The sequence below is a fragment of the Bradyrhizobium sp. 21 genome (assembly GCF_023073335.1).
GTDB lineage: Bacteria > Pseudomonadota > Alphaproteobacteria > Rhizobiales > Xanthobacteraceae > Bradyrhizobium.
Genome location: NZ_JADPJG010000012.1, coordinates 288,571 through 344,562, shown reverse-complemented (window position 1 = coordinate 344,562; position 55,992 = coordinate 288,571). Strand labels below are relative to the sequence as shown.

The 55,992-nt window shown below is 65.0% G+C and carries 54 protein-coding genes and 1 tRNA gene (1 of these 55 only partly in view); 31 read left to right on the top strand and 24 right to left on the bottom strand.

Annotated features, from left to right (window positions below):
* From IVB31_RS15490 to IVB31_RS15475, 4 genes are all read right to left on the bottom strand, one after another.
* Positions 1–365: the beginning of a long-chain fatty acid--CoA ligase gene (locus IVB31_RS15490; RefSeq protein ID WP_247323556.1), read on the bottom strand. 1,321 nt of this gene lie to the left of the window's left edge; only the first 365 of its 1,686 coding nucleotides appear in the window; its start codon is at positions 363–365; its stop codon lies off the left edge, out of view.
* A 192-nt stretch (positions 366–557) separates the two neighbouring features.
* A complete protein-coding gene (locus IVB31_RS15485) occupies positions 558–2,033 on the bottom strand; it encodes a serine hydrolase (RefSeq protein ID WP_247323555.1) in 1,476 nt (491 codons plus the stop codon).
* Positions 2,034–2,248: 215 nt separating this feature from the next.
* Positions 2,249–4,045: a glucan ABC transporter ATP-binding protein/ permease gene (locus IVB31_RS15480; protein WP_247323550.1), complete on the bottom strand. Its 1,797-nt coding sequence runs from the start codon at positions 4,043–4,045 to the stop codon at positions 2,249–2,251.
* 92 nt (positions 4,046–4,137) lie between these two features.
* Positions 4,138–5,187, bottom strand: coding sequence for an ABC transporter substrate-binding protein (locus IVB31_RS15475; RefSeq protein WP_247323549.1), 1,050 nt, complete (start codon positions 5,185–5,187; stop codon positions 4,138–4,140).
* 226 nt (positions 5,188–5,413) lie between these two features.
* Here IVB31_RS15475 and IVB31_RS15470 point away from each other — a divergent pair, with 226 nt between their 5' ends.
* The 13 genes from IVB31_RS15470 (at position 5,414) to IVB31_RS15410 (ending at position 17,469) form a co-directional block, all read left to right on the top strand.
* Entirely contained in the window at positions 5,414–5,788 is a 375-nt protein-coding gene (locus IVB31_RS15470) for a hypothetical protein (RefSeq protein ID WP_247323548.1), read from the top strand.
* A gap of 116 nt (positions 5,789–5,904) precedes the next feature.
* Positions 5,905–6,309, top strand: a complete 405-nt coding sequence (gene hisE / locus IVB31_RS15465) for a phosphoribosyl-ATP diphosphatase (protein WP_247323547.1) — start codon at positions 5,905–5,907, stop codon at positions 6,307–6,309.
* A 46-nt stretch (positions 6,310–6,355) separates the two neighbouring features.
* A complete protein-coding gene (locus IVB31_RS15460; RefSeq protein WP_247323546.1) occupies positions 6,356–6,958 on the top strand; it encodes a YqaA family protein in 603 nt (200 codons plus the stop codon).
* A 115-nt stretch (positions 6,959–7,073) separates the two neighbouring features.
* Positions 7,074–7,604 carry a hypothetical protein gene (locus tag IVB31_RS15455; RefSeq protein WP_247323545.1) on the top strand — a complete coding sequence of 177 codons (531 nt, stop codon included), beginning with the start codon at positions 7,074–7,076 and terminating at the stop codon, positions 7,602–7,604.
* Between the two features lie 30 nt (positions 7,605–7,634).
* Positions 7,635–9,035, top strand: a complete 1,401-nt coding sequence (locus IVB31_RS15450; protein ID WP_247323544.1) for an aspartate ammonia-lyase — start codon at positions 7,635–7,637, stop codon at positions 9,033–9,035.
* A gap of 163 nt (positions 9,036–9,198) precedes the next feature.
* Positions 9,199–10,167, top strand: coding sequence for a nitronate monooxygenase family protein (locus IVB31_RS15445; RefSeq protein WP_247323543.1), 969 nt, complete (start codon positions 9,199–9,201; stop codon positions 10,165–10,167).
* A 198-nt stretch (positions 10,168–10,365) separates the two neighbouring features.
* Complete coding sequence (locus tag IVB31_RS15440; RefSeq protein ID WP_247323542.1) at positions 10,366–11,139, top strand: thioesterase family protein; 774 nt, start codon at positions 10,366–10,368, stop codon at positions 11,137–11,139.
* A 171-nt stretch (positions 11,140–11,310) separates the two neighbouring features.
* Positions 11,311–11,559 carry a hypothetical protein gene (locus IVB31_RS15435; protein WP_247323541.1) on the top strand — a complete coding sequence of 83 codons (249 nt, stop codon included), beginning with the start codon at positions 11,311–11,313 and terminating at the stop codon, positions 11,557–11,559.
* 132 nt (positions 11,560–11,691) lie between these two features.
* The gene (locus IVB31_RS15430; RefSeq protein ID WP_247323540.1) at positions 11,692–12,414 is read left to right on the top strand and encodes a hypothetical protein; all 723 of its coding nucleotides are present in this window, start codon (positions 11,692–11,694) and stop codon (positions 12,412–12,414) included.
* Positions 12,415–12,501: 87 nt separating this feature from the next.
* Positions 12,502–13,224, top strand: coding sequence for a hypothetical protein (locus IVB31_RS15425; RefSeq protein ID WP_247323727.1), 723 nt, complete (start codon positions 12,502–12,504; stop codon positions 13,222–13,224).
* 139 nt (positions 13,225–13,363) lie between these two features.
* Complete coding sequence (locus IVB31_RS15420; protein ID WP_247323539.1) at positions 13,364–15,106, top strand: hypothetical protein; 1,743 nt, start codon at positions 13,364–13,366, stop codon at positions 15,104–15,106.
* A 9-nt stretch (positions 15,107–15,115) separates the two neighbouring features.
* Positions 15,116–15,583 carry a hypothetical protein gene (locus tag IVB31_RS15415; protein WP_247323538.1) on the top strand — a complete coding sequence of 156 codons (468 nt, stop codon included), beginning with the start codon at positions 15,116–15,118 and terminating at the stop codon, positions 15,581–15,583.
* 2 nt (positions 15,584–15,585) lie between these two features.
* Entirely contained in the window at positions 15,586–17,469 is a 1,884-nt protein-coding gene (locus IVB31_RS15410) for a hypothetical protein (protein WP_247323537.1), read from the top strand.
* A 34-nt stretch (positions 17,470–17,503) separates the two neighbouring features.
* On the opposite strand, the gene IVB31_RS15405 is transcribed toward IVB31_RS15410, so the two are convergent.
* Complete coding sequence (locus IVB31_RS15405) at positions 17,504–17,728, bottom strand: hypothetical protein (RefSeq protein ID WP_247323535.1); 225 nt, start codon at positions 17,726–17,728, stop codon at positions 17,504–17,506.
* Positions 17,729–17,963: 235 nt separating this feature from the next.
* On the opposite strand from IVB31_RS15405, the gene IVB31_RS15400 reads away from it, so the two are divergent.
* Positions 17,964–18,245, top strand: a complete 282-nt coding sequence (locus tag IVB31_RS15400) for a hypothetical protein (RefSeq protein ID WP_247323533.1) — start codon at positions 17,964–17,966, stop codon at positions 18,243–18,245.
* 118 nt (positions 18,246–18,363) lie between these two features.
* Here IVB31_RS15400 and IVB31_RS15395 read toward each other — a convergent pair whose 3' ends face one another.
* The 5 genes from IVB31_RS15395 to IVB31_RS15375 all read right to left on the bottom strand — a co-directional run bounded on the left by IVB31_RS15395 (position 18,364) and on the right by IVB31_RS15375 (position 25,488).
* On the bottom strand, positions 18,364–20,301 hold the full coding sequence (locus tag IVB31_RS15395; protein ID WP_247323531.1) for an ATP-binding protein: 1,938 nt from the start codon (positions 20,299–20,301) through the stop codon (positions 18,364–18,366).
* Complete coding sequence (locus IVB31_RS15390) at positions 20,298–20,981, bottom strand: response regulator transcription factor (RefSeq protein WP_247323530.1); 684 nt, start codon at positions 20,979–20,981, stop codon at positions 20,298–20,300. The genes IVB31_RS15395 and IVB31_RS15390 overlap by 4 nt, the downstream gene beginning before the upstream one ends.
* A 124-nt stretch (positions 20,982–21,105) precedes the next feature.
* On the bottom strand, positions 21,106–24,744 hold the full coding sequence (locus IVB31_RS15385; protein ID WP_247323528.1) for a DUF2235 domain-containing protein: 3,639 nt from the start codon (positions 24,742–24,744) through the stop codon (positions 21,106–21,108).
* Positions 24,745–24,967: 223 nt separating this feature from the next.
* Complete coding sequence (locus tag IVB31_RS15380) at positions 24,968–25,216, bottom strand: hypothetical protein (protein ID WP_247323726.1); 249 nt, start codon at positions 25,214–25,216, stop codon at positions 24,968–24,970.
* A gap of 29 nt (positions 25,217–25,245) precedes the next feature.
* Positions 25,246–25,488 carry a hypothetical protein gene (locus IVB31_RS15375; protein ID WP_247323526.1) on the bottom strand — a complete coding sequence of 81 codons (243 nt, stop codon included), beginning with the start codon at positions 25,486–25,488 and terminating at the stop codon, positions 25,246–25,248.
* A 296-nt stretch (positions 25,489–25,784) separates the two neighbouring features.
* On the opposite strand from IVB31_RS15375, the gene IVB31_RS15370 reads away from it, so the two are divergent.
* A complete protein-coding gene (locus IVB31_RS15370) occupies positions 25,785–26,744 on the top strand; it encodes an AraC family transcriptional regulator (RefSeq protein ID WP_247323524.1) in 960 nt (319 codons plus the stop codon).
* A gap of 91 nt (positions 26,745–26,835) precedes the next feature.
* Positions 26,836–28,710: a caspase family protein gene (locus IVB31_RS33620; protein ID WP_276576609.1), complete on the top strand. Its 1,875-nt coding sequence runs from the start codon at positions 26,836–26,838 to the stop codon at positions 28,708–28,710.
* 29 nt (positions 28,711–28,739) lie between these two features.
* On the opposite strand, the gene IVB31_RS15360 is transcribed toward IVB31_RS33620, so the two are convergent.
* The gene (locus tag IVB31_RS15360) at positions 28,740–29,243 is read right to left on the bottom strand and encodes a hypothetical protein (protein WP_247323523.1); all 504 of its coding nucleotides are present in this window, start codon (positions 29,241–29,243) and stop codon (positions 28,740–28,742) included.
* 288 nt (positions 29,244–29,531) lie between these two features.
* Between IVB31_RS15360 and IVB31_RS15355 the strand changes: the two genes are divergently transcribed.
* Complete coding sequence (locus tag IVB31_RS15355) at positions 29,532–31,370, top strand: caspase family protein (protein ID WP_247323520.1); 1,839 nt, start codon at positions 29,532–29,534, stop codon at positions 31,368–31,370.
* Positions 31,371–31,437: 67 nt separating this feature from the next.
* Here IVB31_RS15355 and IVB31_RS15350 read toward each other — a convergent pair whose 3' ends face one another.
* Both IVB31_RS15350 and IVB31_RS15345 read right to left on the bottom strand, forming a co-directional pair.
* Positions 31,438–31,671 (bottom strand): hypothetical protein, encoded by a 234-nt coding sequence (locus tag IVB31_RS15350; RefSeq protein WP_247323517.1) that lies wholly within the window; start codon positions 31,669–31,671, stop codon positions 31,438–31,440.
* A gap of 378 nt (positions 31,672–32,049) precedes the next feature.
* A complete protein-coding gene (locus tag IVB31_RS15345) occupies positions 32,050–32,838 on the bottom strand; it encodes an enoyl-CoA hydratase/isomerase family protein (protein ID WP_247323515.1) in 789 nt (262 codons plus the stop codon).
* 135 nt (positions 32,839–32,973) lie between these two features.
* Between IVB31_RS15345 and IVB31_RS15340 the strand changes: the two genes are divergently transcribed.
* Together IVB31_RS15340 and IVB31_RS15335 are read left to right on the top strand one after the other, a co-directional pair.
* Positions 32,974–34,206, top strand: a complete 1,233-nt coding sequence (locus IVB31_RS15340; protein WP_247323513.1) for a TetR/AcrR family transcriptional regulator — start codon at positions 32,974–32,976, stop codon at positions 34,204–34,206.
* Between the two features lie 60 nt (positions 34,207–34,266).
* A complete protein-coding gene (locus IVB31_RS15335) occupies positions 34,267–35,208 on the top strand; it encodes an alpha/beta hydrolase (RefSeq protein ID WP_247323511.1) in 942 nt (313 codons plus the stop codon).
* Positions 35,209–35,833: 625 nt separating this feature from the next.
* Here IVB31_RS15335 and IVB31_RS15330 read toward each other — a convergent pair.
* A complete protein-coding gene (locus IVB31_RS15330) occupies positions 35,834–36,136 on the bottom strand; it encodes a hypothetical protein (RefSeq protein WP_247323509.1) in 303 nt (100 codons plus the stop codon).
* 194 nt (positions 36,137–36,330) lie between these two features.
* Positions 36,331–36,415 (bottom strand) — tRNA-Leu (locus tag IVB31_RS15325).
* Between the two features lie 156 nt (positions 36,416–36,571).
* Here IVB31_RS15325 and IVB31_RS15320 point away from each other — a divergent pair.
* Positions 36,572–37,111: a disulfide bond formation protein B gene (locus IVB31_RS15320; RefSeq protein ID WP_247323507.1), complete on the top strand. Its 540-nt coding sequence runs from the start codon at positions 36,572–36,574 to the stop codon at positions 37,109–37,111.
* Positions 37,112–37,114: 3 nt separating this feature from the next.
* Here IVB31_RS15320 and IVB31_RS15315 read toward each other — a convergent pair whose 3' ends face one another.
* From IVB31_RS15315 to IVB31_RS15305, 3 genes are all read right to left on the bottom strand, one after another.
* Entirely contained in the window at positions 37,115–38,200 is a 1,086-nt protein-coding gene (locus IVB31_RS15315) for an AbrB family transcriptional regulator (RefSeq protein ID WP_247323505.1), read from the bottom strand.
* Between the two features lie 66 nt (positions 38,201–38,266).
* Positions 38,267–39,280 carry a caspase family protein gene (locus IVB31_RS15310; RefSeq protein ID WP_247323502.1) on the bottom strand — a complete coding sequence of 338 codons (1,014 nt, stop codon included), beginning with the start codon at positions 39,278–39,280 and terminating at the stop codon, positions 38,267–38,269.
* A gap of 84 nt (positions 39,281–39,364) precedes the next feature.
* On the bottom strand, positions 39,365–39,658 hold the full coding sequence (locus tag IVB31_RS15305; RefSeq protein ID WP_247323500.1) for a PsiF family protein: 294 nt from the start codon (positions 39,656–39,658) through the stop codon (positions 39,365–39,367).
* Between the two features lie 202 nt (positions 39,659–39,860).
* On the opposite strand from IVB31_RS15305, the gene IVB31_RS15300 reads away from it, so the two are divergent.
* Positions 39,861–40,361, top strand: coding sequence for a hypothetical protein (locus IVB31_RS15300; protein WP_247323499.1), 501 nt, complete (start codon positions 39,861–39,863; stop codon positions 40,359–40,361).
* A 48-nt stretch (positions 40,362–40,409) separates the two neighbouring features.
* On the opposite strand, the gene IVB31_RS15295 is transcribed toward IVB31_RS15300, so the two are convergent.
* A complete protein-coding gene (locus IVB31_RS15295) occupies positions 40,410–40,958 on the bottom strand; it encodes a TetR/AcrR family transcriptional regulator (RefSeq protein WP_247323498.1) in 549 nt (182 codons plus the stop codon).
* A gap of 158 nt (positions 40,959–41,116) precedes the next feature.
* Between IVB31_RS15295 and IVB31_RS15290 the strand changes: the two genes are divergently transcribed.
* The 4 genes from IVB31_RS15290 (at position 41,117) to IVB31_RS15275 (ending at position 43,492) form a co-directional block, all read left to right on the top strand.
* Positions 41,117–41,593, top strand: a complete 477-nt coding sequence (locus tag IVB31_RS15290; protein WP_247323497.1) for a PaaI family thioesterase — start codon at positions 41,117–41,119, stop codon at positions 41,591–41,593.
* A 46-nt stretch (positions 41,594–41,639) separates the two neighbouring features.
* The gene (locus tag IVB31_RS15285; RefSeq protein ID WP_247323496.1) at positions 41,640–42,023 is read left to right on the top strand and encodes a CidA/LrgA family protein; all 384 of its coding nucleotides are present in this window, start codon (positions 41,640–41,642) and stop codon (positions 42,021–42,023) included.
* Positions 42,020–42,742 (top strand): LrgB family protein, encoded by a 723-nt coding sequence (locus IVB31_RS15280; RefSeq protein ID WP_247323495.1) that lies wholly within the window; start codon positions 42,020–42,022, stop codon positions 42,740–42,742. Before IVB31_RS15285 ends, IVB31_RS15280 begins: the two co-directional genes overlap by 4 nt.
* 87 nt (positions 42,743–42,829) lie before the next feature.
* Positions 42,830–43,492: a DsbA family protein gene (locus tag IVB31_RS15275; RefSeq protein ID WP_247323494.1), complete on the top strand. Its 663-nt coding sequence runs from the start codon at positions 42,830–42,832 to the stop codon at positions 43,490–43,492.
* Positions 43,493–43,564: 72 nt separating this feature from the next.
* On the opposite strand, the gene IVB31_RS15270 is transcribed toward IVB31_RS15275, so the two are convergent.
* From IVB31_RS15270 to IVB31_RS15260, 3 genes are all read right to left on the bottom strand, one after another.
* The gene (locus IVB31_RS15270; RefSeq protein ID WP_028159206.1) at positions 43,565–43,771 is read right to left on the bottom strand and encodes a hypothetical protein; all 207 of its coding nucleotides are present in this window, start codon (positions 43,769–43,771) and stop codon (positions 43,565–43,567) included.
* Positions 43,772–43,853: 82 nt separating this feature from the next.
* Positions 43,854–44,924 (bottom strand): phospholipase, encoded by a 1,071-nt coding sequence (locus IVB31_RS15265; RefSeq protein ID WP_247323493.1) that lies wholly within the window; start codon positions 44,922–44,924, stop codon positions 43,854–43,856.
* 28 nt (positions 44,925–44,952) lie between these two features.
* Positions 44,953–45,924 (bottom strand): S1C family serine protease, encoded by a 972-nt coding sequence (locus tag IVB31_RS15260; protein ID WP_247323492.1) that lies wholly within the window; start codon positions 45,922–45,924, stop codon positions 44,953–44,955.
* Positions 45,925–46,207: 283 nt separating this feature from the next.
* Here IVB31_RS15260 and IVB31_RS15255 point away from each other — a divergent pair, with 283 nt between their 5' ends.
* The 6 genes from IVB31_RS15255 (at position 46,208) to IVB31_RS15230 (ending at position 53,513) form a co-directional block, all read left to right on the top strand.
* Positions 46,208–47,626, top strand: coding sequence for a M20 family metallopeptidase (locus IVB31_RS15255; RefSeq protein WP_247323487.1), 1,419 nt, complete (start codon positions 46,208–46,210; stop codon positions 47,624–47,626).
* 264 nt (positions 47,627–47,890) lie between these two features.
* Complete coding sequence (locus IVB31_RS15250; protein ID WP_247323486.1) at positions 47,891–49,681, top strand: peptide ABC transporter substrate-binding protein; 1,791 nt, start codon at positions 47,891–47,893, stop codon at positions 49,679–49,681.
* Between the two features lie 29 nt (positions 49,682–49,710).
* Positions 49,711–50,670 carry an ABC transporter permease gene (locus IVB31_RS15245; protein ID WP_247323481.1) on the top strand — a complete coding sequence of 320 codons (960 nt, stop codon included), beginning with the start codon at positions 49,711–49,713 and terminating at the stop codon, positions 50,668–50,670.
* A complete protein-coding gene (locus IVB31_RS15240) occupies positions 50,636–51,553 on the top strand; it encodes an ABC transporter permease (RefSeq protein WP_247323479.1) in 918 nt (305 codons plus the stop codon). Before IVB31_RS15245 ends, IVB31_RS15240 begins: the two co-directional genes overlap by 35 nt.
* Positions 51,553–52,548: an ABC transporter ATP-binding protein gene (locus tag IVB31_RS15235; protein WP_247323477.1), complete on the top strand. Its 996-nt coding sequence runs from the start codon at positions 51,553–51,555 to the stop codon at positions 52,546–52,548. Before IVB31_RS15240 ends, IVB31_RS15235 begins: the two co-directional genes overlap by 1 nt.
* A complete protein-coding gene (locus tag IVB31_RS15230; RefSeq protein WP_247323476.1) occupies positions 52,545–53,513 on the top strand; it encodes a dipeptide ABC transporter ATP-binding protein in 969 nt (322 codons plus the stop codon). Before IVB31_RS15235 ends, IVB31_RS15230 begins: the two co-directional genes overlap by 4 nt.
* Positions 53,514–53,584: 71 nt before the next feature.
* Here IVB31_RS15230 and IVB31_RS15225 read toward each other — a convergent pair whose 3' ends face one another.
* Together IVB31_RS15225 and IVB31_RS15220 are read right to left on the bottom strand one after the other, a co-directional pair.
* Complete coding sequence (locus IVB31_RS15225; RefSeq protein WP_247323473.1) at positions 53,585–55,489, bottom strand: diguanylate cyclase; 1,905 nt, start codon at positions 55,487–55,489, stop codon at positions 53,585–53,587.
* Positions 55,490–55,669: 180 nt separating this feature from the next.
* Positions 55,670–55,891 (bottom strand): dodecin, encoded by a 222-nt coding sequence (locus IVB31_RS15220; RefSeq protein WP_247323454.1) that lies wholly within the window; start codon positions 55,889–55,891, stop codon positions 55,670–55,672.
* Positions 55,892–55,992 lie beyond the last annotated feature (101 nt).

Genomic DNA, 55,992 nt, shown 5'->3' with positions numbered 1-55,992 from the left:
TCGGCACCGGAATCCTTGAGCTGATGCTCGAGCTCGCGCGGGGTGTAGAGCGGGTTGACGTTGACCACGGCAAAACCGGCGCGCAGCACGGCCGCGGTCGCGACCGGATATTGCAGCACATTCGGCATCATGATCGCGACGCGGGCGCCGCGCTGCAGGCCGCGTCCCTGCAGGTAGGAAGCGAGCGCCAGCGACATCTGGTCGAGGTCGCGATAGCTGATCGACTTGTCCATGCAGATGAACGCCTTGCGGTCGGCGAACTTTGAAAAGCTCTCCTCCAGGAGGTCGACCAGCGATGCGTATTGGGTCGGCTCGATATCAGCGGGCACGCCGGGCGGATATTGCTTGAGCCAGATGCGCTCCATGGAAAACTCCCCTCATTTACCAGAGCCCGTTGTGTCTCGGGCTTGCCTCATTGCCTGCCAGTATCGAGCTTGCCGGAACGGGTGGCAAGCCGTCGAGGCTTAAGACAAAGGTCAGGGAGTGGCTACTGGAATCGTCGCAAACCGCGCTGCTGCAAGTGCGAAGCGCGGGCTGCGATTTAATTCCGAAGGCCCTTAGCTGTTGTTGGCTGGCTTCGCGGCAACAGGCTTGGTCGCAGCCTTCGGCTTGGCGGGTTTGGCAGGCTGATCGGCGCTTGCAGCAGGTTTCGCCGCAGCGACAGGCTTGGCCCCGTCAGGCTTGGCCGCATCAGGCTTGGCCGTGGCGTGCTTGGTCCCGGCCGGCTTGGCCGCGGTCTTGGTATCGCTCTTGCCCTCCGGCTTCGCCGCCGCCGTCTTGGCGTCCTTGCCTGCATCTTTCGGCTTGTCGGCGGCGTCCGGCTTCCTGGCGACGCGCGACTTCTTGCCACGCGGCTTTGGCGTGGCCTGCTGATCGGCGTCGGCCGCGACTGCCGCGATCAGGGCGGTGCCGGTGCGGGTCGGGCCGGTATAGACCAGCACGGGCTCGGCCGCCGCAGGCGCCAAGGCCATCAGCTCGGAGGCCTTCATCAGCGGCGGCTGCAGGCCGGCCGTGAAGAAGGTGACCTGGGCTTCGCCGCCGGTCGCCGAGGCCGATCCGCTCGTGCCGCCATTGGCGGCGATCAGCGCATCGTCATCGTCGCTGGCCGGCCGTTTGCGATGGCCGCCGCACATGTCCTCGCGCAGGTTCGGCGGCGAGGCGTCGACCGGCACCAGCTTGTCGACGGTGCCGAGCGAGGGGCGCAGCCAGGTGAGATTATCCTGGCTGAAGCCGCGCTCGAGCAGCTGCGCCGCCTTCACCGCGCGCGCGGTGCCGGAGGTGGAGCCGAGCACCACCGCGATCAGCCGGCGGCCGTTGCGCGTGGCGGACGCAACGAGGTTGTAGCCAGAGGCGCAGATGAAGCCGGTCTTGAAACCGTCGGCGCCGGGATAGCGGCCGATCAGCTTGTTGAAATTGCCGGTGACGCGCTTGCCGAAGCGGATCGCCGGGATGTGCACGAAGTATTCGTATTCCGGCAGGTCGCGCAGGAACGAGCGCGCGAGAATGCCGAGATCGCGTGCCGACGTGATCTGGCCGTCGGCAGGCAGGCCGTTCGGATTGACGTAGCTCGTCTGCGTCATGCCGAGCCTCGAGGCGGTGTCGTTCATCATCGCCGAGAAGCCGTCGATCGAACCGCCGACGCCTTCGGCGAGCACCACGGCCATGTCGTTCGCCGACTTCACCATCATCATCTTCAGCGCGTTGTCGACGGTGAGCTGCGTTCCCGGACGGAACCCCATCTTCGAGGGCGATTGCGAAGCCGCCGTCGGCGACACCGTGAGCAGCGTGTCGAGCGTGAGCTTGCCGTCCTTGACCGCCTTCAGGGTCACATACGCGGTCATGATCTTGGTGACGGACGCCGGATACCAGGGAATGGTCGCGTTTTCCGCCTGCAGCACCTTACCGCTGTCGGCCTCGATCAGCAGCAGCGCCTCAGCGCTCGCCGCGCGCGGCGCGAGCAATGCGGCGCATGCGAGTGTCGCAGCGAACAGGTTGAACAGGGATTTGCGAAGCAGCGGGCGAGGGGCGTGCACTATCCGATTCCGGTCCTTGGAGACCCGCCGGTTCCGGTCGGCTCTCGTGATCTGATGTTCGGTTCTGAAATCCAGCGTCGCCGCTTGCGGCGTCGCAAACCTATACCGGCTGGTGCGCCGGGAATAGGGGCATCAGCGGGGTATTCCGCAATGAAATAGGCCGAATTTCGACGGTCCCAAGGCGACTTGCCAAGGCGACTTGCCAAGGCGACTTGCTAAGGCGACTTGGCCGCGGTCGCGGCAGCCTCAGAAGCTGTCACGCTGGCCCGTGCGTTCTCCTGAACCATGAACTGGGCCCTGGCGAGGTCGGCGAAATGGCCGCCTTTGACCACGAGTTCATCGAAAGTTCCGCTTTCGATCACCCGCCCGTTCTCGAACACCAGGATCCGCGTGGCATTGCGGATGGTGGAGAGACGGTGGGCGATCACGAAGGTGGTGCGGCCCCTCATCACTTCGTCGAGAGCGGCATTCACCTTGGCCTCGGTGACGGCATCGAGCGCGCTGGTGGCCTCGTCGAGGATCAGCAGCGGCGGATCCTTCAGCAATGCGCGGGCGATAGACAGCCGCTGGCGCTCGCCGCCGGACAGCATGCGGCCGCGCTCGCCGGCATTGGTCTCGAAGCCGCCGCTGCGCTCGATGAACTCGAGCGCCTGCGCGCGCTCCGCCGCCTTGCGCATCTCGGCCTCGGTGGCATCAGGCTTGCCGACGCGCAGATTCTCCGCGATCGATCGGTTGAACAGCAGCGCCTCCTGAAACACCACGCCGATGTTCCGCCGCAGCGATGTCAGCGTCACCCCGCGCACGTCCATGCCGTCGATCCTGATGAAGCCGGACTGCGGATCGAAGGCGCGATGCAGCAGGGCGATCGCCGTCGACTTGCCGGCGCCGGTGGCGCCGACCAGCGCGATGGTCTGGCCGGGCAGCGCGGTGAAGGAGAGATCCTCGATCGCCGGTCGCTTGCCGTCATAGGAGAAGGTGACGTCGTTGAATTCGACGAGGCCGGAGAGCCTGCCCGCATCGATCGCGTCGGGCCGGTCGTGCACCGCGGGCACCGCGTCGAGTACGTTGAAGAACTCGCGCAGGCGCGGGGCTTCCATGAACACGTTGTTGATGAAGCTCACGACCTGCTCGAGCTTCTGGATCAGAAGGGTCGCGAAGCTCACGAACATCACGATTTCGCCGACGGAGGTCAGCCCCTGGTCGTGCAGCGCGATGCCCAGCGTGAAGATCGCGAGCACCGTGATCGTGGTGGAGGCGCGTGTGATGACGGTGACGAGCGCCCACCAGGACAGCACCGGCATTTGCGCCGCGAGCAACTGGTCGGCGACGGAGCGCAACCCCTTCACCTCGGATTCGACGCGCACGAAGCTCTGCACCAGCGCGACGTTGCCGAGGGCGTCGGAGGCGCGCGCGGAGAGCTCGCTGTAGTGCTCCTCCACCTCCATCTGCATGCCGAAGGTTCTGCGCACCACGAAGGTCGTCAGCGCCGTGAAGACGATGCAGAGCACGAACAGCATGATCGCGAGCCGCCAGTTCAGGTACAGTGATAGCGGCAGCAGCACTACGACCGACAGGATCGCGGCAAAGTGCTCACGGAAGAAGCCGACCCACAGCCGCCACAGCGCGTCCGTGCCGTTGAGCATCACCTTCATCAGTCGTCCGGAATGCGTGCCGGAATGGAAGGTTAGCGGCAATTGCAAAATATGCTCGAAATAGCTTGTGAGCACGGCCTGCCGTTGACGGTGAGCCAGTCGGTCGGCCTGTAGCGCGACGAATGCGCTGCAGATGATTGTGAACAGCCCGAACGCGACCCAGGCCATCAGGAAGGGCCAGGCCGAGTTGGAGCCCGCCACCGTCTTGCCCGAGAGCACGTCGACGATTCGGCCGAACAGCACAGGCTCGGCGAATTGCGAGGCGGCGAGCAGGAGATTGGCGACCGCCAGCAGCCAGCCGAGTCGTGCCTCCTTGCCGAGCAGTTCGAGAACGCGGGTGTAGAGGCTGAAAATGGACATGCGGGCGACGGACTCGGGCTCGTAGTACACAGGTGGACCCGTATTCTAAGCAGGGATCGCCCGCGAGATACAGCGGAAGCTTTCGGTTTTGCTCAGTTGATCAGACGTCTCGCGACCGGCGGCAAGAACTCGCCGTCGAAGATTTCGCCGGCCGTGGGCCGTTTGCGGAATTTGAAGTCTTGCGCGATCTGGTCGATCGAGCGGTCCATGCGCGCCGGGTCGATGCCGCCGAGGCCGTTGCGCTTGACCTCGTCGGTGAGGACGTTGTCGACCAGCACGGTGCGCAGGCGCTCCAGCTCCAGGTCGCGGTCGCCGTCGTCGATGCGGCTTGCGGCCTCGCCCGCCGCGCGCGCCGGCTCTTTGACTGTCGCGTTGATGCCGGCGATCAAGGCGCGAACGAAGCCTTTCACCGCGTCCGGCTTCGCCGTGGCGAAAGCCGGATTTGCCACCACGGCAAAGCCATAGGCCTCGCAGCCATAATCGGCATAGCGCAGCACGACGAGATCGGCTCCCGGCACGCCGCGGTCGCGCAAATTCACCCCCGAGAGATAGCTGAAGCCGGCGACGGCATCGACTTGCCCTGCGGAGAGGATCGGCTCGCGCACCGCGGCGCTCATCTTGTGGAATTTCACATGCGTCGTGTCGATGCCGTTCTGCTGCGCCAGCGCCGGCCACAGCCGCATCGAGAGATCGCTATCGGCAACGCCGACGGTCTTGCCGTCGAGATCGGGCAGCAGATGGATGCCGCGACTCCTGCGGGCGACGATCGCGTAGGGCGCGCGGTTGAACAGCACGAACACCCCCTTGACCGGCGCGGCATCGTCCTTGTCGCGAAAACGAATGAGCTCGTTGATGTCGACGAGCGCGAGCTCGCTGTCGCCCTTGGCGACGCGCGCGAGCGCCTCCGCCGATCCGGCCACGCTGTTGAAGGAGACGTTGAGACGCTCGGTGCTGAAGCCGCCGTCCTTCGCGGCAAGGAAGAACGGCGCCATGCTCGCATCGATCGGGCGGTCGAAGGTGAAGTGGATCGCAATGGACGGCGCGGCGGTCTCAGCCGCCGTCACATCGCGTGCAGTCATCGCGGCAAGCGCGATTGCAAGGGCCAGCAGGTCGCGAAGGGCGATCGTCTTGAATCCGAACATCAGTGGCGCCGGTCCCGCATTGGGGTGGTTTGGTGACGCTCGCAGCGCCGGCTGGCGGGCAGCCTGCGCGCGGCAATATGAACGGCGGATGAGCGGCGGTTGCGTCATGATTACGCAACCCCGTTCAGCTTCTGTTGGGGTCGCGGAACCCAACATGGGATGCGGGTGTTTGAGAGACATGAGCCTGTCGTCAGGCACCATCGAGGTCCCAAGGAGGGTCCAGGACATGTTTGACAGATTTTCGAAGTTTGCCGGCCGCAAAACCGTTCTCGCCACGGCGGCGGTGCTGGCACTGACCGCGGTCGCCCCGACTGCCTCTTATGCGGGCGGCCGCCACTGGCATGGTGGTGGTGGTGGCGGCGCAGCGGCTGCCGCGGCCTTTGCCGGCATCGTCGGCACCGGCCTTGCGATCGCGGCAACCCGCGACGCCTACGCCTATGACGACGGGCCCTATTATGGGGGCCCCGCCTATTACAGCGGTCCTGCCTATTACGGCCACGGCCCCTATTATGGACCAGGCCCGAATTACCAGTATCAGCGCTACGGCGGCACCGCTCCCTCGGAGCTCTGCGGCCAAGGCTACCACACCAACTGCTACTAGCTTTGGCTACCAGGTCTTGACCAAAACAGGCCGTCGCGCTTGCCGCGGCGGCCTGTGTTCGCTTTTATTGTCGCGCGTTAACGCGCCTGCCATTGGTTTAGAGTAGTTTCAATACCATGAGTGATTCGCTCGAGCGGCTATATCTGGCTGTGCTCGCGGCCAGAGATCTTGATCCGGCAACATCGCGTACGGCCCGGCTGTTTCAGCGTGGGCCCTCCCAAATGGCGAAGAAGCTGGCCGAAGAGGCCATCGAAGTCGTGATCGACGCGGTCAACGGCGATAGCAAAGCCGTGATCCGGGAGAGCGCTGATCTGCTCTACAATCTGACGGTGCTCTGGGCCTCGGCTGGCGTGCGCCCCGAGGACGTCTGGCGTGAGATGTCGCGGCGGGAAGACATGCTCGGCATTGCCGAGAAGCTGCCGAAATCTTCGATGAAGCTGCCCAAAGTCGCGTCACCGCGCGTCGCGGCCAGGCGGCCAATTGTCGCGCTCGAGGGCCGTGTGACGCGCAAGCGCCACTAGAAGCGTCACAAAACGCTCAAAAACTCGCGATGGACAAATCCGTCCCATGGTGCTTCATCGCGGCGCCATGCTGAAACGTATCTACGACTGGTGCATCGACGCCGCTCACAAGCCCTACGCGCTCTGGATCCTGGGTGCCGTGGCTTTCGCAGAAAGCTCCTTCTTTCCGGTCCCGCCGGATGTGATGCTGATCCCGATGTCGCTGGCGCGCCCGCAGCGCGCCTGGTTCTACGCCGCGATCTGCACCGCGACGTCGGTGCTGGGCGGCCTGCTCGGCTACGCCATCGGGGCGGTGCTGTTCGACTCGGTCGGTCACTGGCTGATCCAGGTCTATGGCCTCGGCGACAAGGTCGATGCCTTCCGCGCCTCCTATGCCGAATGGGGAGCGGTGATCATCCTGCTCAAGGGGCTGACCCCGATTCCCTACAAGCTCGTTACCATCACCTCGGGCTTTGCCGGCTACAATATCGGCCTCTTCGTCCTGTGCTCGATTGTTGCGCGCGGTGGACGTTTCTTCATCGTCGCCATCCTGCTCAATCGCTATGGCGACTGGATCCGGGTCAGGATCGAGAAGCATCTCGGTCTGGTGGTGGCGATCGGTGCTGCCGTGCTGGTGCTCGGCTTCGTGGTGGCGATCAAGCTGATCTAGCAAGCTGATCTAGAGAGCATGATCCGGAAACGTGTGAAGCGGTGTTCCGGAAAGATCATGCTCAAACAACAACCCGCGCTTTGCCACTGCGTCCGGTTCGGCTACGGTTGCCGTCATGATGGTTCGGTCCGGCAATCCGGCGGTGCGGCTCGCGACGCTGACTTCAGCAGCATTGTTGCTCCTGCTCGGTGCGGGCGGGGCCGGATGGCCGCAATCTGAGCCGCGGACGCTTGGCTTGCAGGAGCAGGGGCCGAAGGCTGCGCCGCCGCCGCCGTCGACACCTGCGCCGGCGCCTGAGGAAAACCCCGGGCTGATCAACGAAATGGGCAAGCTGTTCGACAAGCTGCCCTCGATCCTGCCGCCGATCAAAAGCCCGAGCGAGACCATGAACGATTTGTCGCGGCTGGCGAAGCCGTCGACCATGGTGTCGGGACGCGTGGCCTGTCCGGCCTCGTCGAACGGCGCGCCCGACTGCAAGCTCGCCGCCGACCAGCTCTGCCGGAGCAAGGGCTACCCGGAAGGCAAGAGCCTGAACGCCGATTCCGCGGAAAAATGCTCGGCCAAGGTTCTGATCCCGGGCAGGCAACGCAAACCGGATGACTGCCGCACCGATACCTTCGTCACCAGCGCGCTGTGCCAGAACTGAGGACGTCGCGCGAGCAAGCAAGGAGCGCCCATGAGCCGTACGGAGCAGGACTTCCTCGGACAGCGTGAGATCGCCGACGACATCTATTACGGCGTTCAGACCATCCGGGGGAAGGAGAACTTCCACATCACCGGCATTCCGATGAACCAGGAGCCTTACTTCGTGAAGGCGCTTGGTTACGTGAAGAAGGCCGCCGCGATGGCCAACCGCGACCTCGGCGCGGTCGACGCAAAAGTAGCTGACGCGATCATTCTCGGTTGCGACCGCGTCATCGCCGGTGACATGATGGACCAGTTCGTCACCGACTTCATCCAGGGCGGGGCGGGCACCTCCACCAACATGAACGCCAACGAGGTGATCGCCAACCTCGCGCTGGAATCGCTCGGCTTCGCGAAGGGCGACTATCAGCACGTCAGCCCCAACGATCACGTCAATTACGGCCAGTCGACCAACGACACCTATCCGACCGCCTTTCGTCTTGCGCTGATCCTGCGGCTCGAGAGCTACATGACGGCGCTGCGCCAGCTCCAGGAGGCGTTCTTCGCCAAGGGCCGTGAGTTCGACCGCGTGCTGAAGATGGGCCGCACGCATTTGCAGGACGCGGTGCCGATGTCGCTCGGCGCCGAATTCCGCGGCTGGGGCACCACCATGGGCGAGGAGGTCGATCGCATCTCGGAAGCCCGCGCGCTGCTGCGCGAGGTCAATCTCGGAGCCACCGCCATCGGCACCTCCGTCACCGCGGCGCATGGCTATCCCAAGCTCGCCGTCCGGCACCTCAGCGCGCTGACCGGTGTCGACTTCATTCTCGCGGGCGACCTCGTCGAGGCGACCTCGGACACCGGTGCCTATGTGCAGCTCTCCGGCGTGCTCAAGCGCACCGCGAGCAAGCTCACGAAAATCTGCAACGACATTCGTCTGCTCGCCTCCGGTCCGCGCGCCGGCTTCAACGAGATCAACCTGCCGCAGCTCCAGCCGGGCTCCTCGATCATGCCTGGCAAGGTCAATCCCGTGATCCCCGAGGTCGTCAACCAGACCAGCTTTCTCGTGATCGGGCTCGACACCACGGTGACGCTGGCGGCGTCCGCCGGCCAGCTCCAGCTCAACGTGATGGAGCCGGTGATCTCGTTCGCGCTGTTCTTCTCGATCCGCACCATGGAGCGCGCGGTCAACAGCCTGCGCGAGAACTGCGTCGTCGGCATCACCGCCAACGCGGAGCACACCCGCAACATGGTGCTTAACTCGCTTGGCATCGTCACGGTGCTGAAGCCGCTGCTCGGCTACAAGCAATGCGCCGAGATCGCCCGCGAAGGCTACAAGAGCGGCAAGTCGCTGCACCAGATCGTCGTGGTCGAACGCAAGCTGCTGACGCAGGAGAAATGGGACGAGATGTTCTCGTTCGAGCGGCTGATCAATCCGGATTTGATTGCGTGACGTCGTCGCCCCCGCGATGAATTCCGCGACGAATTCCGCGGCTTGGAATTGCGGTAGCGGCGTCCGCCTCGGCGCCAAAACGCAATACTTGACAGTGGAAAGATTGCCTTGTTGGTATGACACCCAACCTTCCACCTGACCGCCAACAGAGGGTCGCGCCGCAATGTCCATGCCTGCCTTGTTCAAGGGGCGCCTGTCGATCCCCGTGATCGGTTCGCCGCTCTTCATCATCTCGGTGCCAGATCTCGTGATCGCGCAGTGCAAGGCGGGCGTGGTCGGCTCGTTTCCGTCTCTGAACGCGCGGCCGCCGGAATTGCTCGACGAGTGGCTGGCGCGGATTACCGAAGAGCTCGCAGCCTATGACCGCGCGCATCCCGACAGGCCGTCGGCGCCGTTCGCGGTCAACCAGATCGTGCACAAGTCGAACAACCGGCTCGACCACGACATGCAGCTTTGCGCCAAGTATAAGGTGCCGATGATCATTTCGTCGCTCGGCGCGCGCGAGGAGCTGAACCAGGCGGTGCACGGCTGGGGCGGCATCGTTTTCCACGACGTGATCAACCAGAAATTTGCGCACAAGGCGATCGAGAAGGGCGCCGACGGCCTGATCCTGGTCGCGGCCGGTGCCGGTGGCCATGCCGGCACGATCTCGCCGTTGGCTTTCGTCGCGGAAACGCGAAAATGGTTTGACGGCCCGATCGCGCTGTCCGGCGCCATCGGCAACGGCAAGGCGATCCGCGCTGCGCGCGTTCTCGGCGCCGACTTCGCCTATATCGGCTCCGCCTTCATCGCGACCAAGGAAGCCAACGCGGTCGAGAATTACAAGGAGATGATCGCCGGCGCGAGCGCCGACGACATCGTCTATTCCAACCTCTTCACCGGCGTGCACGGCAACTATCTGAAGCCCTCGATCCTCGCCGCCGGCATGGATCCGGAAAACCTGCCGACCTCCGATCCCTCCAAGATGAACTTCGGCACCGACGCCTCCGGCGAGCGCGCCAAGCCGAAGGCCTGGAAGGAGATCTGGGGTTCGGGGCAGGGCATCGGCAGCGTGGACGGCATCGTGCCCGCCGCCGAGATGATCGCGCGCTTCAAGAAGGAATACGAGGAAGCGATCGATCCGCCGCTGTAACGACCGTCCTCCCGAGGACTCTCAACCGTCGTCCTGGACAAGCGAGCGCTGATCCAGGACCCATTCCCACAGGGCTTAGTTGGGTGAAGACTCGTGATTGCCAGTCTCACGCGACAACTTCTCCCTGGGGTAATGGGTCCTGGCTTTCGCCATGACGACATTGGAGTTCCAGCATTTCCGCCAACTGAGATTTGAACGATGTCCCCCATCTACCGCGTCGACGGCAACAGCGTGGTCACCAGCCCGGACGCCGCGGGGCCGTGGGACCGGCGCATGCAGCACGGCTCGGCGCCGGCGTCGCTGGTGACGTGGGCAGCCGAGCGCATCCCGACATCAGTGCCGATGGACATCGCGCGCGTCACCATCGATCTGATGCGCCCGGTGCCGGTGGCGCCGCTCACGATTGCGTCTGCGGTCTTGCGCGAGGGTCGCAAGATCCAGCTCTGCGAAATCAAGTTGCTCGCCGACGGCGTGCAGGTGGTCGGCGCCACCGTGCTCAAGATCAAGCGCCAGGCGCTGGCGCTGCCCGACGACGTCAAGGCGCTGCCGGTCGAATTGCCCGCGCCCGAGGACTCGCTGGTCGAGGACGGTCATGCCGCCACCAGCCCGTTCGTACGTTCGGTTTCGATGCGTGCCGCGCGCGGTCGCTTCGGCCGGGCCGGTGCGGGCGCGATCTGGTTTCGCGTCGACCATCCCCTGATTGCAGGCGAAGCGCTCTCACAGGCGATGCGCGCCGTGGTCGCGGCCGATTTTTCCAACGGCACCGCCTCGACCCTCGACTTCCGCGCCTGGACCTACATCAACGCCGACCTCACCGTGAGCTTCTCGCGCCAGCCGATCGGCGAGTGGATCCTGCTCGACGGCGATTCCTGGATCGGTCCTGACGGGGCCGGGCTTGCGATGTCGCGGCTGGCCGACCGGCAGGGCTATTTCGGCCGCGCGGTGCAAAGCCTGGTGATCGAGAAGCGGTGAGGGCCTTTTCGCCTGCCCCTCCGTGGGACGGACGGGAGAGAGCGGCGCGTGCTCGCCGCGCCAGCACAGTTAATCCCGCATACCTCCGCCCCGCGCCACTTAACGGCAGATTAACCATCGCCGGCCCAGAATCCCTCTCAAGGCGCCAATCAGGACCGAGAGGGACAGGCGATGGACTTCGACTTTCTCAACGCCAAGACGCAGGCGTCGCTGGACGAAATTCGCGTGCGCGTGGCCCATGCTCTGGCCCGCCATCCGCTGTGCCGCAATGTGCGCTTCGACATCCTCAGCGTCCCCCGTACCCGCCGGGGCGGCAATTGGACGGTGACGCTGCAATCGGTCGAGCCGCGCGGCGTCTGGGAGGCCTCGGAGATCGTGGCCGACATCCAGGACGCTTACGATCTGGCGCTAGCTGCCTGATTTGCTTTGGTTTTCCGGGCGGTGTCGCCGCAGTCCGCGCGAATGCCGCCGCAATGGCACGGTTAAGCCTTAATTCTCGCCCAGTTTCCGGGCAGTGATCACGTGGACTTGAAGTTGCACGCGGAGAGACGTTTGTCGAAAGCCATCACCATCGTCGTGCTGACCTGCTTCCTCGTCCTCGGCGCCGCCACCACCGCCATTCTCGGCCGTGACAGCGTTCCCAGCGTCAGTGCTGAAATGATCACGCAGGCCCCGGGGCCGAAGCCGCTGGCCACCAACCGGGCCGCCAAGGCCGACCGGCTGGTTCCAACGCTGGCGTTGGCCTCGGCCGCGATCGACCCGGTCCAGGTTCCCGCCGACAGGCTTTCGCAAGCGCCGGTGCTGACCGAGCCGCTGCGCCAGGCGTTTGCGGCCGCAACTCCAGCCGATTTCCCGATGGCCAAGGCAGCCTCATCGGCGAGCGTGAACCAGGCTCCCGCCGCTTCAGAGGTTCCTGCCGTCGAAGTTCCGGCCAAGCCGCGGGTCGTGGCCAAGCCTCAGCCGCAGAAATCCTATTCGCTGCTCTCCGACGTGCAGATCTCGGGCATCAGGGACCGTCTGAAATTGTCCTCGTCGCAGGAATATTACTGGCCCTCGGTCGAGACCGCGCTGCGCAATGTCGTCCGCAAGATTTCGGCAAACAAGCTGTCCAATCCGAACGCGCCGGGCGTGCCCATCGATCCCGATTGCGACGAGGTCCAGCAGTTGAAATCGGCCGCGATGCCGCTGCTGTTCCAACTGCGTGACGACCAGAAAGAGGAAGTGCGCAAGCTCGCCCGCATCATCGGGCTCGAGAAGGTCGCGCAGCAGATCTGACGCGCGGGTTCCCTGAGGGAACCGCGCTCCCTTCAGGAACATCTGGCAATCCCAAGGCGTTGCCCGCTCCAAAGAGGGAGTGGATTGATGCGCGCCTCGGTAGCTTATTTCGTCGGTGCCGGTACGATCGTCGCAGCCATCGCCATTGGTCTCGGCGGAGGCATCGTCGCCGGCAATATCATGCATCCGATCGCGCCCAAGCAGGGGCCGGATACCGGCAAGATGGCGCAGCGCGCGGAACCAGCGGCCGCCGCGACGGCCACGGCAAGCGCGCCGTCCGAACGGGTCCAATATGTCACCGGCTCGAAAGCCTTCGGCGCGATGGTCGCCGCGCCTGCGCAGGGGCAGGATGAAGCAAAGCCTGAGACCAAGTCTGAGACCAAGTCTGAGACGCAGCCTACCCAGGCGAACGCTGAATCGCCCGCGCCGCAGCCTTCGCAAGCAGCCGCAGTCGAGCCGCCCAAGGAGCAGTTCAAGCCGGCGGCCGCTTCCCCTCCGCAAGTCGTAAAACCCGCCGAGCAGCAGGCTTCGACGATGCCGTCCTCTTCATCCGATAATGCCAATGCCAATGCAAAGGCCAGGGATTCTGACGTGAAGCGCGCCGCGCCCGAACGGCGCCGGATGGATCGCCGCGAACGTTGGGCCGAGCGCCGTCGCTACGACCCCCGCGAACAACGCGGCATGCGCGATCAGACCGATTGGGACGACGTCGCGCGCAACGTGCGTGAAGATTCCAGCACCCGGGACGTGGTGAGCCGTCCGCGCAGTGGCTTCCCGCAGATCAGGATGTTCGGTGCCGACGACGACTAGCGCGTGACGCCACCTTGTTCGCCGTCGCGCACGTGATCGTGAGCGGCGGTTCGTGCTGGGGAGGCGCGTGCCTCAAATTTCAACTTCCGGATGATCTTCGTTCGATGCATGATTGACGCAGCCAGCCAGAGGCCGCGTCATGGGCGTAGCGCTGTTAGCTTGGGGTCGCTTCTTCGGGCCGCACGGCGAACGCGTGACCGTGCCGGCGCCCGTCGATGGAGCCGGTGCGCCCTGGCTGCTCGATTTTCTGGCGCGGCACGCGCGGGCGCTTCGCGACGCTGGTTTCACCGCGCTACAGTTACCGCCGACATCGAAGGCTGAAGGCGGCGCGGGCCGCGGCTGCGACGGCTACGGCGTGTTCGATCCCCGCGACCTCGGCAGCAAGAACCAGCAAGGCTCCGTCAACACGCGCTACGGGTCGAAGGTGTCGCTGACGCGGCTCGTCGCCGTTGCCCATGCCTGCGATCTCGACGTCTATCTCGATCTCGTCCTGCATCAGCGCAGCGGAGAGAATGGCGGGCCCGGCATATTCCGCTATCTCGGCGCGGACGGCCGGACGCCCAATGGCAGGAGCACCACGGCACCCGGATGGTTTCGCGGCGTGCCGCCCGACAATCTGCCTGACGACGACGTGCCGAGCCCCCGCGACGATTTTCCGTTTGGCCGCGAGCTCTCCTATCAGCACTGCCGTCCGCCGCGCGTCACGATCGAGGATGCGCTCGATTTCGGGCAATGGGTGTTCCGCACCACGGGCGCGGACGGTGCGCGCTTCGACGACGTCAAGGGCACTTGGGCGCCCTTCGTCCGGGAGTTCATGACTCACGGCGTCATGGCCTCGAAATTCTTCTACGCCGAGTTCTTCGACGGCAATCGCGCGATTCTCAACGGCTGGACCACGCAGCCGCCGCTCAGCGGGCGTTCGCTCGTGGCCGACTTTCCGATGCATTGGGCGTTGCAGGCTGCCTGCGACGGCGGCAACGCGCGCGTGCTGGATGGCGCCGGCTATACGAGCTGGCGTCCCGATCTCACCTGCACCTTCGTCGACAATCCCGACACCGATACCTCGCCGGGCCAGCAGGTCATCAGCAACAAGCTGCTCGCCTACGCCTTCCTGCTCTCGTCCGAAGGCTATCCCTTCGTCTACGGCAAGGACTACTTCCCGCCCAGCGTCTGGCCGGGCGCCTACGGGCTGAAGCCGTGGATCGACAATCTGGTCTGGATCCACGAGCACCTCGCCGCTGGGCCGACCAGCACCCGCTTCCTGGATGACAAGGTCGTGGTGCTCGAGCGGACCGGCGCGCCCGGCCTGCTGACCGCGCTCAACTTCGACACCTTCAACGCCCGCAGCGTCAGGTGCCAAACCGCTTTCGGGGCCAACGTCCATCTCCACGACTACACCGGCCATCACGATGATATCTGGACCGATGGACATGGCGTCGCCAGCTTTACGATTCCCAGCAACGCCTTCAGCAAGGGCCAGAGCTATCTGTGCTTCTCCCGCGCGGGCCTGAACGTCGCGTCGATCCGGCACGCGCGCCATACCGTGCAGACCATCTTCGGCGCCGCCGATCTCGACACGCCGCCGGCTACCAATGCCGAGACCGAGGCAGCACGGATCTGGGTGGAGCGGGGCAGCCGGATCGCCTTGCGGGTCCGCCTCGATCGCCACGGCGCGCCGGCGGACGCCGCGCTCAAGGTCATCGTCAGCGATGCACGAGGGCATACCGTGGTCGAAGCGCTGTGCGCAGGCGACCATGCCGACGCAGAAGGAACGGCCGGCGAGATCGGCGAACATCACATCCGTATTGCGGGCCGGCAGTTGCCGGAGCATGGCTCGGCCTTTTCGATCGACATCGCCTACCTTGCCCCACAAGCCATTTGAGAGGATTCAATGTCGTTTCATCTGTTGTCGACATCCACTGACAGTCTCATCGCGGCCTTCGCGCTCGCCTTCATCGTTCCGCGGCGGCATGTGCTGCCGCTCATTCTCATGTTTGGACTCTGCGATGCGCTGGGCGCCGCGCTCGGTGTCAGTGTGCCGATCGCCGATGGCCTCGCTGCGGTCACGTTGATGGCGTGCGGCGCGTTGCTGCTCCTGCGTCTCCCGCTCGCGCATCGCCTGACGCAGGCGGTGGGCTGGGTCTACGCCCTGCCGCCGCTGCTCGCGATCGACAATGTCATGTCGCACGCGGCTGACCACATCGGCCTTGTGGCCCTGTCGAGCGCCTTGGCGGCGGGCCTCGGTTTCGCGGGCGGAGCCGTGACGCTCGGTGCGTGGAGCGTAAGTCCCGAACGCAGACGGTGGTTCGCCGGCGCCTGCCTGCTCGCCGCTGGAAGCACACTGGCATTCGGGAGCTGACCATGGCAACTTCCGTCACCACGCGCAGCTATGACAACGCCAGAACCGGCGCGAACGATTCAGAGACGGTGCTGACGGCGACGGCCGTTCGCACCCATGGCATCGCCAAGCTGTTCAGCATTCCGATTCCCGACGACCCGAGGCTCGAGGCGCAGCCGCTCGCGGTCGGCGCCGTGCATACGGCCGACGGCAGGACCCGCGATTTGATCTTGCAGGCCAGCATGGGCAATTGGGTCTACGCATTTGACGCGGCGACCGGCGAGAAGGTCTGGGCCACGCATCTCGGGCGGCCCATCGTCGGAACGCGGGCCATCGATGGACACATGACCAACGTCAATTGGGGGATTCTTTCGACCCCCGTCATCGACCAGGCCGCCGGCATGCTCTACGCCTGCACCTGGATCAGCGACGACGGCAGTGTCGCGAAGGGCCAGCACTTCCTCGCCGCGCTGCGGATCAGGGACGGCTCGCTGGCGCATCCGTTGATGAACCTGGAGGGCGCGGTCTACGCTCCGCCGGGCCTGCCCGCGCAGAAATTCGTCTCGGCCCAGCGCAAGCAGCGCAGCGCGCTGACTCTGATCCATGACCATGTGCTGATTCCCTTCGGCACGATCGCGGAGACGTCGAAGACCGCGCGAGGCTGGCTGCTCGCGGTCGACGTTCACGCCTGGCATCTTGCAGCCGCCTGGTGCTCCACCGTCACCGGTGTCGGTGGCGGGCTGTGGCATAGCGGCGCCGGTCCCGCCGTCGGCCCCGACGGTTCGATCTATGTCATCACCGGCAACGGAGCGTTCTCGCCGCAACATGGCGATTTCGGCGAGAGCATCGTGCGGCTGGCCCTGCATACCGGGGCCCATGCGCATTTCGAGGTCATGTCCTGGTGGGCGCCGTGGACCGACGTTAACCGGGTCGGCGCCGCCGCGGTCGCGGCGGCCGAAGACGACGATGATGAGCCGGCGTTACCGTCAAACGTATCCCTGCCTTCCGTGATTGCGCATGCCAGGCGCATGGGAATGCCGCTAAAGCCGCTTCATGCGCGCGAGATGCCGCATGTCGCGGTCACCTCGGGTCCCAGTGCAACCGATGCGCAGATCGCGCCGATCGTGGCGCACCACATGGAGGCGATGAACGAGTCGATGTGGAGCGACCAGGATTTCGGTTCCGGCGGTCCGGTCTATGTCGCTTCCGCCCATGCCGTGCTGGCCGCGGGCAAGGATGGAATTCTCTACACGGGAAACGCCAATGCGCTCGGCAACACACAACCGAGCGATCTTGCGGCCGGCCATTTTGCCGCGAACTACGACAGGCTTCGTATGCCGCCCATCCTGTACACGTATTTCGATCCTGGCGTGACGCCGGCGCCGGCGTCACCGATGGAACTGAACCTGTTTCCAGGTGGCGCGACGCGACACCTGCATGGCACGCCACTGCTATTCCAGTCCACCGTCCACGGCACCATGCATTTCGTCGGCGGTGAGAACAGCGCCTTGCGGGCGTGGTCGATTGCAGCCGACGGGACCTCGACCTATCTCGCCGGATCCAACGAGACGGCCTCGCCGCAGTCGCCGCGGCCGCCGGGCGGCATGCCGGGCTGGAGCATCACGCTTGCCGCCAACAACGGCGCCGACGGCATCATCGTGGCCATGGTGCCCTATCAGGACAGCAACATGCTGCTGAGCTTCGGCCGCTTCCTGGTCTATGACGCACAGAACTTCGCCACCAATCCGGACGGCTCCAGGCGGCTCCAGGTGATCTGGGACAGCGAAGACTGGGGGCCGGAGCACGCCTTCATGCATCCCAAGTTCAACCGGCCGATGATCTGGAACGGGCGGATCTATCGCCCGACCTATGATGGCCGCATCGACGTCTACGGCCTGACGCACTAGCGCCCGCGAGATTTGTGCCGTGGACGGCGATTGCTCACCCGCCGTGCGACTCCACGACCTTGCGGCAGCCATCGGAAAGCTTCGACTTGTTCTCGCGCAGGCAGGCATTCATCTGCGGCGGCTTGCCGATGTGTTCGGCGCAGAATTTGCTCGCGTCGCTTCGGCAGATCATCTGCTCCTGCGGCGTCGGACCGGATTGTGCAGCGGCGGTCTGGGCGGTCGCGGCAAGCAGCAGCGCGGCAAGAACCGAAATCTTCATAGAGCATCTCCTTGGGAATGTCTTTGGCCCCGGCTGGGATCAAGCGAGCCGGACCATCTCGCGAGAGCCGGACCCAGGTCCATGCCATGTTCATGGCATCGGCCAGCCCGCCCCGCCGCCGTCCCCCCATTTTCATGGCATGTATCAGCGCGCCGTCTTTTGTCATTCAGGCTGCACGTTGGCTGCGAGACCCGGTGATTGCATCGGGACGCCGAACGGGAAGCAGGAGAGCAAGATGTCGAAAAGAGCGGGAGCGCTGAGCGCCGGGCTGACGATTTTGGCGCTGGCAGGTGCGGCGATCGTGTCGCTGGGCACGAGCCCGGCGCAAGCGGTGGTCTATTGCAAGACGGTCGGCTTACCCAAGGGCTGCGTGGTGCGGCCGACAGCAACGGTGGTGGTTGCGCCGGCCGCCGCGGTCGCGGTCGCGACACCCGGTGTCGGTGCGCCCGGTGTCGGCGTGCGCGCGGGCACGCCGATGAATCGCGGTGGTCCGGTCAATCGCGTCGGCGTGCGCTGAAAACGACGAAAGAGTTCGGGCGAAGGAGCCTTGCGGACGAACCCCCCCCGTCCTCCGCAGGCAATCATCCGGCCCGTCCCTCTCTCCGTGCGTCCCACACGTGCGGAGAGGGGGCTTTTCAGCCGACGGCGGCATCGCTGTCGGGGAAAATCTGCGGCAATTGCAGCCGCACGTGCGTGCCTGAGGAATCCGAACTCAGATTGAGCGTGGCCCCGCAGCACGCGGCACGGCTCCTCATGTTGCGCAGGCCCCGCGCGGTCTGGCTCGCGTCGGCGGCCCCGCCGCTGGCGGCCAGCGCGGAAGCGTTCGCAAAACCCTTACCGTTATCCGCGACCCTGATCACACCGTACGGTCCCTGACCTTCGTCGATCGTCTCGATGGTGACCGAGATGCGGCGGGCCTCCGCGTGCTTGACCGCATTGGTCACGGCCTCGTCGAGGATGCGCACGATCTGGATAACATGCCAAGGCCTGAGCTCGGGATGCAGCGGCAGCCCCTGTGGCGTCGCCACGTGCCAGTCGAGCACGATGTCGTGCGGCCGCAATTGCGCGGTCGCGCGCTCGCGCCAGGAGCCGAGTGCGAGCATGAGGTCGCCGCCGATGTCGTCCATGGAATCGATGACGAGGCGAAGGTCCTTCAGCGCGGCGCGGGCGGCATCGGTGATGGTTGCGCCCTCATGGCCGCGCTCGGACAGTGCGACGATGCTGACGAGCTGGCCGCCGAGGCCGTCATGCAGGTCGCGCATCAGCCGCGTGCGCTCATTGGCGAGCGCGGCGGCCCGTGCACGCTCCTCCTCGCGGGCAAAGCTCGCCTTCAGCCGTTCCTCGGCCTCGCGTACGCGCGTCACGAGCTGGCCGGCAAAGCTGTCGACCTGGTTCAGCGCGCGGGCGAACCGCCAGGTCAAGCCGGCGCCGATCGCGACCAGCATCGCCGAATAGGACAGGCGCGAGAGGAAGATGCGCTCGTCGGTCACGATCTCGAACACCGACAGCATGTCGTGGACCCAGCATATCAGCACGATGGTCACCGCGCAGCCGAGCGTGAAGCTCGCCGCGTCCTGCCGCCGCACCACTGCGGCCGCGGTGACGCAGGCCATCAGGACCAGGCAGAGCCCGACGGTGGGAATGCCGAGCACGAGAAACAGAATGCGCGGCAGCGGTGGGCCCGCGATCAGCCCGACACCGAACACGACGAGCCCCGGGGCGAACAGCAGCATGCCATAACGCGGCCAGCGCCAGCCGAAGAACAGCACGCCGAAGACGACGACCAGAGCGCTCTCGATCGGTGCGGACGCGAGCAACACCGCGGCGAGCCGGGACGTGGTGACGGGGGGCACCGGTGGCGGCGCGAAGGCCTGTACCACGCCGAGTACCATCGCCACGGCCAGCACGCCGTAAACCGGCTCGCGGCGGCGCATCAGCCACATGATCGCCAGGATGACGGCGAGGATCGACTGCCAGGCGGAGAACACCACAGGCAACGTGACGAACATCAGCGTGCGTGTCTCGTAGGCGGGCCGCAAGGCCGCATCCGGCCCGACATAGACGGTGTCGAGAAAGCCCTTGAGCGGTCCCCAAATCAAAAGCCGCACCGTGATGCCGTTCGCACCCTCGCGTAGCAGCGAGGACGGGATCGACCCGATCTGCGGGGTGTTGCGGTCGGGCCGGTTGGCGTTGGCATCGCGCCGCGAATCCAGGATGACGACGCCGTTGATTGCGACCTCCACGGCGTTGCTGAAGCGCGGCAGGAATACCGACCATCCCGACGCCGCATCGGCGCGGCGAAACGTGAAGGCGCCGCTGTAGAGCGGCGGGTCGGTCAGGGAATAGCGTGCCGACGTGAAATGCGGCAGCGTCACGGGACGCGCCACGCCGTCCTCACGCAGCGAGAATTCGCTCAGTGCAAAGTCGTCGGGGTCGCTGGGCTGGAGCAACCGCAGCCCGAGGATGGTCGCGACCAATATCAGCGCCTGGAGCAGCAGATAGGGCACGAGGCGCGAGACCAGCAGCCGGCGCCGCGCGGGTTTGACCGGTGCCTTCGCCGCGATCTCGCTCACAGCTTGATCAGGCCCTGCTGCACCGCTTCGAACACCGCTTCGCTGCGGGTGTGGACTTCGAGCTTGCGATAGATGTTCTTGATGTGGCCGGGCACCGTTTGCCTGGAGAGGCCGAGATGGCTCGCGATTTCGGCGTAGCTGAAACCTTTGGCGATGCCCCAGAGGATGTCGATCTCCCGTGGGGTGAGCCTAGCGGTGTTGAGCGCGGGACCCGGCGGAGGCTCGGTCGCATTCTGCGCGGACCCTTGCGTTCTGCGCACGATGAAGCGGGCGATCGAGGCCGAGATCGGCGAATGGCCGGCGACCAGATCGCGCACGGTGGTGGCGATGTCGGTGGGGAACGCATCCTTCAGGAGATAGCCGGTGGCGCCGACCGTGATCGCGGAGATCACACTCTCCTCGTCGCCGAGCGCCGAGATCACCATGATCTCGGTGTCGGGAAAGCGCCGCCTTGTCTCGCGGATCAGCTCGACGCCGTGGCCGTCGGGCAGCCGCAGATCGGTGAGCAGCACGCGCGGCGCCCGTTCGCCGAGCCCCGAGCGGGCCTCTGCGAGCGTGCCGGCGCTGCGTACCTCGTAGCCGGCCTTGATCAGGGCGTCCTGGAGCCGCCAGCAAGTCGGCGCGTCGTCCTCGACGAGGAGGATGGTGATGGCTTCACCCGTCTCGCCCTGTTCGGTCATGATCATCGTCCTGCATCGCGTGTCCCCCGCGGCGCAAGGCCAAGTTTAGCCGCGGCGCGGACGCCGCGACACCCATAATCATGGGGGCGGAAAGGGCATCGGTCTGGCGTTCCCGACGCGGTGCCTATTGCTTTGCCGCGGCCGGCTTGTCCGGCGGCATGGGCGGGCTCGGCAGTCGCTGGATGACGATGCGCGCGGTGCCGGCATTGTTCTTGTAGAACTGCTCGTAGGGCCCCTGGACCACGTCGAGCTTCGCCGGGCGCAACGATGCCGGCAGCAGGGTCGGATAGATCTGCACGGCGTCGTTGACGTAGAAGAACAGATCGCCGGCGTCAGGCGCGACGAATTCCGCGACCAGCCGTCCCGACAGCTTCTGGCCCTCCCAGATCGCGCGCGCCGTGGGGTCCTTCGGCACCGGCTCGAAGGGCCCGAGCCTGCTGACCGCGAGCTTGAGCGAATTGTCGTCGGGAAGGGCCTCGAACTCCTTCGTCTTGTCGAGCTGGGTCGGATACCTGCCTTTGCGCTTGTCCGCATCGTCCTCGGCCGGAATGGCCGGATTCATCCGGCGCGGCAATTCGTCGGCCGGCATGACGTTGACGGCCTCGAGCGGAACGTCGCTCATTCCCCTCGCGCCGACGCGCACGACGGGCTGGAACCAGGCGGCGCCGAACTGACGGAGCGTCGGCAGCGCGAGGTAGTGAGGCGTGAAATAGGTCCTGAAGCCATTTGTGCCGCTCATGATGGTGCGGTCGAACCAGGGATCCTCGATCTCGACCCAGACGCGGTATTTGCGGCCCTTCTCCAGGGCAAGGCCGCTCCACCAGCAAAACTCTCTTGTCGCGAACAGACTGCGTGCTTCGATCGGGATGTCGAGCACCGGCGTTCCGGCCTCGGGTCCGGGCGGGGTGCAGATATTTCCCGTCGCGGTGCGAGCGGTGAAGACGCTGGTCGCTCCGATGAGGAGTGCCGCGTAGAAGATGATGAACAGGAAGATGCTCGGCAGCACCAGCTTGGCGAAAAGCCATTTGACTGGCCCCGCGTGCAAGCGCATCCACCGGGCAAGCATGAGCAGCGGGCCAGGTCGATCGACGCGGAGGACGGGTCCTTCGCTCCTTGCCAAGCCGACGAACCTGCGCAACAGCACATGCCAATCATTGTGGCTGGGTCGGGCCTTCCGATGGGGGCCATTCCAAGCAAGCCGGGCGCGTTGCTGGATGGTATCGCGTAGCTGGGCGTTTTTACGCCACAACCACCAAGTGATAACAAGGACACATGCCGTTATGACCGGGTAATAGAGCGTGATGTCGAGCCAAGGAGCCGCATAGGATGGAAGGACATTCCTGAGGAGATTAGCTAGCGGTCCTAGGACGGCGCCCGTAAGCCAATCGATGGTTGTGATGATCTGTAATGCGACAGTGCCCTGCAGGCCGTTGTCCTTTGACGTTCCAACCATGCTGCGGGCGATCCACGGCCACAGAGCGATGACGCCGACCATGAAGAGCAACGCAAAGTAGACGACGCGCCGCCACCATACAGTGTCGCGCACGAGACGCGACATCTCGGAGTCCGGCGCGCTCATCAGGACAAAGGCCTCGGCTTCCTCCTCCCGCAAACGATAAGGAGCCGGGGCGAGATAAGCGGCTTTCAACGCCTCCCTCGCATTCGCTTCCCAGAGTGCCTTTGTGTCACCGTTCGGCAGAAACACCCAAGCGTTCGCGGGCAGCATCACCGGTGCATAGTCGTCGAAACCGCGCAGCATACGCTCGACGACGGCGAAATGAACCACTGGTGGGCCGCCGTTGATCTGGCCGGCGAAGATTGGACGCGGCCCGTAGCGGTAGAGCACGGCGGCGCCGCTGCGCGAATCGTGCATCGGCCCGATCGCCGACTGATACGCCCGGAAATGCTCGACCGCGCCCTTCTGGAAGCGGAGCTTATCCCTAAGCTGCTCGATCATCCAGACCAACGGCACGAAGGACAAAGTGCAGTCGGGGTAGCCGCCACCAATATCGGAATGCACACCTGCGAACCACACCTCTTGGACGATCTGATCGCTCGGCAACTGGCTCTGGTCGATTCTCAGGGGGTGGAAGGTCGTGCGCTCGTCATCCAGCGCCAGCGCATGGCAGGCGTGCTTCACCTTTGAAGGGAGCCGGTGATTGCGGAATGAAATCGGCCAGATCGCCCAGTCGATCGCGATGCGCAGTTCCTCAATCGGGACGCCGAAGGCTTCGACGGTGTCGAACAGTCCGAGGAATTCGATGTCAACGTCCTTGCGATCGTTCATCGCCACGCGGACATCGGCGTAGGAGTGGTGCCCGCAGATCGCATGATAGAGATAGAGCAGGACATCGCGAACGAAACGCGCGATCCAGATCGTTGGCAGGGTTTTGTTCCAAGGGACGGTGCTGCGGCGATATTCCCGCCACGCGGCCATGGAATTGCGCTCCATCTCTTCATGAGACATTGGCGTGTCGTCGATTGCCGCGGGAACAAGGCCCTGACTTGAGATCAGCGCGGCCAACGTGCGCGCGGTGAAGGCGCCGCGGCTGAATCCGAAAATGTAGATTTCGTCGCCCGATCGCCAGTTCCAGCATAAGAAACGATAGAGTTTGCGGACGTTGGAAGGCACGCCGATGCCGGTGGCGCCGTCCAGAGCTGCGAGCGGCGCCCAGTCGGCGGTGCCGACGCCCTTGATGTAGTGAGCGATCTGGTCCGGTTCGGTGTGATCGAGCGCCTCATAGAGACGCCACACCGACGATTCTTGCTTTGCAAATGCGTTGCCCGTGCCATCGGCAAACAACACCAATTTACGCTTGACCGTCGTTGTGCTGTCGCGCGTCGGGTCGCGCAAGCTGGAACTCGAAGCTTCGCCGGCAGAGTGGCCATCTTCGCTTGTCGGAAGCGAGTCACCTGTGGCCAAGGTGTCGCCGTTGTCGGGAACGACGGCGCGCCGGTCAATCGTGACATCGTTAGAACTATTGGTATGATCTTCGTCCTGAATCCGCTCATCACTAACACGCTCTGTTTGTTCGTCGTTCAGCGGGTCGGATGCAGCCGGAGATCCTTCCTTATTCGAGGCTTCGAGTTGGCCGGGAAATAGGACTGGGCTGGCTGGTGGGGCTGCGGGCTTCAACAGGTGAGATGGCTGCTGGCGTGCTTGTTCGTCATTCGCGTTGGAAAGGCGAGGAGACTCAGTGGTCTGAGTGTTGGCCGCGGCAATTGCCCGGTTCTCGTCCTGGGGCGGCATGCCGCCAGTTGGTCTCGATGGCCCCGCCAGCGGCTCACGATGAACGAGTGCGGCTGGAGGGCCCCCTCGGGTCGGGAGCCCGGGCTCGCCCGGAAAAATCACTTGGGTGACAGGCGGGGCCGCTGGCTTCAGAAAGTCAGCTAGCTCTTGCTGCGCCTGCTGCTCGTCCAGTCCATACAATTTCAAATGTTTGATGGGGGCCAGGAGCGACGGAGGCTTACAATCTTGAACGAAGACCGGCAAAGCAAAGTTAGGTCGATCATCGTTGGCGGCCCATAGGGCGGCCCTTCGCTCCCAACTGGAATAGGGGGCTTTTAAATAGGCTTCGCTGATAACGCAAAGAATGTGGTTGGCGTGTTGGTGTCGTTCCTCCATCCAGCTTACAATGTCGCCACCAGCGGAAACCTCCCACTCATGAAGGCGCGCGACGTGGTCGAGGTTCTTGAGCTGCTGGCCGATCCAAAAGGCCCAATTACGATCTTTCGACGTATAGCTGACGAAAATATCGGCCACGGCTGCCTCAAATCGGGATCCGGCTCGACCGGTCCTTAGAAAATGCCCGTGTCCGAAAGACTATATCGAGGACGAACTTGCACGCAAACGGATTTACTTGATAGATTAATCAACCTCCCGGTATGCGGCAGTACTCACTGAAACGATGGGCTTCTTCCAGCGAACTTGGAGACATGTCTCTCGGAGCCGCACAGCGGCATCCCGAGACAGATTGGGTCCTCTCTCAGCGGCCGTTGCCGCGGCACGCACCGCCGGGACCGATATGGTAGCCGCGCGGGCAGGCATGCGCGGCCGGGTTGGCGTAGTTCCTGAGGCAGCCGCCATAGGGGCCGCGGTGCCAGCCGGGGCCGCAGCCGCCGGCGATCGCGACGACGTCGCCATTCGCGCCCGCGCCGAGCGGGGTGAGCGGCATGGCCCGGGCAGAGCCTGTGATCGCGCCGAGCGCGAGGGCTGCGGCAAACATTGTTCGCATCATGTCTTGTGCTCCCGATTGCCGCTGCTTCAATGGCCGGCGGCGAATGCGATGCCGGTGCGCACTTCGGCGATGGCCTGGTCGATCAGCCCGATCGCCTTCTCGCGATGGCCGCCCTTGTTCGGCTCGGCCTTGCCGAGTTCGGCGCGGGCCGATTGCAGGATCGCGATGGCTTCATCCATGTGTGGTTGCGCGCCCAGCGCGTAACCGATGCAGAGGCTGGTCGCGATCGCGCCGCCGAGCACGAAGCTGCGGGATAGAGAGGTTCGCATGTCGTCGTCTCCTCCAGCGGGCGTCAGGCTGGGGCCGCCCGGTTGCCCGGATGCAGTCCCTTATGTGCCGGGAAGTCGCACCCGCTGCCTGAATAGGGCTCGCCTGTGCGGGCCGTCTTGGACTGTCCGGCGCCGACGGCAGCGCGGCTTGGACTGACCGGCGCAGCTTGATTCACGTTGGCGTGCTGATAGCCTGCACTCGCCGGTGTTTGCAGGCGTTCATTTGAGGCCTGACGGGCTTCGGCACGCTTTCGTGCCCGCGCTTTTTCCCAAAAGTCTTTTTGGAAGTTCTTTCGATGTCCGTCATCAGGAAGGCGCTCTCCACCGACATGCTGCCGCAGGACCTGTCCGACCGGCAGCGCTTCATCCGCTTCGCCGAGCTGTTCGAGCATTTCTCCAACACCGGCGAGCTCGATCCGGCGTCCGACGTGCCGTTTCGCGCCACGATGAACTCGATCCATATCGGCACCACCATGCTTGGGCGCTGCGACGGCAGCTTCGTCACGGTCCGGCGCGAAAAGCGCCAGGTGCTCGAGACCGGCGACGACCGCTTTTGCCTCGCGCGCAACACCGGCGATCGTCCGTCGCAGGTGGTCCATCGCGGGCGCGAATTCACCATGCGCCCAGGATCGATGGTGCTGCTCAAGCTGGACGAGCCGTTCTTCGCCGCCGACGGCGCCAGCCACAAGCGCTTCACCAACGTGCATTTGCCGGTCGACACGTTGCGCGCGACGGTGGCCGGCGTGGACGATCTCGTCGGCTGTGAGCTCGAGCCCGGCGGCGCGCTGTCGCTGGCGATGGACTACAGCGATCTCCTGCTGCGGCATCCGACGGCTGCGGACGAAGCCGGCATGGCCATCGCCGCGCATCTGCTCGACCTCGCGGCGATCGGTCTCGGTGCCCGCAGCGATATCGCCGCTGCGGCGCGACGCCGGGGCCTGCGCGCCGTACGGCTCAAGGCCGTGCTGTCGATCCTCGAGACGCGCTTCCACGAGCCGGATTTTTCCGCGCAAAGACTGGCCGCCGCCGCCGGCCTCTCCGAACGCTACGTCAACGAGCTGCTGTTCGAGGCCGGCGCCGGCTTCACCACCCGCCTCAACGAGCTGCGCCTGCGCAAGGCCGCCGATCTTCTCGCCCATCGCGAAGGCCGCATCAGCGACGTCGCCTTCGCCTGCGGCTTCAACGACCTCTCTTATTTCAACCGCTGCTTCCGCCGCAGGTTCGGCCTGACTCCGACGGCGGCCCGGGGGAGGTGAGGTGGGCCACAGACGGGTTGACTTACGGGAGAAGAGGCTCGAAATCTCCGAAGCCAGCTTATCGGCTCCCGTACGGATTGAACCCTGCACCATGGTCGGATTGATCCCACCGGCTCCGACGTCACGCCTGCACCGTCTGGCCGGCCGCGTTGCGCTGGCGGTGGCCCTGATGCTGGCGGCGGCGACGCATGCGCAGGCCGACAAGCGGGTGGCGCTGGTCCTTGCTGTGTCCAACTACCAGAGCGTCGCCCGGCTGGCCAATCCCGACAATGATGCTGCCGCGATCAGCACTGTTTTCAAGCAGATGGGTTTCGACAGCGTCGAGCTGCGTCGGGATCTCGGGGCCTCCGAGATGCGACGAGCGGTGCGCGAGTTTGCGGCGGTCGCAGCAGATTCCGACATGGCCGTGGTCTATTACGCCGGCCACGGCATCGAGGTGAACGGGGCGAATTTCCTGATTCCGGCGGATGCCCGTCTCCAGAGTGATTTCGACGTCGAGGACGAGACCGTCCCGCTGGACCGCATCCTCCAGGCGATCAATCCGGCGAAGCGGCTGCGGCTCGTCATCCTCGACGCCTGCCGCGACAACCCCTTTGCCGAGCGGATGACGCGCAGTGTCGCCACACGATCGATGGGCCGCGGCCTTGCCAAGATCGAGCCCGCGACGGCGGATACGCTGATTGCATTCGCCGCCAAGGCCGGCGCGGTCGCGGGCGACGGTGACGGCGCGCATAGCCCATTTGCGACCGCGCTCCTCAATCATCTGGCGACACCGGGCCTCGACCTCCGCCTGACGCTCGGCCGGGTTCGCGACGAGGTGCTGAAGAGCACGGGACGGCGGCAGGAGCCCTTCGTCTACGGATCGCTCGGCGGAGACACGGTGGCCCTGGTGCCGTTGGCCGCCCCGCCGGTCGATCCGGACGCGGAAGCCCGGCGCGACTACGAATTTGCGGCGCAGATCGGCACAAGGGAGGCGTGGACGTCGTTTCTCGGCGTTCACGGCAGTGGCATCTATGCCAACTCCGCTCATGCGGCGCTCGACAGACTGGGTGCGGCGGAGAAGGCCAGCGAAAAGGCGGACCAGTTGAAGCGGCAGGCCGAGGAGCAGGCCAGGCGGAAGAGCGACGACCTCAAGCGGCAGATCGAGGAGCAGGCCGCGCGCCAGGCCGAGCAGGCCAAGCTCCAGGTTTCGGAACAGGCCCGGCGCGATCTGGAGAAGGAGCGGCAGCGCATCGCCGACCAGGCCAAGCGCGATCTCGACGACGCCCGGCGGCAGGTTGCGGAGGCGCGTCGGCAGGCCGAGGACGCGGCAGTCCAGGTCGAGCAGGCCAAGAAGCAGGCCGCGCTGGATGCGCAGCAGCAGATCGAGGCCGCAAGGCGCGAGCAGGAACGGCGCGAGCGGGAGCGGCAGAGCGCACTTGCGGCGCTAACCCCGCCCGCTGCGCCGGCTCCTGCATCAGTTCTTGCCCCGGCGCCGGTCGTCGTGCCGGTCATGGATCCGGCGGATGTCGCTCGCCTGCTCCAGGCCCATTTGAGGCGCGTCGGCTGCGATCCCGGCGCCGCCGACGGCGCCTGGTCCGCGCCGTCGCAAAAGGCGCTCGACAATTTCAACAGAAACGCCGGCACCAAATTCGACGTCAAGGTCGCCAGCCTCGATGCGCTCGATGCGGTGCGTGCCAGGCCCGATCGCGTCTGCCCGCTGCTGTGCGCCGGGGGACAAAAGGTCGAGGGTGATCGTTGCGTCCAGATCGTCTGTGACGGCAACGACGTGCTGGATGCCCAGGGCGTGTGCCGCCGGCGTCCCGATCCGCCGCCGCAGAAGCCAAAGGCGGTATCGCGCCAGGAGCCGAAGGCGGTATCGCGCCAAGAGCCGAAGGCGGTATCGCGCCAAGAGCCGAGTCCGCGCGGTCGCGCGCGTCCGTCCGGCGGAGCCGATTCATGCGGCGGCAGTTGTGAGGGCGATTGAGACCGGCGCCGATGGCCCGGCGCCCCGGATCACAGGCTGGGAACGACGTTGACGTTCACTTTCAGGTTCAGGAACGTGCGCTTGCCGGCGCCGTCCTCGAAGTAGAGACGGCTCTCGAAATGGTCGCTGCCGGTGAATCCGGAGTTCGGCCGGTACACGGCCTTTGTCGCGTTGACCAGGCTGTAGGATCCGTTCGCCGGAGAGACGACGACGTCCTGTCCCACGAACGGACCCAGCGACTGGAAATTGAACCCGCAACCGCGATCCTGCGCGACCCGCATCGGGATGACGACATTGCAGCCTTGGCAGACGTTGAAATTAGGACGACGGCAAGCGGTGTTGGCATTCAAGCCGTGAGCATTTGCGTAGTTCTTGTAGCCCGGGCGCATCTTGTCGGCGCTCGCAATGTCGGAAAGAAGCAACAAGGCGGAGGTGGCAAGCGACAGCGCAACTGTCATGAAAGGACGGTTCATTTTCAAAACCCCTTGGCGGCCAATGAAGTAAAAATCGACTATGCCGACATAGAAGCTCAAGCGCCCTCGGGAGGCAAGTATCTCCCGAAGCAAGTATCTCCCGAAGCAAGTATCTCCGGAATGTTGCAGAACGGCTTCCCAATGCCATGCCCCTTCCACTATCATTTCGGGCAGGGAGTCGCCGGCAGGACGCGGCGTGGCGGCAACCGTCTCGCCTGAAGGCCGGGCCTGGTATGTGATCGACGGCACAGACCCGAAGGCGGATCGCTACCGAAATAGTATTCATATCGATTGCAGCCACATTTCGATTGCAGCGACATTGCTGACGCGTGGAGCGAAGCCCGCATCATGGTCCGGTTGAGCCTTTCAGTCCCGACGTTGCGTTCAAGCCGGGTGGCCTGCCGGCTTGCGCTATCGGTCCTGTGGATGCTGGTCGCGGCGACGACTGCGCAGGCCGACAAGCGGGTGGCGCTGGTCCTTGGCGTATCCAACTACCAGAGCGTTGCGCGGCTCGCCAATCCCGACAACGATGCTGCTGCCATCAGCGACGTCTTCAAGCGGATGGGTTTCGATATCGTGGACCTGCGCCGCGATCTCGGTGTCTCCGAGATGCGGCGGGCGGTACGCGACTTTGCCGCGGTCGCGGCAGATTCCGACATGGCCGTGGTCTATTACGCCGGTCACGGCATCGAGGTGAACGGCGCGAACTTCCTGATTCCGGCAGATGCCCGGTTGCAGAGCGATTTCGACGTCGAGGACGAGGCGGTCCCGCTGGATCGCATTCTCCAGGCGATCAACCCTGCGAAGCGTCTGCGGCTCGTCATCCTCGATGCCTGCCGCGACAATCCGTTTGCGGAGCGGATGACACGAACGGTCGCGACGCGCTCGATGAACCGCGGCCTTGCCAAGATCGAGCCCGCGACCGCGGATACGCTGATTGCGTTCGCCGCCAAGGCCGGCGCGGTCGCTGGCGACGGCGACGGTGAGCACAGTCCGTTTGCGGCTGCGCTCCTCAATCATCTGGCGACACCGGGCCTCGACCTTCGCCTGACGCTTGGCCGGGTTCGCGACGAGGTGCTGAAGAGCACGCGGCGCCGGCAGGAGCCCTTCGTCTACGGATCGCTCGGTGGAGACACGGTGGCGCTGGTGCCGCCGGTTGCGCCGCCGGTCGATCCGAACGCGGGAGTCCGCCGGGATTACGAGCTTGCAGCGCAGGCCGGCACCAAGCAGGCTTGGCTTTCTTTTCTCGCCGTTCATGCCAGCGGCATCTACGCCAATTTTGCGCATGCGGCGCTCGACAAGCTCGAGGCCGCGGAGAAGGTGAGCGAGAACGCCGATGCTGTACAGCGGCAGGCTGAGCAGCAGGTCCGGCAGAAGAGCGACGATTTCAGGAAACAGGTCGAGGAGCAGACGGCGCGCGAGACCGAACGGGCCACGCAGCAGATCTCCGAACAGGCCCGGCGCGATCTGGAAAAGGAACGCCAGCGTATCGCCGAGCAGGCCAGGCGCGAGCTCGACGAGGCCCGGCGGCAGGTTGCGGAGGCGCGCCGGCAGGCCGAGGACGCGGCAGTTCAGGTCGAGCAGGCGAAGAAGCAGGCCGCGCTCGATGCACAGCAGCAGATCGAGGCGGCGAAGCGCGAGGCAGAGCGGCGCGAGACGGAGCGCCAGACCGCACTTGCCGCGCTGGCCCCGCCGGCTCGCCCGGCTCCTGCATCAGTTCTTGCCCCGGCGCCGGTCGTCGTGCCGGCGATGGATCCGGCGGATGTCGCCCGCCTGCTCCAGGCGCACCTGAAGCGCGTCGGTTGCGATCCCGGTGGGGTCGATGGCGCCTGGACCGCACCGTCGCAAAAGGCGCTCGACAGCTTCAACAGATATGCCGGCACCAAATTCGACGTCAAAGTCGCAAGCCTCGATGCGCTTGACGCGGTGCGCGTCCGGCCCGATCGCATTTGTCCGCTGGTTTGTGCAAGGGGACAAAAAGCGGTCGGCGACCGCTGCGTCCAGATCGTCTGTGACAACAATTTCGTGCTGGACGCTCATGGGGTGTGCCAGCGGCGTCCCGATCTGCCGCCCCAGAAGCCAAAGGCCGTATCCCGTCACGAACCGAGCCCGCGCGCGCCGTCTGCTCCGGCCGGCAACGAAGGCGGCAAATGTTATACCTATGGCGGAAAGCAGTACTGCCAGTGATACGGCGTTGCTCGCCGTGGGTTGAGGAGCGCTGGTGAGATCCTCGCGTCCGTCCAGGATGGCCCTTCTACGAAGCCTCTCCCCGCGGCGGCGGATAACGCCGCGCCAGCGCTGACAGCGGCAGATGCCGCTCGTCGTCCGGCAGCTCCAGATAGGCGAGCACGAGCGGCCGTTTCCAGTCACCGACGCCGAAATCCATCGCCATCCATTTCTGCGGTTCGGGGCCTTCGAGGCCACGGACCCAGACGAAGAAGCGAGGGAGGTCGTCGGCGTTCGCTTCCGTCGCGCGTCTGCTGGCCATCAAAGCTGCTCGCTGCATCGATCCGCGTTGATGCAGGATATAGGTATCGGCGCGGCGAAGTCGAACGCCTGGAGCGCGCGCGCGGGAGGTGTTTTCGGCACAGATCCGGGCCGAGACACACGCCGCGACGCCTTACGCGTCGCAGCGTGTCAGGACATCCCTGCATTGACGGCCAGCCGGCACATGCGCGCGCAACTTCGTCGCCTCGCCATGCCCGGGCTTGCGGATCAGAGCTCCTTCAGCAGCGTCGTCCCGATCGGCGTTCCCCAGCGGGCGCAGATCTTCGTCGTGACCGGTGCATTCAACAGGATTGACGATTTGAATGCACCTTCACCGTCATTCGTAACTCGGAGGAATGATGATCAAGGCTTGATGCAGCTACCGTCCAGAAAACTGGATCTGTGGAATCGGCTCACCTTTCTGGATAGCCGCGGTCGCAGCGGCCATTCCCTCCGCGCCATCCTTGGTGTCGAGGATGCCGGCGGTGACCTGGAGGGTGATGACGTCTGCAGCGGACACCCCGCCCGACGACCAGGCTCGTATGAGCGAGCGCATCTTCGCGTAGGCAAGGGTCGGTCCGTTCGCGAGGCGCTGCACGAGATCGTCCGCGACCTTCTCCAGTTCGGCGTCGGGAGCCAGGTGGGTTGCGACACCCAGATCCAACGCGGCCTTGCCAGATATCATCTCCGAGAGCAGGACCAGGCGCGTGGCGCGCGCACTGCCGACCCGATCGGCAAGTCGCTGCACGCCGCCCGTCATGGGGACTCCACCGACCATTCCCTCGGGGAAGAAAAGGTGTGCAGACTCTGCCGCCACCAGAAAATCGCACGCGAGAAGCAATTCAAAACCGCCTCCCAGCGCCATACCGCTCACAGAGGCAACCGTAGGTATCGGCAATTCCTCAATCGCGCGCAACGAAGCCAGGACGTCCGCGGCGAACGCTTCCAGGAATTTCGATCCCTTGCCGCCGATGTCACCGGGGTTGTCAGCTATGGCGAAGCTGCCGGACGCGGACATCACGTGAAGAACGCGGATGTTGCTCTCGTATGCCTGGCGCACGCCAGCCCTCAGCGACGAGGGATAGTCGGCTCCCGGCTCGCTGGCCGCGTCACCGAGCAAGATCAGCTTGCCCACCGTCCCATGTTGCTCGAAGCGGAACGAACTCATGTCGTACCTCCTAATTCACTGACTCTTATGGCAGGCAGGCCGAACGCCTGCTACAAAACGGCTGGCGCGCACGCGATCCTTGGCGTGGGCGATCAGTCCTGTTATGTAACGTAAATTACAAAATTGTGCTCGTCAATGGCCCGTCCTCGTGCGTTCGAAGAAGACGAAGTGCTGGATCGCGCGGCGGACGTGTTCGGCCGCCATGGCTACGACGGCTCAACCATGGTGGAACTGACGGCTGCGATGGGTCTGAACGCCCCCAGCATCTACGCCGCCTTCGGAAGCAAGCGCGGGCTCTTCGACGCCGTTCTCAGGCGCTGTGGCGCGCGCGAGGACGAGCACTGGGCGTGGGCGCTCGCAGCGCCAACGGCCGAAGGGGTCGTCAAACGCTTGCTGACGACCTCGCCGGAGCAGGCGTCCAGCCGCGTCCTCGGCCATGCGGGCTTGGTGATGGGCACGGAGAACGCCGACATCCCTGCTGCGCTGTTGCATCGCCGCCAGTCGGCAGAACTGAAACTACGAGACCGGTTCGAAGAAGCGAAGCGGGGCGGTGACCTCCCCGCGAAGGCTGATGCCTCCAGGTTGGCGAGCTACGTGACGGCGGTGCACGACGGTCTCGCCATGAAGGCCGCCGGCGGTGCACTTCCCGGCGAACTACGCGAGGCCGCCGGGCAGGCGGTCGCGGCTTGGCGGGCGATCAGCGACGTTGCGGTCGCCGCGAGCATCGCAGCGAAGGGCTCGCCGCCGGCCGATGAGCGAAGTCGCGACCCGCGCCGGTTCTCTGCAGACGCAGCACTCGATGCTGCCATGAAGGTTTTTTGGACCAAGGGTTTTGCGGGTGCGTCGCTCAATGATCTCACCGAGGCGATGGGGATCACGCGCCCCAGTCTCTATGCCGCATTCGGCAACAAGGAGGCGCTCTTTTTCAGGGCACTCGACCTCTACCAGTCGCTTCGGAAAGACGATATGGCCGAAGCGCTCCAGGCCCCGACGGCGCGGGGCGTTTTCGAAACACTCCTGAGGGGATCGCTACGCTACCAACTGGACGAGGGGCAACCGCGCGGCTGCCTCATGGTCCTCAACGCGATGCAGGGGGGTGATGAGGCGCGGGTGATCCGCGACGAGATCCTCAGGCGCCAGGCCATCGGGCGCGAGCTGCTCGCCGCCCGCTTTGAGCAGGCGAAACGCGAGGGCGACCTGTTGCCGACTGTCAATGTCCCCGGCCTTGTGCGCTTCATCCAATCCCTGATGCACGGCATCCTCATGCAGGGAGCGGCAGGCGCAAGCCCAAGCGAGCTCGAGGGGCTCGTTGAGAGTGGCTTGGCCATGTGGACCGCATCCGCCGATCTACCGACCGGTAAAGATTAGCCTTGACCGGAGGGCGGCTGTCGTGATCTTTACCGATCGGTAGCGGATCGGAGCATCTTCATGAAACAGACCTTTGTTGAGACCAACGGCATCACCCTGAACGTCGTCGAGGAAGGCGCTGGCCCGGCGGTCCTCTTTGTGCACGGCTTTCCTGATGGCTGGCGGGGCTGGCGCCGGCAGATGGCGGCGGTCGCGGCCGCGGGTTACCGCGCGATATCTTTCGACACGCGCGGCTACGGCGACAGCTCCAAGCCCGAAGACCCCGCGCTCTACACGGTCTTCTACGGCGTCGGAGACCTCGTCGGCATTCTCGCGAAGCTCGGGATCGAGCGCGCCACCCTCGTCGGCCACGACTTCGGGGCGACGGTGAGCTGGAACGCGGCGATGATGCGGCCGGATGTCTTCGATGCGGTCTTCTGCCTCAGCGTCCCGCCGGTGCTGCCGGCCAGACCGAGCATGCTCGAACGGCTCAAGGCCGCCGGCAAGGAGGACGACTTCTACATGTTCAGACAGATGCGCCCGGAGGCCGACCGGGAGTGGGCGGACGCCGCCACGACCTTGCCCGGCATGCTCTACTGGACGTCGGGGCTGCCCGAAGCTTCCGAGGCGTGGAATCCGATGGACCCAAGCAAGAGCCTCAACCGGCCGTCGCCGATCGGCATCCCGCCCTTCGCCAACCGGGAGGATGTGGCGACGGCGATCGCAGGCTTCGAACGCGACGGCTTCCACGGCCCACTCAACATCTACCGCGCCATGCAGTCCTACTTCGACGAGGCGGGAGCCTTCATCGGGGCGAAGATCCAGCAGCCCGCCTTTTACGCGTTCGGCACAGCGGACGGCATGGCCAGGATGCGGGCGCTGACGAAGGAGGATCTCGCCGGTAGCGTGCCGAATCTCAAGGGGTTCCTGCCGATCGAGGGCGTGGGCCATTGGCCGCAGCTTGAGGCATCGGAGATCGTGAACGAGGCGCTGGTCGGCTTCCTCGGCAACAGATCTCACTGAACGGCAAGACCGTGCGGTTGATGTCAACGGTCTCTTTCAAAATTCTGCTTGACCGAAATTCGGAAATATCGTATCTACTTCGTTATCCCGGCCCAAGGATAAGGGGCGTTCGCGACCGTCACGATACGCGGGCCGGGTGGCGGTGGACGTGGAGCACATCGGCGCGCAGGCACTCGCAGGGTGGGTTTGCCCGTGAGCGAGAGAGCGGCGCGCGCACGACCGGTGCGGTCCGCGTACGGCAAAAGCGTGTGGTCCTGACGCCCGGGGTCTGTGCGTCAAGGCTTGCGGTGGTGCTGCGGCCCGACCGGGTCCGCAACATCAGTCATCTGCAAGGCGACGGGGGCAATAGTGCATCGCTCCCCGGGGAGAGCACGCCATAAGCCGTCAAACCACTGCGCAGGGAAAGGCCGGGATGTCCAGGCTGCCCTGTATGCCGCTGTGCCTTTGTTTTTGCTATTTGCGCACAGTGGACCGCGGGTGCCAGCCGGCGCCCGGCCTTCCCTGCGCCCTTTCCACGGAAGGGGCGTCAAGAGAAGCACACGACTCGGGCGTCATGCGCCGCGAGACTATATGGGCATGTTTTACCGTTGCTTGAAACTTGAATTGCGCGCGCGCGTCCTGCCCATCACCGCGACAACTCGCAGGTCGCCACGCGGTTGATGTCGGCGAGCCGGCGGTTGGCGTCGCCCTCAAGATCGATACTCGCCACCAGCCCCAGCAGGCGGTGATAGGCGCCGTCGGCGATTTCGACCGGCAGCGGAGCCTCGTCAAAGGTCTCGACATAATCGCCGACGAGGTCGCTCAACAAGCGGCACAGCCCGCGCTGGGACGGATCGTCCCGACTGAGCGTCTCGAGCTTTTGCTGGAATGTCTGGAAAGTGCGCAGGCCGTGGTGCTGTTGCGAAAGCCACGTGTGCAGGTCGTTCATATCAGCCTCTTCGAGTGACGGAAGAAGCTACCGGCTTATACAGGCGGGATGTGACGATTGCTAGGGAGGGGGAGGTGACCGAGCCTGTTGCGACAGTCCGCCTTCGCCAAGGCTTCGGCGCGACAGCCTTCGCGGCTTCGCGCAAATCGAGTTACGTCCGGCTTGCCTAGCCGTAGCCGCGAAGCGGCGAAGGCTGGTGCCCCTGGCCGGAATCGAACCAGCACTCCTTGCGGAACTCGATTTTGAGTCGAGCGCGTCTACCAGTTCCGCCACAGGGGCCCTCGGTCGGCCCCAAAACGGGGCGTCGCGAAGCCGGCGGACTATAGCCATGGACCGGACGGGGTCAACCCGCGCCAAAGTGATGTTCGCCGTTCTCGACAGCCGCATGGGCCGGGGCTAGAGGCTAAGGAAAGCGACCTACCGGAAGAGGCTGCCGTGACGACCCAGAGTGCCGCAATACCTGCATTCAAGCAGGCCAGCGCCGGTCCCGCGCTGACCGCCTCGCTTCTCGTCACCTTGATCGCCGCGGCGACCATTGCGGGCGCCTGGTTCTTCCAGTTGGTGCTCGGGATCGTGCCCTGTCCGCTCTGCCTGGAGCAGCGCTACGCCTATTACCTCGCGATCCCGCTCGGTCTGCTGATCGCTCTCGCGGCACGGGGCGGCGCGCCGAGGCCGCTGCTGCTCGCAGGCCTTGCGATCCTCGCGCTGGCGAGCCTCGCCAATGCCGGGCTCGGCACCTACCATGCCGGCGTCGAATGGGGCTTTTGGAAAGGACCGACCGACTGCTCCGGTCCCGTCGTCAATCTCGGCAGCGCCACCGACCTGCTGTCGCGGCTCGACAGCGTGAAGGTGGTCCGCTGCGACGAGGTGCAGTGGCGCTTCCTCGGCCTGTCGCTTGCCGGCTACAATTTGCTGATCTCGCTGTTGATGGCCGCGATCGCCGCGTTGGGATTTGCGGCGACGGCGAAGCGCTAAGCTTCAATCATCCACATCGTCCTGCGTGCGCCCGAACAGGTGCACGATGCCCGGCGTCGCGATCGTCACGAAGACGAAACGCGAGAGGTGATGTGCGCCGACGAAGATCGGGTCGATGTGCAGCGTCAGCGCCAGCGCCAGCATGGCGTCCATCGCGCCCGGCGCGTAGGCGACCACGACGTCGGAGAATTTCACCTGTGTGGTGAGTGCCACGATGCCGACGAAGATCGCGGAGACGGCGATGGCGACAGCAAACGAACCGAGCGCCGCGTTGATGTGACCGGCGAGCGTCTTGATCTGCATCCGCGCGAAGCGGCTGCCGATCAGGGCGCCGATGCCGACCAGCGCCACGCCGCGCACCCAGTCCGGCAGGCCGCCCTCGACCCAGCCTGCGCCATGCAGCACGCTCGAGCCGATCATCGCGCCGAACATCCAGCTCGCCGGAAACTTGATCAGCCGCAAGAGGAGCGCCGCGGCCAGCGAGGCCGCGACCAGCTCGACGAGGTCGAGCGGCGAGGCGATCGTGGTCGTCAGCGACGGCGCGACGGAGGGCGCGACGCCGGCGAACGCCAGCACCATCGGCAGCGCCGCGGTGAGGATGATGACGCGCATGGTCTGCACCACCGCGATGCCCGGCAAATCGGCGCCGCGCTCGACCGCCAGAATCGTGATCTGCGACAGCGCGCCGGGGCTGCCGGCGAGGAAGGCCGAGGTGCGGTCCCAGCCGTGGACGCGCTGGAGGTAATAGCTCGATCCGAAGGTCGAGCAGAAGGTCGCGAGCGCGAGCAGGCCGATGGTGAGCGGATAGGCGCTGACCTGCTGAAGCAGATGGCGCGAGACGACCGACCCCAGTGAAATGCCGAGCAGCACCAAAACGGTCTGGGTCAGGATCGGCGGCAGCATCAGCTTGCGTCCGGCGATCGCGGCAATTCCGACCGCGATCATCGCGCCCGAGATCAGCCCGCCGGGAAGGCCGGCAAGCAGAAACATCAAGCCGCCGGCGGTGCCGATGACCAGCGTTTCCGCCGTGCTCAATAGCTCGGCACGGCTCGGCCATTCGAACGTCAGGGAGGCGGTGATTTGCTTCACGCCACCTTATTGCAAATCGGCGAGAGGCGCACAATTGCAAGCTCGTCATGCCGCAATGCGTCCCGACTATTTCTGAACGAAATAGAAATCCTGTCGGCCGGATACGGAGCCGTAGCTGAACGGCTTCTGCTTGCCGCCGGTCATCTCGATCACGTCGTCGCGGACCGTATCGAACAGCCGCCGGACCTCGAGCCCCGGCACCCGAATGTCCTTGACGAACGCGGTGGTGAACGGGCTGTGGGCGCCGTCTCCATCGAGCGCCACTTCGCCGTCCTTGGCCGCGAACACGACCAGCGTCCCGGCGTCGGGTTCGATCGGCGCCAGCCCGCGGGAGACCGAGCGCGAGGCGACGGACAATGTTCGCTTCATGCGGGCGGCGAACGGGTTGTTCCGGCATGCATCCAGAACGACCAGCCGCAACTTCCTGGCCCGTTCCGCAACGTTGAGGACCTGATCGAGCGCAATTGCTTCGAACGACATGTCGCGATCCGAACCGATCGTCGCGTCGACGGGGATGAGGTAGTTGACCCCGCCAACTTCTATGCCGTGACCTGCATAATAGATCACGGACCAGTCGGCCCTCTCGGCTTGTGTGGCAAAAGTGCGCAGCGCCTGGATGAGTTGATCGCGGCCGAGATTGGTCCGCAGCGTGACTTTTTCGAAGCCCGTCGCCCTGAGCGCGTCGGCAACCTCGGCAGCGTCACGCTCGGGATTGGGCAACGAGGGCACATTTTTGTATGTGGAATTGCCCAGCACCAGCGCGACGCGATGTTCGGATTCCGTCTGTCGGGGCGTGAGGGGAAGCGGTGTCTGTTGGGGCGGCCGGCTCTCGCGTTTCGTCGCGGCGGTGTCCTGCTCCCGGGGCGTCACCGAATGCGTGGCGGGCGCCGTCGCTCCGGTCTTGCAGCTCTTGCGAAATGCGCTCCGTTCGGGCCCGTGCAGTCCACGGGCATCGGCCTGCCTTGAACATTCCAGCGCAAGAGAAGAAGGAGAGTTCGGTTCGACCTGAGCGACTGCTGCGCCGGCGACACTCACGGCAACTACAACACCGAGCAGGCGAATCCTCTTCCATCCGGACATTCGACCCCCTGGCCCGTACCTGTTCAATCATCGGCTTCATCCTCCCCCGAGTCCGAAGGAGGATGAAGCCCAAAATGTCCGCGGCTACTTCTTGTCGGCTGAGGCCGGAGCGGGGGCAGCGGTGCCGGCCTTGGCTTCCTTCATGCATTCGCGGCGGAATTTCTTGCGCTCCTTGCCCTTGAGAGCCTTGGCGTCGGCCTGCTTGGAGCATTCGAGCGACTCGGCCGTGTGCTCTTTCGGCGTTTTCTTGTCGGTGGGGGCGGCGGTCGTGGTCTTGGTATCGGTCTTGGCTGCCGGGGCCGCAGTCTGGGCGAAAGCGGCTCCGGTGGCGAGCAGGGAGGCGAGGGCGACGACGGTGAGGCGAGAGGTGAAGGTCATGATGTTGCACTCATCTTGCGAGAATTGCGAAGGGTTGGGAACGTCGGCTCGCGTTGCTGAACGCGACATGAATAATCTGAACGGGAGGGATCACTATATTTTGGCGGCAGAAGCCATCGCTCCTTGTCCCGAGCCGGCGGCAAGCTAGGATAGCAATCCTCGTTTCACTTCCGTCGGGGAAGACCAAGGAGGAGACCTCAGGATGACCATTCAGACAAGATTGTTGTGTGCGATTGCGGTGTCGGGTGTTGCCGCGTTGATGGCCACCGCGCCGGCGCAGGCGCTGACCTCGCAGGAGTGCAGCGCGAAATATCAGGCCGCCAAGAAGGACGGCTCGCTCGGCACCACGAAGTGGAATGACTTCCGCAAGGCCCAGTGCGGTGCGGATGCAACGCCGGCTGCTGCGCCGACCGCGGCTGCTCCTGCTGCGCCCGCCGCTCCCGCCGAGCCGAAGGCGGCCGCGAAGAAGGACGCGGCCCCCGCTGCCGCCCCGGCACCGACCATGCCGATGGGCAACGCCGTCTTCCCGAATGCGGTCGATGCGAAATATGCCAAGGAGACCGCCGGCAAGGCGCGCCTCCACACCTGCGTCGACCAGTACAACGCCAACAAGACCACCAACGGCAATGGCGGCATGAAGTGGATCGAGAAGGGCGGCGGCTATTACAGCGAATGCAACAAGAAGCTGAAGGGCGCCGCCTGAAGCTTCAAGACGATGCGCGAGGCCGGGGCAGAGCCCCGGCCTCTTGCTTTAATCCAGTAGCTTCTCGGCCGATTTCGCCACGAGCTGCGACCGCTTGCGCGGGCCGCGCTCGACGAACAGCAGGCTCTGGCCGAAGATGAAGCAATAGAACAGAAAGGCCTGCGCTTCGGCCGCCTCGGCCTCGAGGCCGGTGGCGCGATAGAGCTCGGCGACGTGCTTCAGCCGCGCCGCGTCCACGCTCGCCACCGCTGCAGCGGCGTCCTCGTCCGAGCGGGCCCATTGCCGGATCGCAAGCTCGATCGCCATCCCTTCCGGATTGACCCGCTCGGAATAGAGCTGGATCACCGCCTTCAGCCGCTCGCGGGGCGCTTGGCCGTCGAGGCTGGTCTGCTGCGCGATCGTCGTTGAGCGTCCCTCGCGCCAGCGCTCCAGCATGACACCGAGCAGCGCGGCACGGTCGGCGAAGCGGCGGTAGAAGCCGCCCTTGGTGACGCCCAGGTTCTTGGCGAGCACCTCGACCCGCACCCCCTCGACCCCCGATCGGGCGAGTTCGGTGAACCCCGCCTCGACCCAGACATCGCCCTTGCCGTCGCTCATGCAGGAAGCCTCGCCAGTTCTTGATACGGTGCCGTATTGCTAACGCGGAAGGCGGCTGATACGCTACCGTATCAACAATCAAAAGGCAGAACGGGCCAGGGAGGAGCGGCGATGGTGCAGGAGGCGACTTATCGCGGCACGGTCTATCCGTCTGAGCGATGACCGCATTCGAGCCGAAGAATCCCGGCTATCGCACGGCGACCATTGCCATGTTCGAGGGCCAGCCGGCGATGCGCACGCTCGGCATCGTGATCGTCCGCCTTGGGCCAGGCGAAGCCGAGCTTGCGATGCTGTATTCGCCGGCCTTCACGCAGCAGAATGGTTTTGTCCACGCCGGCATCATCACCGCGGGACTCGACAATGCCTGCGGCGTGGCCGCCTTCACCCTGATGCCGCGCGAGGCCGACATCCTCACCGTGGAGTTCAAGACCACGCTGCTGGCGCCGGCCCGGGGCACGCGCTTCGTCTTCGAGGCCGAGGTCGTCAAGCCGGGCCGCACGCTGACCTTCTGTGAGGCCAGGGCCTTTGCCGAACACGAGGGCAAGACCACGCTGATCGCGACCATGACCGGGACGCTGATGGCGATGCTGCCTCGCTCTGCTGCCCCGCAAGCGCGGACCGCAGCCCGCGCATAATGCGGCGATTGACAAGCCTGCCGGCGCATCTCTTGATGCGAGCGTCATGCTTGCCAGTCTCGGCCTCATCCTGCTCTGCCAGTTGATCGGCGAAGCCGTCGTGCGCGGCCTCGGCCTGCTATTGCCCGGACCCGTGCTCGGCCTGCTGCTGCTCCTGATCCTGCTGCTGGCCCGAGACCGTTTTTCCCGTCTCGCGCGCGGGCCGCTCCGCAACGACGGCGTGGAGACGGCCAGCAAGGGTTTGCTGGCACATTTGTCGCTGCTGTTCGTGCCGGCCGGGGTCGGTATCGTGCAGAAGCTCGACCTGCTCGCATCCCACGGCATCGCCATCGTCCTGGTGCTGGCGCTCTCGGTGGTTGTCACGCTGCTCGCGACCGTGCTGAGCTTCCGCTTCGTCAGCCGCCTGTTGAGGCAACAGGACGTGCGATGAGCGACAATCCGTTCTCGCTCTGGGTCTATCTCTCGCAGTCGCCGCTGCTCTGGCTGACCGTGACGCTGCTGGTCTATGCGACCACGGATGCGGTATCGCTGGCGACGCGGCGCCATCCGGTGGCCAATCCTGTGCTGCACGCGATGTGGATCATCGGCGCGTTCCTGCTCGCGACCGGGACTTCCTACACGACCTATTTCGCCGGCGCGCAGTTCGTGCACTTCCTGCTGGGGCCCGCCACTGTTGCGCTGGCCGTGCCGCTTTATGAGAATCGCAAGCGGGTGGTTGCCTCCATCGTGCCGATGCTGGTGGCGCTGGTCGCAGGTTCGGTCACGGCGGTGGTGTCGGTCGTGTTGCTGGCCGAGCTCGCCGGCCTGCCGCGCGACGTGGTGCTGTCGCTGGCGCCGAAATCCGTCACGGCCGGCGTTGCCATGGGGATCGCCGAATCCCTGCACGCCGATCCCTCGCTCGCGGCGGTCGCCGTGATTCTCACCGGCATCATGGGCGCGATCATCGTGACGCCGCTGATGAATCGTACCGGGGTCACCGATTACCGGGCACGCGGGTTTGCGGCAGGTCTGGCGGCGCACGGTATCGGCACCGCACGGGCGTTTCAGGTCGACGAGATTGCCGGGGTCTTTTCCGGCATCGCCATGAGCCTGAACGCTTTGGTGACGTCGTTCCTGGTACCCTTGGCGGTCACGCTGCTGGTGCGATGACATCGCCGTCGCGACACTCTATATGACCTGTAACAATTCCGGGTCTCGAACCGTATCGACGGAGATGGGACCGAAACGGGACGAGATATGGCTGGATTCAGGAACAAGAAGGACCTCGTGCCGACGCGGCGCGCGGCATTGACGCTGATCGGAGCCGGCGCGCTCGCGACGGGCGCGATCACCTCGGCGCTGGCGGCGGCCGGCGAGGACGAGGTCCTGACCGAAACCAGGGTGCTGCGCGATCCCGATACTCCCGTCGCCGGCAATCCCGACGGCAATATCTCCATCGTCGAATGGTCCGACTACAATTGCCCCTATTGCCGCAAGCTCGAGCCCGAGTTGCGCCAGGTCGTCCAGGACGACGGCAAGGTCAGGCTGGTGATGAAGGACTGGCCGATCCTCGGGCCGGTCTCGGTCACCGCGGCGCGGATCGCGCTCGCGGCGAAATACCAGGACAAGTACCACAAGGCCCATGATGCCATGATGGGCGTCAGCTCGCGCCTGACCGAGCCCCGCATCAACGAGCTGCTCGCGGCCGCCGGCGTCGACATGGACCGACTGAAGCGCGATCTCACCGACCATGGCTCGGACATCGATGCCCTTCTCAAGCGCAACAACGAGCAGGCCGAAGCCTTCGGCTTCCGCGGCACCCCGTCCTTTATCGTCGGCAAGTACCGCGTGCCCGGCGTGCTCAGCATGAACGAGTTCGAGCAGGTCATCGCCGACGCCCGCAAGGCCAAGATGAACTGACGCATTCGGTGCGCGCAACACAAAGGCGCCGCCGCGGACTCGCGACGGCGCCTTGTTCATGATACGGCTTTGTTACTTCGACGAGATCCGGACCCAGTCCTTGTGCGCGCGATCGCGCAGCGCGTCCCAGTCGGCCTTGGCGACATCCCAGTTCACGATAGTGCGATTGGTGGTCGCGACCTCGCCATTGGCGACCGACGACGTCTGCATGGAGTCATAGACGTACACGCCGCAGCCGAGCAGCAGGGCACCCAAGATCATTCCGAAAAACGTCTGCATTTGCGAACCTCCGGTGACGGGCGATAACGTCGGCCCGGAGTGATGGTTCCGCGGCAGTGCGGCGCAGGTAAGGAGAGGTTGTTCATTTTCCATTCAGCCAATGCAGCAATTCGGCGTTGATCTCTCGCGGATAAGTGTGGCTGAGGTCGTCGATCTCGCGATAGGTGACGTCGGCGCCGGCGGCGGAGAGGGTGGCCTGGGTCTGTCGCGCGGTCTGAACCGGAAACATCCAGTCGAGCTTGCCGTGGGTGATGAAGATCGGCAGGCGCTGCAGGCGCGTGGCGTCGGCCATCTCCGCCATCAACGGATGGAAGGTCGCCGACACCGGCGCGAGATGCGTGAAGGGCGAGGCGCCGTCCAGCCCGGTGACGTAGCAGAAGGTACCGCCGTCGCTCATGCCTGTGAGCAGCATGCGCGAGGCGTCGATGGTCCAGCGGCTGCGCACGGTTTCGAGAATGCGCATGAGGTTGGGCGTGTCGGCGTCGTCACCCATCAACGCCCAGGTCGGGCCGGTCGCGGTCGGTGCCACCAGGATCGCACCCAGGCTGCGGGCGTCACGCAGCCAGCTCCACAGAAAGCCGCGGCCGTTGCCGCTGCCCCCATGCAGCGCCATCACCAGCGGCATGGCGCGGTCGGGCGTGTAATATTCAGGCACGTAGAGCGAAAAGCCGCCGCGACTGCCGGGCTCGTTGTGATCGTGGACGATGCCGGTGTGCTCGCCCGCGCCGGCTTCCAGCCGCGACAATAGGCCGGCATTCTCGCGATTGGCGGCGTTGAGGAAGAAGCTGCTCACCGGCGGAAATTGAGCCGCCAGTGGATACAGCGCCTCCTGCGCGCGCGGCACATGGCGCAGCGCGCGAAAGACCGCGATGAGATCGCCATTGCCACGCTCGACCTCGCGGATGCCGGCAAAGGCGGCGAGCGTCTCGTCGCAGGCACGATCGAGTTGCTCGCGCAGTCCGGTGAACTGTTCCGGCCAGTCGCCGATTGCCGCGCGCGCCGTTTGCAGCGCCTCGTCCGGCGTGCCGATCGCATTCATCATCGAGGCAAAGGCAGGCGGATGCAGATGCCGCGCGAAGAAGCCGAGTGCTTCCAGCGCATTGAGCAGCGGCGGTAGCACGGCCACGATGTCGTCAACGACGGCCTCGCTCATCGTCGCTTCCTTGCTTCAGTCCGGTTTGTCAGTGCAGCTTCGGCGCCTTCAAGAGCTTGAAGCGATCGGTCGAGGTCACCGTGACGTCGAAGGTGACGCCTTCATGATGTACCGTCAGCGGCACGTCGACGCCGGCTGCTCCCAGCCCCCACAGCTTCTTGTAGAAGGCGGTCTGGCTCGTGACCTTGTCGCCGTCCACGGCGAGAATGACGTCGCCGGTCTTGAGTTCGGCACGGGCGGCCGGACCGTTGGCGGAGATCCCGATCACCACCACGCGGTTGTCGATCTCTGTCGAAAAGAGTCCGAGCCACGGCCGTGAAGGCTTGTTGACGCGACCGAACTTGCGCAAATCGTCCAGGATCGGTTTCAGCAAATCGATCGGCACGATCATGTTGACGTGCTCGGCCTTGCCGTCGCGCTCGCGTTCGAGCTGGAGCGAGCCGATGCCGATCAGCTCGCCGCGTTCGTTGAGGAGCGCCGTGCCGCCCCAGTTCGGGTGCGCGGGATAGGTGAAGACGGCCTCGTCCAGCAGATATTCCCAATAGCCGGCGAATTCCTGCTTGGCCACGATCTGGCTCGCGACCGAGCGCGTGCGCCCGCCGGCGCCGCCGACGACGACGCGATCGCCGAGCCGGGTCTCGGCCGAGACGCCGAGCGGCAGGGGCTCGACGTCGAGCTGGCCGAGCGCCTGCACCAGGCCAAAGCCGGTGACGGCATCGAAGCCGAGCACATGTCCTTCCACCACACGCCCGTCGCCAACGTGGAGCCACACGGACTCTGCTTCGGTGATGAGATAACCGATGGTGAGCACCAGCCCGTCGTCGATCACGACGCCGTTGCCGGCGCGTTCGGTGCCCAGCGTCTCGGCGCTGAAGGCGTCCGGCGGGATGATGGCATGCAGGCCGACGACGGAGGCGAGCGCACGGTCGAGATCGAAGCCGTAATCGCTGGCCCGCGGTTGATTGGCCGGCGGCACTCTCCATTCGGTCAGGGCGGGCATGGAGTTCTCCTGGCTGAGAGCATCGCTCCGCCGATGCTGCGGACGACGCGCGAAGCACGCATAATTTAGGCTGGAGGAGGCCATCTTGAAAGCCTCGTCCCCCAACAATTCCGGAGAACGCCGTGTGAAATCTTCGAACGGCACGGGAACGGTTCATGCACGGTCGACAAAGTTGGCCTCCGGCATTGGCCGCATGGCTGCTGTCCGGCGAGGTGCTAGGCGCGGTACAATGAAGCTGCTAACCATTGCCGCTTCGTTTGACCCAGGGATCACGGACCGAAGCATGGACAACCGCAGCGACATCTGGCGTGGCATTGACACGATCAAGGCACGTTTCATCGACCTCAGCGACAAGGTCTGGGGCATGCCGGAGGTGTGCTACACCGAGGCGCGGTCAGCCGCAGAACATCTCGCCGAGCTGCGCCATCAGGGTTTCCGCATCACCGAGAACGTCGCGGGCATCCCGACAGCGGTGATGGGCGAATGGGGCGAGGGCGGCCCGGTCATTGCCTTCATGGGCGAATATGACGCGTTGCCGGGCCTCAGCCAGGAGGCGGGCGTCGCGGAGCATCGTCCGGTCGAGACCGGCGGCCATGGCCATGGCTGCGGTCATAATCTGCTCGGTTCCGCAGCTCTCCTCGCCGCGACCGCGGTGAAGGACTGGCTCGCCGAGAACAAGGTGCCCGGCCGCGTGCGCTATTACGGCTGCCCTGCAGAGGAAGGCGGCGCGGCAAAAGCCTTCATGGTGCGCTCCGGCGCGTTCGAGGATGCCGACATCGCCATCACCTGGCATCCGCACAGCTTCTGGGAAGTCGCGGTGACGCCGTCGCTCGCCAACACGCGCGCCGACTTCATCTTCACCGGCCGCACCTCGCATGCGGCCGCCTCGCCGCATCTCGGCCGCTCCGCGCTCGACGCGGTGGAGCTGATGAATGTCGGTGTGAACTACATGCGCGAACACATGCCGAGCGACGCGCGCGTGCATTACGCGCTGCTCGACACCGGCGGCATCGCCCCCAACGTGGTGCAGGCGCATGCGCGCGTGCGCTACTCGATCCGCGCCCGTGATCTCCCCGGCATGAACGAGCTGGTCGGGCGCGTGAGCAAGATCGCGGACGGCGCGGCGTTGATGACCGAGACCAAGGTCGAGATGAAGATCATCTCCGCGGTCTCCAACATTCTGCCGAACACGCCGCTGGAGCAGGCGCTGCATCGGGTCATGGAAGAGCTTGGACCGCCGCATTTCGACGAAGCGGACAAGGGTTTTGCCAGCCAGATCCGCGCGACGCTGAGCGACAAGGATATCGAGTCGGTCTATTACGCGATCGGCATGGAGCAGACCGATCGGCCGCTGGCCGACTTCCTGGTGCCGCTCGATGCCAAGCGCAACCCGCTGGTCGGCTCGACCGACGTCGGCGACGTGAGCTGGGTGGTGCCGACCGTGCAGGTTCACGCACCCACGGTTGCAATCGGCACGCCCTTCCACACCTGGCAGGTGGTGGCGCAGGGCAAGAGCGCGCATGCGCACAAGGCCATGGTGCAGGCCGCCAAGGCGATGGCCGGCATCGGCATCAAGGCGTTGACGGACCCGGATCTGATCAAGGCCGCCAAGGCTGACCTCGCGAAGCGGACCGCCAAGACGCCTTACGTCTGTCCGCTGCCGGACCACGTCGCGCCGCCGCTCGACATGTCCGTGGCGTAGAATTTCGCCTCGATACTTCGTCTGATCCGGCGAACAAATTTTCTGCAGTGCAGCGCGGAATCTGGCGTGTTTTGATGCCGGATTGCCGAACGTATGGGCTGCGGAATATGGTTTTGCCCAACAGACAGTCAGAAGACCGTTTGCATACATACGGTCGCAGTTGACGGGCGCCCCATTCGGTGTGCCATCTACCGCCAGCCAAGCCCGGCGGTCGCCTCGGCGCGATCGCCTGCATCCATACGGGAACCAGACAGGGGGACAACCATGCTGGATAAAGAACTGCGTTCGATGATCGGTGACGTGAAGGACGGGCGGATGGATCGCCGCGCCTTCATTCAGCGCCTGGCTGCGGTGGGTCTCACCGCGCCTTTGGCCAACCAGATCCTCGCGCTTGGCGGCGTCGCCATGGCTGAAGGGGCCTCGACCTACAAGCCGACAAAGCGCGGCGGCGGTGGTGCGCTCAAGCTGTTGTGGTGGCAGGGGCCGACCCTGCTCAATCCGCATTTCGCCACCGGCACCAAGGACCAGGACGGCGCGCGCCTGTTCTACGAGCCGCTCGCCTGTTGGGATCCCGACGGCAACATGAAGCTGGTTCTCGCCGCCGAAATTCCCTCAATCCAGAACGGCGGCCTCGCCGCCGACGGCAAGTCGGTGACCTGGAAGCTCAAGCCGGGCGTCAAATGGCATGACGGCACGCCGTTCACAGCCGACGATGTCGTGTTCAACTGGGAATACGCCAAGGATCCGGCGACCTCCGCGCTGACGATCGCGACGCTCCGCGACATCACGGTCGAGAAGGTGGACGACCTCACGGTCCGCATCCTCTTCAACAAGCCGACGCCGTTCTGGGCCGACGCCTTTGTCGGGGCTCCCAATACCATCATCCCGAAACATCTGTTCAAGGACTATACGGGGTCCAAATCGCGGGATGCGCCGACCAACCTCTCGCCGGTCGGCACCGGCCCCTACAAGTTCGTCGAGTTCAAGCCGGGCGATCTCATTCGCGGCGTGATCAATCCCGACTATCACATGGCGAACCGCCCCTATTTCGATTCGATCGAGATGAAGGGCGGCGGCGATGCCGTCTCTGCCGCGCGCGCGGTGATCCAGACCGGCGAGTATGATTTCGGCTGGAACATTCAGGTCGAGGACGATGTGCTGCTGCGCCTGGAGAAGGGCGGCAAGGGAAGGACCGTCTACGCGGTCGGTGGCGACACCGAGTTCATCGCACTGAACTTCACCGATCCCAACACCGAGGTCGATGGCGAACGCTCCTCGATGAAGACCAAGCATCCGCTGTTTTCCGATCCGGCAGTTCGCAAGGCGCTCTCGCTGCTGATCGATCGCGAGTCGGTCAAGAAGGCGATCTACGGCCGCGCCGGCCGCACCACCGCCAACTTCCTCAATGGGCCGGAAAAATTCGTGTCCAAGAACACCTCGTGGGAGTTCAGCGTCGAGAAGGCCTCGAAGATGCTGGATGATGCCGGCTGGAAGCCGGGCGCCGACGGCATCCGCGAGAAGGATGGCAAGAAGCTGAAGCTCGTCTACCAGACCTCGATCAACGGCCCGCGCCAGAAGACCCAGGCGATCGTCAAGCAGGCCTGCCAGAAGGCTGGCATCGACGTCGAGCTAAAGTCGGTTGTGGCGTCCGTGTTCTTCTCCTCCGACGTCGCAAACCCCGACACCTATGCGCATTTCTACGCCGATATCGAGATGTTCCAGATCCCGCTGAGCCAGCCGGATCCGTCCCAGCACATGCGCCGCTATATGTCGACCAACGTCTCCACGAAGGAGAACAAGTGGCAGGGCACGAACTTCCCTCGCTGGGTCAACAAGGACTACGACGCGACGATCCAAGCCGCGGAAGGCGAGATGGATCCGGTCAAGCGTGCGGCTCACTATATCAAGGCCAACGATATCATGTTCCAGGACACGGTGTTCATCCCCGTGCAGCACCGCCTGAAGGTGGAGGCGGCTGCCAATAATCTGCGGCCCGTCATTTCCGGCTGGGCCAATGAATCCGACAACATCTTCGACTGGTACCGCGAGGAATGATCACGCACGCCTAGAGCGGGTCCTCCCTCATGAGTCAGTATGTCCTGCGTCGCCTCCTGATCGCGATTCCGAGCCTGCTCGGAATTTCGCTCGTGCTGTTCGTCGTGCTCGCACTCGCCCCGGGCGATCCCTTCTCGGAGCTGGCGACCAATCCAAACGTGCCGGCCGAAGTCGCTCTCGCGCTTCGGGCGAAGTTCGGCCTCGACGATCCGATCTATCTTCGCTACGTGCACTGGCTCAACGCCATGCTGCACGGCGACTGGGGTTTCTCCTTCGTCAGCCGGATGAACGTGGACACGCTCATCCTGCAGCGCCTGCCGGCTACGCTGTACGTGATCGGCTCGGCGCAGATCCTGGCACTCCTGATCGCGATCCCGGTCGGGGTCTATGCGGCGACGAAACCCTATTCTCTGTTCGACCAGGTCGCCAACACGCTCGCCTTCGTCGGCTTCTCGCTGCCGACCTTCTTCACCGGCATCCTGTTCATCCTGATCTTCTCGGTCACGCTGGACTGGCTGCCTTTCGTCTACACGACCGACATCAAGGGCACCGGCATTCGCTGGGTGCTGGAGATGATCCGTCAGGCGATCATGCCGGTCGCGGTGCTCGGCCTGTTCCAGGCGGCGTCGATGACCCGTTTCGTGCGCTCGGCGATGCTCGACGTCATCAGGCTCGATTACGTCACCACGGCGCGCGCCAAGGGTCTCGGCCAGGCCAAGGTCATCGTCAAGCACGTCATGCGCAACGCCATGATCCCGGTCGTGACGCTGATCGCGTTGCAGATGCCCGCGGTGTTCGGCGGCGCCATCGTCACCGAGCAGATATTCCGCATCCCCGGCATCGGCTCGCTGCTGATCTCCTCCATCCTTTCCAACGACACGCCGGTGGTGATGGCCGTCACCTTCGTCTTTGCGTGCCTCGTCGTGCTGTTCAATCTCATCGCGGACGTCCTTTATGGCTGGCTTGACCCTCGCATCTCCCTCCGCTGAGCGGCGCGTCTACTCGCCCTGGCGCGAGACGTGGCGGCGCTTTAGCCGCCACAGGCTTGCCGTGGTCAGCGCGTTCCTGCTTCTCGTTCTGATCCTGGCGGTGGTGGCCGGTCCCTTCGTCTGGCGGGTCAAGATCGACGACATCGATATCGTGGCGGGCATGCAGGGGCCGTCGCTGGCCCATCCCTTCGGCACCGACGATCTCGGACAGGACATCCTCGCCCGCATGATCTATGGCGGGCGGATATCGCTCGCGGTCGGCCTCGCCGCGATGCTGGTCTCGGTCTTTGTCGGCGTGCTGATCGGCTCGCTCGCCGGCATGTCGCGCGGCGCGCTCGGTCATGGGCTGATGTGGCTCACCGATCTGTTTTTGTCGTTGCCGCAATTGCCGCTGCTGCTGCTGCTGATTTATCTCTTCCGCGACGGGCTGAAGGCCGCGTTCGGTCCCGAGGGCGGCATTTTCATCCTGATCGTGCTCGTGATCGGCGGCTTGCGCTGGATGCCGGTCGCGCGCCTCGTTCGCGCGCAATTCCTGTCGATCCGCGAGAAGGAGTTCGTCGAGGCTGCGCGCGCGCTCGGAGCGAGCCCGGTGCGGCAGGTGGTGCGCCATATCCTGCCCAATGCGCTCGGCCCCGTGATCATCGCCGGCACCATCGACGTCGCCGCCGCCATCATCGCGGAATCGACGCTGTCCTTCCTCGGTCTCGGATTTCCACCGGATACGCCGACCTGGGGCCGGCTGCTCTATGATGCCAAGGACTTCCTCGACATCGGCCCGCATTGGGCCCTGTTTCCGGGCGGCGCGATCTTCATCGCGGTGGTCGCCATCAACTTCATCGGCGACGGCCTGCGTGACGCGCTCGATGCGCGACGGGTGATCTGATGGCGCCGCTGCTCGAGATCAAGGGACTGAAAACCCACTTCTCCACCGACGACGGCATCCTCCAGGCCGTCGACGGCGTCGACATCTCCATCAACCGAGGCGAGACGCTCTGCGTCGTCGGCGAATCCGGCTGCGGCAAGACGGTCACCGCGATGTCGATCCTCAAGCTGATCGCGATGCCGCCGGGCCGTATCGCGGCGGGCGAGATCATCTTCGAGGGCCGCGATCTGGTGCCGCTGACGAGCAACCAGCTCGACGAGATCCGCGCCAAGGAGATCGGCTTCATCTTCCAGGAGCCGATGACCTCGCTCAACCCGGTCCTGACGATCGGCGAGCAGATCGCCGAGAGCCTGCGCCGCCACGAGAACGTCACCAGAAAGCAAGCGCTTGAGCGCACCATCGAGATGTTGAAACTGGTGCAGATCCCGAACGCCGAAGGCCGCGTGCACAACTATCCGCACCAGTTCTCCGGCGGCATGCGCCAGCGCGTGATGATCGCGATGGCGCTCGCCTGCAAGCCGAAGCTGATCATCGCCGACGAGCCCACCACCGCGCTCGACGTCACCATCCAGGCGCAGATCCTCGACCTGCTCCAGGACATGAAGGAGCGCTTCGGCATGGCGGTGATGCTGATCACCCATGCGATGGGCGTGGTCGCCGAGACCGCGCAGCGGGTCGTCGTGATGTATGCCGGCAAGGTGGTGGAGGAGGCTGATGTCGACGACCTCTTCAGCAATCCCGGCCATCCCTATACACAAGGACTTATCCGCTCGATCCCGCGCATCGATCTCGCTGCCGAGCACAAGATGCGGCTCGAATCGATCCCCGGCTCGGTGCCGATCCTGATCAATCCGCCGGTCGGTTGCCGCTTCGCCCCGCGTTGTCGCCACGCCATGAGCGTCTGCACGGAGAAGGAGCCGCTGCTGCGCCAGATCGCGCCCGGCCACCGCATGGCCTGTCATTTGGGAGATGCGCAGTTGGAAGGTGCAGCATGAGCGAACCCTTGCTGCGCGTCAGCGGCCTGAAGAAATATTTTCCCGTGCTCGGCGGCCTGTTGTCGCGCCAGGTCGGCAGCGTTTACGCCGTCGATGGAGTCTCGTTCTCGGTCAACCGTGGCGAAACGCTCGGTCTGGTCGGCGAATCCGGCTGCGGCAAGTCGACGACGGGACGTTGCGTGCTGCGCCTGATCGAGCCGACCGACGGCGAGGTCGTGTTCGACGGGCAGGACGTGCGCGAGCTCAGCGGCACCGATTTGCGCGCGATGCGGCGGAACATGCAGCTCGTGTTCCAGGACCCGTTCGCCTCGCTCAACCCGCGCATGACGATCGGCGCGATCCTCGGCGAAGCCTTGATCATCCACAAGCTTGGGTCATCGGCGAAGGAGCGCGAGGAACGTATCGCGAGCCTGCTCGTGAAGGTCGGCCTCAAGGCCGAGCATATGCGCCGCTACCCGCACGAATTCTCCGGCGGCCAGCGCCAGCGTATCGTGATCGCGCGTGCGCTCGCGGTCGAGCCGAAGCTGATCGTCTGCGACGAGCCGGTGTCCGCGCTCGACGTCTCGATCCAGGCCCAGGTCATCAACCTGCTGGAAGATCTCCAGGCCGAGCTGAACCTCACCTATCTCTTCGTCGCGCACGATTTGTCGGTGGTCGAGCACATCTCCGATCGCGTCGCGGTGATGTATCTCGGCCGTATCGTCGAGCTCGCCAAGGCCAGCGACCTCTACCGCAACCCGCAGCATCCCTACACCAGGGCGCTATTATCAGCGGTGCCGGTGCCTGATCCAAAACTCAAGCGTGAGCGCATTCGCCTCAAGGGCGACGTGCCGAGCCCGATGAAGCCGCCGTCGGGCTGCCACTTCCATACCCGCTGTCCCATCGCCCAGCCGCGCTGCTCGGAAAGCGCGCCGGAGTTGAAGGAAGGCGCCGGCGGGCATTTCGTGGCGTGCCATCTCGCCTGAGGGAGAGGGGTACGGCAGATATCGCTTGACGCGGCGTTCATTCGCTTCGCCCAGTGAGCGGTCGCTTCCCGTCACGCGCTCTTCGCGGGCCAGGGCACAACCTGTCCCGACATCACCAGCCGGTCCCGGCCGCTGTCCTTTGCGGCATAGAGCGCGCGATCGGAGGCGGCGACCAGCGTGCTACTGTCCGTCGTGTTTTGGGACGGAAGGCTCGTCGCGGCGCCAACGCTTGCAGTCACCAGGCGGGAGGGCGGATTTTGCGCATGCAGCATGGCGAGATCGTGCAGCGCCTGGCGTATCCCTTCGCCGACCTCGGCGCAGCCCTCCGGACCGGTGTTCGGCAATAGCACGGCGAATTCCTCGCCGCCGTAGCGCGCCACGAGGTCGGCCGGGCGCCTGGCTTGGGCGGACAGAATCCGGCCCAGCGCACGCAGGCAACCATCGCCCGCCAAATGCCCGTAATGGTCGTTGAACTTCTTGAAATGATCGACGTCGATCAGCAGAAGCGAGAGCTGCGTGCCGTCGCGCCGGGCACGCGCCCATTCCTCCGCGAGGCGCTCGTCGAACGCGCGCCGGTTGGCGAGTCCGGTCAGGCCGTCGGTCGTTGCAAGCGAAGCGAGCTTGTCCTGAAGGTCCTTCTGTTCGGTCATGTCGCGCACGACCGCGACGACGCCGTCGATCTCGCCGCTGTCCGACGCCAGGGTCACGTGCAGCGCCGCCTCGACCCAGACCTCGCCCTTGTCGCGATGGCGCTGGCGATAGACGAACCTCGCCTCCTCGGCCTCGCCATTCTTCAGCGCGGCAATGGCCTGCTCGACGCGTTCCATATCGTCGGCGTGAATGCCGGCGAGGGCGGACGTGGCCAGCAGTTCGTCGGCGGACCAGCCGGTGATGCGCACGCACGAGGGCGAGACGTAGAGCAGCCGATTATCCAGCCCGATCCGGGTCACCATGTCGCTGGATTGCTCGGCCAATAGGCGGAAATTTGCTTCCTTGGCGACGAGGGCCTGGGCCATGCGCTGACGCTGCATGAGCTGACGGACCAGGTGGGAGCCGATCACCGCGATCAGCAGCACGAGGCCGACGACGAAGGTCGTGCGCATGGCCGCCGCGCGCCGCCAGGGCGCCAGCACGTCGTCCTGCGACTTGCTCGCGAGTGCCATCAGGGGATAGCGGGTGCTGCGCTGGTAGTAGCTCAACCGCTGCACGCCATCGAGCGGCGACTTGAAATAGTAGACTGCCGCGGCGGGCCGGCTGTCCCAACCCTTAAACAAGGGCGTACTCGACAGATCGCGTCCGACAAAGGCGCCGCTCTCGTCGCGGCTGCGCGCCAGCATGATGCCGCTAGTGTTGAGCAGCGACGCCGAGCCGTTCTGACCGATGTCGAACCGCTCGTAGAACTTGACGAAATAGCTGACGTCGATCGTGAGCAGGGCAACGCCGGCGAAGCCGCCGTCAGCATCGTTGATCCGGCGGGACGCGGTGATGATCCATTGGCCCCCGGCGCGGCTCTTGACAGGGCGTCCGATCAGCGTGCCTTTGTCCTGGGAGTCGCGATGGTGCTGAAAATATTCGCGGTCGCTGTTGTTGAGCTTGGAGAAGTCGACGTGTTCGGTCGTGGCAAGCCATCGCCCGGTCGCGTCGTAGACGAAGATGCCACGGATGCGGTCCGATGATTTGCGTGTCGGCAGATAGGCCTGAAGCTTGGCAATCGTGTCCGGACCCGTCCCGTCGATTTCGAGCCGATGGACCAGCCCGATGAGGACCGTATCGACAAGCTCGAACGTGTCGTCCGCATGCTGGACCAGCGAATGCGCGAGATTGGCGACGTCGATCTCGGCGTTTCTGAGTTCGGTGTTGCGCGTTTCCCATTCGCGCCAGCCGCTCAAGCCCAGGATGGCGAAGCAGGTCAGCACGACAAAACCCGCCGCCCAGTGCGGGAGGCGCGTCTTTCCGAGTTCGCGGCCCGTGGTCATCAGGCTTGCTCCGTTTTCGGCGCAAACCTCTCATTTTGGCCTTAACGGCCTGTTGCAACATCCGCGCGGATTGTGCGAACTTCGTATTCGGCCGGAAGACATCATCGATGTTCGACGGGTTATCGTCGGAGGATGTTAACCACGTAACTTCGCGCGCAGGCTGCGGCTGGCGGGGTCGCCTCACTCAGCCAGCGTGAAGCCGACGCGCAGAGTCACTTGATAGTGCCGCACAGCGCCATTCTCGATGTGCCCGCGCGTCTGCACCACCTCGAACCATTTCATCTCGCGAATGGTCTTGGCGGCGCGGCTGATCGCGTTCTTGATCGCATCCTCGATCGAGGTCTCGGACGATCCGACCAGTTCCAGGATCTTGTAGACGTGATCCTTCTCGCTCGTGGGCATGGTTGAGTCCTCCGTTGGTTGCGCTGCGGCAGGCCCGGATATGTCTGTCGCGGACAGTCGGCGCTCGCGAGACGTCCGGCCCAAGTGTGAACGGATGTCGG

Bases quoted from the DNA above. Each gene is read 5' to 3' on its own strand.
- IVB31_RS15480 (WP_247323550.1), bottom strand. From the start codon at position 4,045: ATGTCCATTTTCAGCCTCTACACCCGCGTTCTCGAACTGCTCGGCAAG.
- IVB31_RS15475 (WP_247323549.1), bottom strand. From the start codon at position 5,187: ATGTTCGGATTCAAGACGATCGCCCTTCGCGACCTGCTGGCCCTTGCA.
- IVB31_RS15470 (WP_247323548.1), top strand. From the start codon at position 5,414: ATGTTTGACAGATTTTCGAAGTTTGCCGGCCGCAAAACCGTTCTCGCC.
- hisE (WP_247323547.1), top strand. From the start codon at position 5,905: ATGAGTGATTCGCTCGAGCGGCTATATCTGGCTGTGCTCGCGGCCAGA.
- IVB31_RS15460 (WP_247323546.1), top strand. From the start codon at position 6,356: ATGGTGCTTCATCGCGGCGCCATGCTGAAACGTATCTACGACTGGTGC.
- IVB31_RS15455 (WP_247323545.1), top strand. From the start codon at position 7,074: ATGATGGTTCGGTCCGGCAATCCGGCGGTGCGGCTCGCGACGCTGACT.
- IVB31_RS15450 (WP_247323544.1), top strand. From the start codon at position 7,635: ATGAGCCGTACGGAGCAGGACTTCCTCGGACAGCGTGAGATCGCCGAC.
- IVB31_RS15445 (WP_247323543.1), top strand. From the start codon at position 9,199: ATGTCCATGCCTGCCTTGTTCAAGGGGCGCCTGTCGATCCCCGTGATC.
- IVB31_RS15440 (WP_247323542.1), top strand. From the start codon at position 10,366: ATGTCCCCCATCTACCGCGTCGACGGCAACAGCGTGGTCACCAGCCCG.
- IVB31_RS15435 (WP_247323541.1), top strand. From the start codon at position 11,311: ATGGACTTCGACTTTCTCAACGCCAAGACGCAGGCGTCGCTGGACGAA.
- IVB31_RS15425 (WP_247323727.1), top strand. From the start codon at position 12,502: ATGCGCGCCTCGGTAGCTTATTTCGTCGGTGCCGGTACGATCGTCGCA.
- IVB31_RS15420 (WP_247323539.1), top strand. From the start codon at position 13,364: ATGGGCGTAGCGCTGTTAGCTTGGGGTCGCTTCTTCGGGCCGCACGGC.
- IVB31_RS15415 (WP_247323538.1), top strand. From the start codon at position 15,116: ATGTCGTTTCATCTGTTGTCGACATCCACTGACAGTCTCATCGCGGCC.
- IVB31_RS15410 (WP_247323537.1), top strand. From the start codon at position 15,586: ATGGCAACTTCCGTCACCACGCGCAGCTATGACAACGCCAGAACCGGC.
- IVB31_RS15405 (WP_247323535.1), bottom strand. From the start codon at position 17,728: ATGAAGATTTCGGTTCTTGCCGCGCTGCTGCTTGCCGCGACCGCCCAG.
- IVB31_RS15400 (WP_247323533.1), top strand. From the start codon at position 17,964: ATGTCGAAAAGAGCGGGAGCGCTGAGCGCCGGGCTGACGATTTTGGCG.
- IVB31_RS15390 (WP_247323530.1), bottom strand. From the start codon at position 20,981: ATGACCGAACAGGGCGAGACGGGTGAAGCCATCACCATCCTCCTCGTC.
- IVB31_RS15380 (WP_247323726.1), bottom strand. From the start codon at position 25,216: ATGCGAACAATGTTTGCCGCAGCCCTCGCGCTCGGCGCGATCACAGGC.
- IVB31_RS15375 (WP_247323526.1), bottom strand. From the start codon at position 25,488: ATGCGAACCTCTCTATCCCGCAGCTTCGTGCTCGGCGGCGCGATCGCG.
- IVB31_RS15370 (WP_247323524.1), top strand. From the start codon at position 25,785: ATGTCCGTCATCAGGAAGGCGCTCTCCACCGACATGCTGCCGCAGGAC.
- IVB31_RS33620 (WP_276576609.1), top strand. From the start codon at position 26,836: ATGGTCGGATTGATCCCACCGGCTCCGACGTCACGCCTGCACCGTCTG.
- IVB31_RS15355 (WP_247323520.1), top strand. From the start codon at position 29,532: ATGGTCCGGTTGAGCCTTTCAGTCCCGACGTTGCGTTCAAGCCGGGTG.
- IVB31_RS15350 (WP_247323517.1), bottom strand. From the start codon at position 31,671: ATGGCCAGCAGACGCGCGACGGAAGCGAACGCCGACGACCTCCCTCGC.
- IVB31_RS15345 (WP_247323515.1), bottom strand. From the start codon at position 32,838: ATGAGTTCGTTCCGCTTCGAGCAACATGGGACGGTGGGCAAGCTGATC.
- IVB31_RS15340 (WP_247323513.1), top strand. From the start codon at position 32,974: ATGGCCCGTCCTCGTGCGTTCGAAGAAGACGAAGTGCTGGATCGCGCG.
- IVB31_RS15335 (WP_247323511.1), top strand. From the start codon at position 34,267: ATGAAACAGACCTTTGTTGAGACCAACGGCATCACCCTGAACGTCGTC.
- IVB31_RS15330 (WP_247323509.1), bottom strand. From the start codon at position 36,136: ATGAACGACCTGCACACGTGGCTTTCGCAACAGCACCACGGCCTGCGC.
- IVB31_RS15310 (WP_247323502.1), bottom strand. From the start codon at position 39,280: ATGTCCGGATGGAAGAGGATTCGCCTGCTCGGTGTTGTAGTTGCCGTG.
- IVB31_RS15305 (WP_247323500.1), bottom strand. From the start codon at position 39,658: ATGACCTTCACCTCTCGCCTCACCGTCGTCGCCCTCGCCTCCCTGCTC.
- IVB31_RS15300 (WP_247323499.1), top strand. From the start codon at position 39,861: ATGACCATTCAGACAAGATTGTTGTGTGCGATTGCGGTGTCGGGTGTT.
- IVB31_RS15295 (WP_247323498.1), bottom strand. From the start codon at position 40,958: ATGAGCGACGGCAAGGGCGATGTCTGGGTCGAGGCGGGGTTCACCGAA.
- IVB31_RS15290 (WP_247323497.1), top strand. From the start codon at position 41,117: ATGACCGCATTCGAGCCGAAGAATCCCGGCTATCGCACGGCGACCATT.
- IVB31_RS15285 (WP_247323496.1), top strand. From the start codon at position 41,640: ATGCTTGCCAGTCTCGGCCTCATCCTGCTCTGCCAGTTGATCGGCGAA.
- IVB31_RS15280 (WP_247323495.1), top strand. From the start codon at position 42,020: ATGAGCGACAATCCGTTCTCGCTCTGGGTCTATCTCTCGCAGTCGCCG.
- IVB31_RS15275 (WP_247323494.1), top strand. From the start codon at position 42,830: ATGGCTGGATTCAGGAACAAGAAGGACCTCGTGCCGACGCGGCGCGCG.
- IVB31_RS15270 (WP_028159206.1), bottom strand. From the start codon at position 43,771: ATGCAGACGTTTTTCGGAATGATCTTGGGTGCCCTGCTGCTCGGCTGC.
- IVB31_RS15265 (WP_247323493.1), bottom strand. From the start codon at position 44,924: ATGAGCGAGGCCGTCGTTGACGACATCGTGGCCGTGCTACCGCCGCTG.
- IVB31_RS15260 (WP_247323492.1), bottom strand. From the start codon at position 45,924: ATGCCCGCCCTGACCGAATGGAGAGTGCCGCCGGCCAATCAACCGCGG.
- IVB31_RS15255 (WP_247323487.1), top strand. From the start codon at position 46,208: ATGGACAACCGCAGCGACATCTGGCGTGGCATTGACACGATCAAGGCA.
- IVB31_RS15250 (WP_247323486.1), top strand. From the start codon at position 47,891: ATGCTGGATAAAGAACTGCGTTCGATGATCGGTGACGTGAAGGACGGG.
- IVB31_RS15245 (WP_247323481.1), top strand. From the start codon at position 49,711: ATGAGTCAGTATGTCCTGCGTCGCCTCCTGATCGCGATTCCGAGCCTG.
- IVB31_RS15240 (WP_247323479.1), top strand. From the start codon at position 50,636: ATGGCTGGCTTGACCCTCGCATCTCCCTCCGCTGAGCGGCGCGTCTAC.
- IVB31_RS15235 (WP_247323477.1), top strand. From the start codon at position 51,553: ATGGCGCCGCTGCTCGAGATCAAGGGACTGAAAACCCACTTCTCCACC.
- IVB31_RS15230 (WP_247323476.1), top strand. From the start codon at position 52,545: ATGAGCGAACCCTTGCTGCGCGTCAGCGGCCTGAAGAAATATTTTCCC.
- IVB31_RS15225 (WP_247323473.1), bottom strand. From the start codon at position 55,489: ATGACCACGGGCCGCGAACTCGGAAAGACGCGCCTCCCGCACTGGGCG.
- IVB31_RS15220 (WP_247323454.1), bottom strand. From the start codon at position 55,891: ATGCCCACGAGCGAGAAGGATCACGTCTACAAGATCCTGGAACTGGTC.